At 60.8% G+C, this 57,671-nt stretch carries 49 protein-coding genes (2 of these 49 running past the window's edge); 25 read left to right on the top strand and 24 right to left on the bottom strand.

Translation table 11 applies throughout. The features are described from left to right. On the top strand, nucleotides 1-780 hold the 3' portion of the coding sequence (locus NKJ17_RS18635) for a hypothetical protein (protein WP_352507235.1). Its footprint begins 495 nt before the window's first position; 780 of the gene's 1,275 nt are visible here — the last part of the coding sequence; the start codon falls outside the window, past its left edge; it ends in the stop codon at nucleotides 778-780. Next, nucleotides 767-2,029: a polysaccharide biosynthesis/export family protein gene (locus tag NKJ17_RS18630; RefSeq protein WP_352507234.1), complete on the top strand. Its 1,263-nt coding sequence runs from the start codon at nucleotides 767-769 to the stop codon at nucleotides 2,027-2,029. Before NKJ17_RS18635 ends, NKJ17_RS18630 begins: the two co-directional genes overlap by 14 nt. 37 nt (nucleotides 2,030-2,066) lie before the next feature. On the opposite strand, the gene NKJ17_RS18625 is transcribed toward NKJ17_RS18630, so the two are convergent. Then, nucleotides 2,067-3,365, bottom strand: coding sequence for an HlyD family type I secretion periplasmic adaptor subunit (locus NKJ17_RS18625; protein WP_352507233.1), 1,299 nt, complete (start codon nucleotides 3,363-3,365; stop codon nucleotides 2,067-2,069). 242 nt (nucleotides 3,366-3,607) lie between these two features. Next, on the bottom strand, nucleotides 3,608-5,359 hold the full coding sequence (locus NKJ17_RS18620) for a type I secretion system permease/ATPase (protein WP_352480481.1): 1,752 nt from the start codon (nucleotides 5,357-5,359) through the stop codon (nucleotides 3,608-3,610). A 385-nt stretch (nucleotides 5,360-5,744) separates the two neighbouring features. Here NKJ17_RS18620 and NKJ17_RS18615 point away from each other — a divergent pair, with 385 nt between their 5' ends. After that, a complete protein-coding gene (locus NKJ17_RS18615; protein ID WP_352507251.1) occupies nucleotides 5,745-6,458 on the top strand; it encodes a N5-glutamine methyltransferase family protein in 714 nt (237 codons plus the stop codon). 85 nt (nucleotides 6,459-6,543) lie between these two features. Here the strand turns inward: NKJ17_RS18615 and NKJ17_RS18610 are convergent, their stop codons facing one another. From NKJ17_RS18610 to NKJ17_RS18585, 6 genes are all read right to left on the bottom strand, one after another. After that, nucleotides 6,544-6,810 carry an acyl carrier protein gene (locus NKJ17_RS18610; protein WP_254819389.1) on the bottom strand — a complete coding sequence of 89 codons (267 nt, stop codon included), beginning with the start codon at nucleotides 6,808-6,810 and terminating at the stop codon, nucleotides 6,544-6,546. 56 nt (nucleotides 6,811-6,866) lie between these two features. Next, a complete protein-coding gene (locus NKJ17_RS18605; RefSeq protein ID WP_352507231.1) occupies nucleotides 6,867-8,423 on the bottom strand; it encodes a class I adenylate-forming enzyme family protein in 1,557 nt (518 codons plus the stop codon). Next, entirely contained in the window at nucleotides 8,420-10,441 is a 2,022-nt protein-coding gene (gene asnB / locus NKJ17_RS18600) for an asparagine synthase (glutamine-hydrolyzing) (protein WP_352507230.1), read from the bottom strand. Before asnB (NKJ17_RS18600) ends, NKJ17_RS18605 begins: the two co-directional genes overlap by 4 nt. Nucleotides 10,442-10,444: 3 nt before the next feature. Then, nucleotides 10,445-11,428, bottom strand: coding sequence for an NAD(+) synthase (gene nadE, locus NKJ17_RS18595; RefSeq protein ID WP_352507250.1), 984 nt, complete (start codon nucleotides 11,426-11,428; stop codon nucleotides 10,445-10,447). Further along, entirely contained in the window at nucleotides 11,425-14,163 is a 2,739-nt protein-coding gene (locus NKJ17_RS18590; RefSeq protein WP_352689627.1) for an AMP-binding protein, read from the bottom strand. Before NKJ17_RS18590 ends, nadE begins: the two co-directional genes overlap by 4 nt. A gap of 260 nt (nucleotides 14,164-14,423) precedes the next feature. Further along, nucleotides 14,424-14,672, bottom strand: coding sequence for a hypothetical protein (locus tag NKJ17_RS18585; RefSeq protein ID WP_352507228.1), 249 nt, complete (start codon nucleotides 14,670-14,672; stop codon nucleotides 14,424-14,426). Between the two features lie 305 nt (nucleotides 14,673-14,977). Here NKJ17_RS18585 and NKJ17_RS18580 point away from each other — a divergent pair, with 305 nt between their 5' ends. From NKJ17_RS18580 to NKJ17_RS18550, 7 genes are all read left to right on the top strand, one after another. Continuing rightward, nucleotides 14,978-15,199, top strand: a complete 222-nt coding sequence (locus NKJ17_RS18580) for a hypothetical protein (RefSeq protein WP_352507227.1) — start codon at nucleotides 14,978-14,980, stop codon at nucleotides 15,197-15,199. 195 nt (nucleotides 15,200-15,394) lie between these two features. After that, complete coding sequence (locus NKJ17_RS34070; protein WP_502895561.1) at nucleotides 15,395-15,475, top strand: hypothetical protein; 81 nt, start codon at nucleotides 15,395-15,397, stop codon at nucleotides 15,473-15,475. Between the two features lie 312 nt (nucleotides 15,476-15,787). Then, complete coding sequence (locus NKJ17_RS18570) at nucleotides 15,788-16,996, top strand: ABC transporter substrate-binding protein (protein WP_352507226.1); 1,209 nt, start codon at nucleotides 15,788-15,790, stop codon at nucleotides 16,994-16,996. A gap of 11 nt (nucleotides 16,997-17,007) precedes the next feature. Next, nucleotides 17,008-17,781 (top strand): ABC transporter ATP-binding protein, encoded by a 774-nt coding sequence (locus NKJ17_RS18565; RefSeq protein WP_352507225.1) that lies wholly within the window; start codon nucleotides 17,008-17,010, stop codon nucleotides 17,779-17,781. Next, the gene (locus NKJ17_RS18560) at nucleotides 17,774-18,484 is read left to right on the top strand and encodes an ABC transporter ATP-binding protein (RefSeq protein ID WP_352507224.1); all 711 of its coding nucleotides are present in this window, start codon (nucleotides 17,774-17,776) and stop codon (nucleotides 18,482-18,484) included. Before NKJ17_RS18565 ends, NKJ17_RS18560 begins: the two co-directional genes overlap by 8 nt. Nucleotides 18,485-18,491: 7 nt before the next feature. Next, the gene (locus NKJ17_RS18555; RefSeq protein ID WP_352507223.1) at nucleotides 18,492-19,379 is read left to right on the top strand and encodes a branched-chain amino acid ABC transporter permease; all 888 of its coding nucleotides are present in this window, start codon (nucleotides 18,492-18,494) and stop codon (nucleotides 19,377-19,379) included. Between the two features lies 1 nt (nucleotide 19,380). Next, entirely contained in the window at nucleotides 19,381-20,358 is a 978-nt protein-coding gene (locus tag NKJ17_RS18550) for a branched-chain amino acid ABC transporter permease (protein WP_352507222.1), read from the top strand. A gap of 19 nt (nucleotides 20,359-20,377) precedes the next feature. Here the strand turns inward: NKJ17_RS18550 and NKJ17_RS18545 are convergent, their stop codons facing one another. Genes NKJ17_RS18545 through NKJ17_RS18530 form a run of 4 tightly spaced genes read right to left on the bottom strand, consistent with a single transcriptional unit; the run spans nucleotide 20,378 to nucleotide 24,407 of the window. Beyond that, the gene (locus tag NKJ17_RS18545) at nucleotides 20,378-21,553 is read right to left on the bottom strand and encodes an ABC transporter ATP-binding protein (RefSeq protein ID WP_352689626.1); all 1,176 of its coding nucleotides are present in this window, start codon (nucleotides 21,551-21,553) and stop codon (nucleotides 20,378-20,380) included. After that, on the bottom strand, nucleotides 21,546-22,688 hold the full coding sequence (locus NKJ17_RS18540; protein WP_254819524.1) for an extracellular solute-binding protein: 1,143 nt from the start codon (nucleotides 22,686-22,688) through the stop codon (nucleotides 21,546-21,548). The genes NKJ17_RS18545 and NKJ17_RS18540 overlap by 8 nt, the downstream gene beginning before the upstream one ends. 22 nt (nucleotides 22,689-22,710) lie before the next feature. Beyond that, nucleotides 22,711-23,532: an ABC transporter permease gene (locus NKJ17_RS18535; protein ID WP_352507220.1), complete on the bottom strand. Its 822-nt coding sequence runs from the start codon at nucleotides 23,530-23,532 to the stop codon at nucleotides 22,711-22,713. Then, nucleotides 23,529-24,407 (bottom strand): ABC transporter permease, encoded by an 879-nt coding sequence (locus NKJ17_RS18530; protein ID WP_254819522.1) that lies wholly within the window; start codon nucleotides 24,405-24,407, stop codon nucleotides 23,529-23,531. Before NKJ17_RS18530 ends, NKJ17_RS18535 begins: the two co-directional genes overlap by 4 nt. Nucleotides 24,408-24,659: 252 nt before the next feature. On the opposite strand from NKJ17_RS18530, the gene NKJ17_RS18525 reads away from it, so the two are divergent. From NKJ17_RS18525 to NKJ17_RS18500, 6 genes are all read left to right on the top strand, one after another. Continuing rightward, complete coding sequence (locus NKJ17_RS18525; protein ID WP_352507219.1) at nucleotides 24,660-25,586, top strand: ArsR/SmtB family transcription factor; 927 nt, start codon at nucleotides 24,660-24,662, stop codon at nucleotides 25,584-25,586. 185 nt (nucleotides 25,587-25,771) lie between these two features. After that, a complete protein-coding gene (arfA, locus tag NKJ17_RS18520; RefSeq protein WP_352507217.1) occupies nucleotides 25,772-27,283 on the top strand; it encodes an arabinosylfuranosidase ArfA in 1,512 nt (503 codons plus the stop codon). A gap of 49 nt (nucleotides 27,284-27,332) precedes the next feature. Further along, nucleotides 27,333-28,424, top strand: a complete 1,092-nt coding sequence (locus NKJ17_RS18515) for an ABC transporter ATP-binding protein (protein WP_352507216.1) — start codon at nucleotides 27,333-27,335, stop codon at nucleotides 28,422-28,424. 1 nt (nucleotide 28,425) lies between these two features. Continuing rightward, complete coding sequence (locus NKJ17_RS18510; RefSeq protein ID WP_352507215.1) at nucleotides 28,426-29,361, top strand: carbohydrate ABC transporter permease; 936 nt, start codon at nucleotides 28,426-28,428, stop codon at nucleotides 29,359-29,361. Beyond that, complete coding sequence (locus tag NKJ17_RS18505) at nucleotides 29,358-30,206, top strand: carbohydrate ABC transporter permease (RefSeq protein WP_352507214.1); 849 nt, start codon at nucleotides 29,358-29,360, stop codon at nucleotides 30,204-30,206. The genes NKJ17_RS18510 and NKJ17_RS18505 overlap by 4 nt, the downstream gene beginning before the upstream one ends. A 94-nt stretch (nucleotides 30,207-30,300) precedes the next feature. Then, entirely contained in the window at nucleotides 30,301-31,620 is a 1,320-nt protein-coding gene (locus tag NKJ17_RS18500; protein ID WP_352475706.1) for an ABC transporter substrate-binding protein, read from the top strand. Nucleotides 31,621-31,803: 183 nt separating this feature from the next. Here NKJ17_RS18500 and minE read toward each other — a convergent pair whose 3' ends face one another. From minE to minC, 3 genes are read right to left on the bottom strand one after another with little or no spacing between them, the layout of a single operon-like run. Continuing rightward, nucleotides 31,804-32,076, bottom strand: coding sequence for a cell division topological specificity factor MinE (minE, locus tag NKJ17_RS18495; protein ID WP_023677151.1), 273 nt, complete (start codon nucleotides 32,074-32,076; stop codon nucleotides 31,804-31,806). Beyond that, nucleotides 32,073-32,888 carry a septum site-determining protein MinD gene (gene minD / locus NKJ17_RS18490; RefSeq protein ID WP_254819515.1) on the bottom strand — a complete coding sequence of 272 codons (816 nt, stop codon included), beginning with the start codon at nucleotides 32,886-32,888 and terminating at the stop codon, nucleotides 32,073-32,075. Before minD ends, minE begins: the two co-directional genes overlap by 4 nt. A 19-nt stretch (nucleotides 32,889-32,907) precedes the next feature. Continuing rightward, complete coding sequence (gene minC / locus NKJ17_RS18485; RefSeq protein WP_352507212.1) at nucleotides 32,908-33,627, bottom strand: septum site-determining protein MinC; 720 nt, start codon at nucleotides 33,625-33,627, stop codon at nucleotides 32,908-32,910. Between the two features lie 239 nt (nucleotides 33,628-33,866). Here minC and NKJ17_RS18480 point away from each other — a divergent pair, with 239 nt between their 5' ends. Continuing rightward, nucleotides 33,867-34,727: an alpha/beta hydrolase gene (locus tag NKJ17_RS18480; protein WP_352507211.1), complete on the top strand. Its 861-nt coding sequence runs from the start codon at nucleotides 33,867-33,869 to the stop codon at nucleotides 34,725-34,727. A gap of 93 nt (nucleotides 34,728-34,820) precedes the next feature. On the opposite strand, the gene NKJ17_RS18475 is transcribed toward NKJ17_RS18480, so the two are convergent. Both NKJ17_RS18475 and NKJ17_RS18470 read right to left on the bottom strand, forming a co-directional pair. Next, nucleotides 34,821-35,927: a glycosyltransferase gene (locus tag NKJ17_RS18475; protein ID WP_352507210.1), complete on the bottom strand. Its 1,107-nt coding sequence runs from the start codon at nucleotides 35,925-35,927 to the stop codon at nucleotides 34,821-34,823. 8 nt (nucleotides 35,928-35,935) lie between these two features. Continuing rightward, nucleotides 35,936-37,486 carry a GumC family protein gene (locus NKJ17_RS18470; protein ID WP_352507209.1) on the bottom strand — a complete coding sequence of 517 codons (1,551 nt, stop codon included), beginning with the start codon at nucleotides 37,484-37,486 and terminating at the stop codon, nucleotides 35,936-35,938. Between NKJ17_RS18470 and NKJ17_RS18465 the strand changes: the two genes are divergently transcribed. Beyond that, complete coding sequence (locus tag NKJ17_RS18465) at nucleotides 37,485-38,930, top strand: VpsF family polysaccharide biosynthesis protein (RefSeq protein WP_352507208.1); 1,446 nt, start codon at nucleotides 37,485-37,487, stop codon at nucleotides 38,928-38,930. The genes NKJ17_RS18470 and NKJ17_RS18465 overlap by 2 nt on opposite strands. Nucleotides 38,931-38,949: 19 nt before the next feature. Here the strand turns inward: NKJ17_RS18465 and NKJ17_RS18460 are convergent, their stop codons facing one another. Then, on the bottom strand, nucleotides 38,950-40,392 hold the full coding sequence (locus tag NKJ17_RS18460) for a glucosamine inositolphosphorylceramide transferase family protein (RefSeq protein ID WP_352689625.1): 1,443 nt from the start codon (nucleotides 40,390-40,392) through the stop codon (nucleotides 38,950-38,952). 201 nt (nucleotides 40,393-40,593) lie between these two features. Here NKJ17_RS18460 and wecB point away from each other — a divergent pair, with 201 nt between their 5' ends. Genes wecB through NKJ17_RS18445 form a run of 3 tightly spaced genes read left to right on the top strand, consistent with a single transcriptional unit; the run spans nucleotide 40,594 to nucleotide 43,872 of the window. Then, entirely contained in the window at nucleotides 40,594-41,748 is a 1,155-nt protein-coding gene (gene wecB / locus NKJ17_RS18455) for a non-hydrolyzing UDP-N-acetylglucosamine 2-epimerase (protein ID WP_352507206.1), read from the top strand. Next, entirely contained in the window at nucleotides 41,741-43,072 is a 1,332-nt protein-coding gene (gene wecC, locus NKJ17_RS18450; protein ID WP_352689624.1) for a UDP-N-acetyl-D-mannosamine dehydrogenase, read from the top strand. Before wecB ends, wecC begins: the two co-directional genes overlap by 8 nt. Next, a complete protein-coding gene (locus NKJ17_RS18445; protein ID WP_352507204.1) occupies nucleotides 43,069-43,872 on the top strand; it encodes a WecB/TagA/CpsF family glycosyltransferase in 804 nt (267 codons plus the stop codon). The genes wecC and NKJ17_RS18445 overlap by 4 nt, the downstream gene beginning before the upstream one ends. Before the next feature lie 43 nt (nucleotides 43,873-43,915). Here the strand turns inward: NKJ17_RS18445 and NKJ17_RS18440 are convergent, their stop codons facing one another. Further along, on the bottom strand, nucleotides 43,916-45,355 hold the full coding sequence (locus tag NKJ17_RS18440) for a lipopolysaccharide biosynthesis protein (RefSeq protein WP_352507203.1): 1,440 nt from the start codon (nucleotides 45,353-45,355) through the stop codon (nucleotides 43,916-43,918). A 169-nt stretch (nucleotides 45,356-45,524) separates the two neighbouring features. Here NKJ17_RS18440 and NKJ17_RS18435 point away from each other — a divergent pair, with 169 nt between their 5' ends. Then, nucleotides 45,525-46,643, top strand: coding sequence for a glycosyltransferase family 4 protein (locus tag NKJ17_RS18435; RefSeq protein ID WP_352507202.1), 1,119 nt, complete (start codon nucleotides 45,525-45,527; stop codon nucleotides 46,641-46,643). On the opposite strand, the gene asnB (NKJ17_RS18430) is transcribed toward NKJ17_RS18435, so the two are convergent. Next, entirely contained in the window at nucleotides 46,617-48,542 is a 1,926-nt protein-coding gene (asnB, locus tag NKJ17_RS18430) for an asparagine synthase (glutamine-hydrolyzing) (protein WP_352507201.1), read from the bottom strand. The genes NKJ17_RS18435 and asnB (NKJ17_RS18430) overlap by 27 nt on opposite strands. Before the next feature lie 166 nt (nucleotides 48,543-48,708). Continuing rightward, complete coding sequence (locus NKJ17_RS18425; protein WP_352507200.1) at nucleotides 48,709-49,950, bottom strand: glycoside hydrolase family 5 protein; 1,242 nt, start codon at nucleotides 49,948-49,950, stop codon at nucleotides 48,709-48,711. A 116-nt stretch (nucleotides 49,951-50,066) separates the two neighbouring features. On the opposite strand from NKJ17_RS18425, the gene NKJ17_RS18420 reads away from it, so the two are divergent. The 3 genes from NKJ17_RS18420 to NKJ17_RS18410 all read left to right on the top strand — a co-directional run bounded on the left by NKJ17_RS18420 (nucleotide 50,067) and on the right by NKJ17_RS18410 (nucleotide 54,394). Next, on the top strand, nucleotides 50,067-51,995 hold the full coding sequence (locus tag NKJ17_RS18420) for a heparinase II/III family protein (RefSeq protein ID WP_352507199.1): 1,929 nt from the start codon (nucleotides 50,067-50,069) through the stop codon (nucleotides 51,993-51,995). Between the two features lie 237 nt (nucleotides 51,996-52,232). Continuing rightward, complete coding sequence (locus NKJ17_RS18415; RefSeq protein WP_352689623.1) at nucleotides 52,233-53,228, top strand: sterol desaturase family protein; 996 nt, start codon at nucleotides 52,233-52,235, stop codon at nucleotides 53,226-53,228. Then, nucleotides 53,225-54,394: a GNAT family N-acetyltransferase gene (locus NKJ17_RS18410; protein ID WP_352507196.1), complete on the top strand. Its 1,170-nt coding sequence runs from the start codon at nucleotides 53,225-53,227 to the stop codon at nucleotides 54,392-54,394. Before NKJ17_RS18415 ends, NKJ17_RS18410 begins: the two co-directional genes overlap by 4 nt. Before the next feature lie 221 nt (nucleotides 54,395-54,615). On the opposite strand, the gene NKJ17_RS18405 is transcribed toward NKJ17_RS18410, so the two are convergent. The 3 genes from NKJ17_RS18405 to NKJ17_RS18395 form a co-directional block, all read right to left on the bottom strand. Further along, the gene (locus NKJ17_RS18405) at nucleotides 54,616-54,927 is read right to left on the bottom strand and encodes a UBP-type zinc finger domain-containing protein (RefSeq protein WP_352507195.1); all 312 of its coding nucleotides are present in this window, start codon (nucleotides 54,925-54,927) and stop codon (nucleotides 54,616-54,618) included. Continuing rightward, nucleotides 54,924-56,615 carry an FAD-dependent oxidoreductase gene (locus NKJ17_RS18400; protein WP_352689622.1) on the bottom strand — a complete coding sequence of 564 codons (1,692 nt, stop codon included), beginning with the start codon at nucleotides 56,613-56,615 and terminating at the stop codon, nucleotides 54,924-54,926. Before NKJ17_RS18400 ends, NKJ17_RS18405 begins: the two co-directional genes overlap by 4 nt. A gap of 360 nt (nucleotides 56,616-56,975) precedes the next feature. Then, nucleotides 56,976-57,671, bottom strand: partial view of an NADP-dependent oxidoreductase gene (locus tag NKJ17_RS18395; RefSeq protein WP_352507193.1) — the 3' portion only. Its footprint extends 231 nt past the window's final position; 696 of the gene's 927 nt are visible here — the last part of the coding sequence; its start codon lies beyond the right edge, outside the window; the stop codon is at nucleotides 56,976-56,978.

The following is a 57,671-nucleotide window of genomic DNA, read 5'->3' as shown; positions in this document are numbered from 1 at the left end:
CAGTTCGGTCCGTCCAAAGGCAATCCTAGCCGCGACGGCGACCGCATAGCAGTGCGCGCGATCCGTGGGGATGGTGCGATGGTTGCCTTTGCCTATGATCTCAAGCAGCGCCGGAAATTTCCTGACATCGATCTTGCCCAGCTTGCCGGAACGGTCAGCGCCTGCTCGATCTCCCCGCTGGGAGCGAACATCCTGTGCTTTCAGAACGTGAACGAAGACACAGAACAGCGAGCTATTTTCTCCGTCGACGGGACGTTGCGGCAGAGGTGGACGGACCATCATCGGCCCGGCCATGGCGATATGACGGTCGATGATGACGGTAGCGAAGTTTTCGTGGGCATCAGCAAATCCGACCCTGACAAATATCACGTCATCAAAAGGAGACTGATTGACGGGAAGGTCACCTCGCTTATGAAATTTGGCGAAGCGGAGCATGCGTCCGCGCGGGCACTGGACAGGAGCGGCTGGGTGTTCGTGAGCTATGGCGGCAATCCCGATGAGATATCTGCCAATCGCGACTGGGCGCCATATGCGCGAGAGGTGATCGCGCTGCGCCTCGACGGCAGCGGTGAGGTTCGACGAGTCACGCAAACCCACAACGTCCCGTCCGACTATTGGAGCGAAACCCATGCCTCGCCGTCCCCCGACGGCTCACAGGTGATCTGGTCGAGCAACTGGGGCGTGCCTGGCGGGCCAGTCTACGAATTCATCACCCGTCTCGATTGGCCGGAAGAGTCGCGGTCGAACCAGAAGGAGATTGCCGCCAATGGTCCTCGTTAATCGAATCCTTCTTGTCGTGCTCGGCATGCTAGCCGCGATGGAAACGGCCGCTGCGGCGGAAGCACGGGTTGCTTATCGACTTTCCGCCGGCGATACCGTCGAGATAGGAATTGCCTCCATCTCTGAGCGAACGCAACGTGCGGTGGTCCAGATGGACGGCACGATCGCGCTTCCCGAAGTCGGGATGGTTTCGGTTGGCGGCCTGACTCCGGCCGAACTGCAGACACGCATGCAGACGATCTTGCCAACCAAGATATTCCACCAGCGGCTGCCTGACGGGCGGGAGCAAATGATCGTCATCAAGCCGACAGACGTGACCGCCGTGGTTGCAGAGTACAGGCCGATCTATGTGACTGGCGACGTGCTCACTCCCGGACAGCAGGCCTATCGCCCGCTGATGACCGTGCGGCAGGCGATTGCGGTGTCAGGTGGCTTCAGCCTTTTGCGGTCCCGGGCAAACCAGGTTGGCCCCGATCCGGTGGATCTGCGGCGCGATTATGAGTCGCTTTGGGGGGAATACACGAGAGACTATTTTCACAGCGCCCGTCTGCGCGCCGAACTTCAGGGTAAGTCGACTTTCGACATGCAGCCACCACAAGGGTCGCCGTTGTCGGCAGGTTTTGCGTCGGCGATCGCGCAGGCCGAAGCAGAAGGGCTGAAGCTCTCGTTGGACAATTTCCAGAAAGAGCAGAGCTTTCTCGACAAAAGTGGCAAGGATGCTGCAGCGCAAACCGAGACCTTGCTCGAGCGCGAGCGGGCCGAAGCGGATGGGGTGAAGGCGGACGAAGACGAACTGGCGCGCGTAAGGAAAGCGTTTGAGTCGGGAAATCTAACCAATACCCGGCTCGCCGACGTCCGGCGCGCTTTGGTGCTCTCTTCCAGCCGGGCACTCGAAACCTCGGTTGAACTTATGAGAGCACGACGTCAGCAGGACGATTTTGCCAGACAGCGCGAACGCAATGACAACCAAAGAAGGATCGGTCTGCTGACCGAGCTGAAGGATACCAACGTGCGCCTTGCCGACGTCAGCGCAAGACTTCGCGCCGCCAGCCAGAAGTTGCAGCCCACGGGAGCGGCCGCCCTGCCGTTGCCGGTTGCCGGCGAAAGGATCCAGGCCGAGGTAACGATCATTCGCAAGCTCGGCGAAGAATGGCGGAAACAGCTTGTCCAAGAAGACACCGAGGTCATGCCGGGAGACACGATCGAGGTCAGGTTCAGCAGCGCTCTCGAAAACGCGGCGACCCGATGAATCGGCCGGGCTGCCGGTTGAGAGTGTGGCAGCCTCCTTACTGCCTGAAGGCCCTGGAGAACTGGTCGGTAAGAGGCTTCATCAAGTAGGACCAGACACTGCGCTCGTCGGTTCTTATGTGGACTTCGGCGGGCATGCCGGGTTTGAGTATTTTCTCTCCAGTCAGGCAGGTCGCTTCATTCTCGACGTCGATGCGAGCCGAAAAATAGGAAAGCTGGCGTTGCTGATCCTTGATCAGATCCGCTGAGACGCGCTTGACCGAGCCTTCGCAAGCAGGTGTGGTGCCGGCGTCGAACGCCGGAAAGCGGATCGATACCTGCTGTCCGGGATGAATCTCATCGATACGCGACGGAGGAATGGAAGCGTCGACGACAAGGTTGTCGGAATCGGGCACAATCATCATGAGCACCTCTCCGGCGCCAATTACGCCTCCGACGGTGTGGACCGAGGATTCTTGTACCGTGCCCGACTGCGGGGCACGAATGTCTGTCCTGCCGAGTTCGTCTTCGGCCACCACCTTGCGCTCACTGAGTTCGGTCTGCTTGGCTTCCGTTTCGCGAAGTTCGTTGGTCACGTCGCTCCGCATTTGTTCGTCGAGCTGAAGCACCTGCAGGTCCGTTTCACTGATGTGAGCCTGTACCTCCGCTATCGCCGCGACAAGGCGTCCCGATTCGCCGCGAGTCCGGGTCTTCTCCAGGCTGACATTGCTCAACCTCTCCTTGGACACCAACTTCTTTGCATAGAGAGATTCGACATCTGCAAGGTTCTTGGTCAGCAGATCCAGAGACTCGTCCGTCGCAGACTGCTGCGATTTGAGGCCATCGATCTGACGTTCCAGCTGCTTCGAGCGGCTTTGCAATTGGGCTTTCTGGCCAGCCAGCGCCGCAGCACGGCTTTCAAACAAGGCACGCTCGCCACTGACAAGTGCCGCCACTTGCGGATCACCCATTTGAGCGCGAAGGTCGGGCGGGATCTGCATTTCCGGCAGACCCTGGCGCTCGGCCTCCAGTCGGGCCAGACGAATGGTGGCGCGATTGAGGTCCTCGGTGATTATCTGCAGGTTTGCTCGGGTCAAGGTGTTGTCCAGCCTGACCAACACGTCGCCGGCCTTCACATGATCGCCGTCCTGCGCGAAGATTCCGCCGATGGTGCCGCCGGTTTGATGCTGCACTTTTTTTATGTTGCTTTCGACCACCACAGTCGCAGGCGCAATCACCGCGCCGGCAATCTTGGTCAATCCCAACCAGAGCCCTCCGCCAAAGACCAACAGCAAGCTGGTTGCCAGGCCCAGGAGCAGATTGGCCCGGATGCCATCCGGATCTGGCTTCGTCTCCAACGAACGGCTCTCACCGCCGGCGGCGACGTATGACGACACGGTAACAGTGGAGCGATACCTCGCATATGCTCGGCCGCACCTTTGCGCGGCGGAACGACAATTTGTTGCCAGGCTCCGGACCAGATTACCCCAGGGTAGATTGGCTCGAATGCCATCCGACTCCGGCTTCGCCCCGGTCGGCTGGCCTTCGCCGCCAACCGCAGCATATGACGACATGGTCACGTTAGACACTAAGCAATACCTCACGCATGCCCGCTTGCACCGTGCTGCAGCGGAACGACAATGTTTGGCTTGTCCGGACGCGGGAAGGGCCGGACCACATTTGCCAGAACGTCTTCGCGCGAGCCGAACGAATGGAGCATCCCGTTCGACAGGACGAGTACCTGATCGATGTTGACGAGAGCGGAGGGGCGATGCGCAACGACGATCACGATACCGCCGCGCTGACGCACAGCCAGGATTGCGCCGGCCAAAGCAGCATCGCCGTCTGCGTCCAGATTGGAATTTGGTTCGTCAAGAACGACGAGGAAGGGATCGCCGTAAAGTGCCCTGGCAAGCCCGACGAGCTGCCTCTGCCCAGCCGAAAGGGCCGCGCCGCCTTCTCCGATGCGTGTTTGAAAACCCTGCGGAAGACGCATGATCATCTTGTCCACGCCCGCAGCCTTGGCAGCTGCCAGCACGCCTTTTGCGTCGCTTTTGCCACCGAACCTCGAAATGTTATCGGCGATCGTCCCGTCGAACAGCTCAACGTCCTGTGGCAGGTAGCCAATATGAATGCCGAGCAGTTCTGAGTTCCACTGATCGAGCGAGGCGCCGTCCAATCTTACCGTGCCACGAAGCGGCTTCCACGCCCCGACCAAAGCGCGTACGAGCGTGGTCTTGCCGGAGCCGCTCGGGCCGACGACCGCCAACCCTGCGCCTCTTGCCAAGCGGAAGCTTACATTGAAGATGGTTGGCTTCTGCAGGCTTGGTGGCGCGACAGTCAAATCTTCGACCGCAAGCTCCGCCTTTGGGCGCGGCAGTTCCATTGTCTCTTGCTGGCTAGCAAAGGCATCCAGCGCTGCCGCCAGCTCGGAATAGCTCTTGCGGGTTGCCAGAAACCCTCTCCAGTTTGCGATGGCCACATCGACCGGCGCTAGTGAGCGGCCCAGCAAAATGGACGATGCAATGATCACGCCGGGCGAGGCCTCGCCCCCGATCACAAGGTAGGCACCAAGCCCCAGCACACATGATTGCAAGGCCATTCGCAGCGTCTTCGACAGTGAGCTCGCTGCGCCGACGACGTCCGAAAGCCGTTCCTGGTTCTTCAGATAAAGATGACTGACCTCGTTCCAGCGCCGGCTAAGCGGAGCAGACAGGCCCATCGCCTGAACGACCTCTGCATTGCGGCGGCCGGAATCGGCCAGCAGCCGCTGCGCGACGAGTGTTTCAGATGCACGAGCCGCAGGTTTGCGGCCGATGATCTCGGCAACCACCGTCAAAAAAACAACGGCGCATGCACCGAGCGTTGCCAGCACGCCAAGGGCGGGGTGCAGCAGATAGATGACCACCATATAAAATGGTATCCAGGGAGCATCGAATAAGACCGTCGGCCCCAGCCCGGAAAGAAAGCCACGTAGCTGGTCCAGATCACGAAGCGGGTGTATCCGGTTCGCATCCGGCCCGGCGACCAGGGGCAGGGAAAGCGAGGCTGCAAACGCCTTTTGCTGCAGATTTTTATGCAGGCGGCTGCCGATGCGGACCAACAGGCGAAGCCTCACGAAATCGAGGAGCCCATAGGCCGCGTAAAGTCCCAGCATCCCGACGGTAAATCCGATAAGAGTCGGCACGCTCTGCGAAGGCAGCACGCGGTCGTAGACCTGGAGCATGTAGACGGAGCCGGTCAAGGCGAGGATATTTATCAATGCGGAGAAAACGCCTACGCCGACGAGGCCGTGCACACAGCCAAACATTGCGGAGCGTAGATCGAGCGAGCGCTCTTTGGTCGACTTCATGATGCGCGCTCGTTGACGCGAAATTGCCGCGCAATCTCGTCGATTCTTTCGATGAGGGACAAACTTTAACCTTCCGGGAAGCAGCAGCTCCGCCCCGCTGCTGGAACATTACGAATTGCTTACATATGTGCCTTCTTTGATTAAAATGTAGCAAAATCGTGACGCCAGGCTGAGAATTCGGCAACTGGCTCGCCAGCCTGGGGATAACCGGCTCGAGTAAGGAGATATTCCTAATCATGACACGGCGCAGAAGCTTATGGTCATCTTTGTAGCATCAGGGCTTCAAAGCGTCTGAGGCGGGATTGGGTTTTGATTTTGTCGATCGAGAGTTAAGCGGTTTTAAGATACACTTTATCGGTGCGCCATTGTCGGCCACCAACGCCGGATAAAACGGGAGGTGAGTGTCGTGAGCGAAGAGATCAATGTCGCCGATGCCTATGGCAGGGGCCGCAGCACCTTCATGGGACTGCAGCTGCTCGTCTCGCCCGGTGCGCTTGTTCCTCGACCGGAAACGGAACTGCTCGGCAACGCCGCTCTCGATGTTCTGAGCCAACTGAACTTGCCGGTACCTCGCGTTGTCGACATGTGCTGTGGGGCGGGCAATCTGGCATGCGCCATCGCGCACCACGCCCCCACCGCGCGCGTGTGGGCAAGCGATCTTACCGACGGATGCGTGCAGGTCGCGCGCCGCAACGTCATCCATCTTGATATGGAGGAGCGGGTAACAGTGCTTCAGGGCGACTTGTTCAGCGCCTTCTCCGGCCTGGAGCTTGACGGGACGATCGATGTGGTCGTTTGCAACCCGCCCTACATTTCGGAAAAACGGCTCGAGGGCGACCGTTCGCATCTGGTCGAACTCGAGCCGCGTGAAGCATTCGCAGCCGGCCCCTACGGCCTGAGCATCCACATGCGGGTGCTGAAGGAGGCGCCGCGTTATTTGCGGCGCGGAGGCATCCTGCTTTTCGAGGTCGGCCTTGGCCAGGACCGGCAGGTCATGAGTTTGCTCGAGCGTTCCAAGGTCTATGAGAGTATCCGGGCAGTCACCAATCCAGCCGGCGAGGGCCGGGTGGTTGTGGCACATACAAAGGCGCAGGCATAAGCGCCACAGTCGCGGCAGGCTTCAGACGCGCTGTCGCGGCTTAAAACAGCCGGGGATTTGAAACAGAGCTGCGGGCTTTCGGCAATCAGTTTCTCTTGCGCATGACGTATCGCGCAATTCCCTGGATGGAATCGAGGTTCTCGGGCAGCAGCTCGCTGTCTTCGACCGTGATGCCGAAGGTCTCCTCGATGAAGCCGATAACCTCGAGCACCCCCGTCGAGTCCACGATGCCCTGGTCGAGAAGCGAGGTGTCGCTCTCCAGACTGTCCGGATCGGCTATATAGAAATTCGAGGCCAGGAAAGCGCGAATTTGTTCACTGAAGGTATCGGTTCTATCCTTGGTAGATAACATTGATTTCGCCTCCGGTACAAAAGATGAATGCTGATCAACTTCGCTTTGGTGCCGACTCATGACAGGGCCGTTTTTTTGAGTTTGCCCGTGTCGGTCATCGGCAGACTGGGTACGATGACGATGGACTTCGGAACCATGAAGTTTTCCAGCCGTCTCTGGCACTCTTTCTGCAACTGCTTTTCGCCGAGCATGCTTCCCTGCTCCATCACGACAAACGCCTTCACTGCTTGCCCGAGCATCTCGTCCGGAACGCCGATGACCGCGGCTTCCCGTACGCCGGCAATGTTCATCAACGCGTTTTCCACCTCCTTCGGCGCTATCTTCTCTCCGCGCGATTTTATGATCTCGTCGCCGCGACCGACAAAGTAGAGATAGCCCTCGGCGTCCATCCGGCAGTAGTCGCCGGTGTACAGGACCTGCTCACCCGGCAGCGGTCCGGGTTTGAGCTTTCTGGCTGTCGCCTCCGGCTTGCCCCAATAGCCCTTCATCACCGTCGCTCCGCGGATGACGAGCTGACCAACGACGCCGGGTCCGACCCGCCTGTCATGCTCGTCGACAATCCACATTTCCGTGTTGGGGATGGCGATGCCGACGCTCAACGGCTTTCGCTCCAGATCGTCCGGCGGCAGGTAGGTGCAGCGCTTGCATTCGGTAAGGCCGTACATCGAATAGATACGGGCGCCAGAAAACAGCTCCTGCAGCAGGAGAATGTGCTTGAGCGGCAGGGCGGCCGCAGTGTTGGTGACATAGCGAATGCTCGAAAAATCCTGATCCCTCAGAGACTTGAGCTCCCCGAGTGCGGCAAAGATGGTCGGTACGCCGGGAAAGCCCGTCACCCTTTCTTGCTTGATCAGCCCAAGGATCTGCGCCGGGAAGGCGAACGAGCGCTCAAGCACCAGCCGGGCGCCCGCGCCGAACGCCATGATCATCTGGTAAAGACCGTAGTCGAAGGCGAGCGGCAGGACATTGAGGATCACCTCGTCTTCGGCAAGCGCCAGGTACGAGGAAATCGAGGCGCATGCGGCGATCATGTTTCGATGCGTCAGCATCACGCCCTTGGGCTCGCCCGTCGAGCCGGACGTATAAATGATCGCAGCGAGATCGATGTCGATGCAGCGGCGCGCGGGCGGCGTGCTGCGGGCTGCCGCGACCGCAGTATCCCAGCGCACAGCATGCGGAAGTTCTTGCAGGTCGTTGCGTTCGATCGGCCCGGAGACGATCATGCGGCGCAACGATGGGCAATTCCGCGCCGGATCCCTGAAAATCGAGTGCAGGTGTTTGTCGGTGATCAGTGCCGTCGGGCGGCAATCGTTGAGCAAATAATCGAGCTTGTCGCTTTTGGTGAGCGGATTGACGATGCACACCACGGCGTTGGCCTTGAGCACCGCCCAGAAAGCGACGACGGCCTCGACAGTGTTGTCGGCGAAGATCACCACTCGATCGCCACGCGCAATTCCAGCCTCGGTCAAATGGTGCGCTATGGCGTTCGAGCGCATGTCGAGATCGCCATAGGTGACACGTTGATTGCCGCACACCAGGGCCACCTTGGCGCCGAGCCGGCTGGCAGAGTTGGTGAGATAGTCGTGCAGGAGGGGTACGGCGCCATGCATCATGCGAGCACCTCTTCACGATGCTCGCGGTCGATATCGATGCTGAGCTTGAGCGTGCGAGCCCCACTTGGACGGCTCGCGATAAATTGCCGATGGAGAAGCTGCGTCGACAGCACTCCGACCAGCGCCATATTGTCGGAGTTGGACAGGTCGCCGCCGCCGGCGCTGGCTTGGCACTTGCTCAGGAGCCGGGTAACCGATTTGGGATCGAAGACGTTCGCTTCGCGCAGCGCCGCCTCCGAAAGTGCTTCGCGAATGTAGACCGGAGCGCCATCTGCGACGAAGCAAAGCGCGTTGGGGGCCCGGTAAGGCTGTTTCTTGCGGGTGACGATTTCCGACGGCACGATCGGTTGCGCTACACGTTTCAGCACATGCTTTTCGTCGAGCACGCGCAGCTTGTAGGCGGCCGGAAGCGAATTCGCGAGCCTCACGAGTTCATGGTCGAGGAACGGGAAGCGCCCCTCGACGGAATGAGCCATGAGCATCCTGTCCCCTTGTGAGGACAGCAGGTAGCCCGACATCAGCGTCTGGATCTCGATATACTGGTCCTGCGCAAGAGAGCCCCATCGCGAAAACTCCGACGGCAGGCGGGCAAGCAGCTCGGACACGGCGTTATGGCGCTCCGTTTGGGCGCGCATGTCTGGCGAAAACAGCCGCTTGATGGCGCTTGTGGTACGCCAGCGCGTGCCATGCGCAAAACCAGGCGCACCACAGGCGTGGATGTCGCGCCCGAAGAACTGGCGTGCCATAGCTTGCTGCTGTACCGGCGAGCGGCTGAGATAGGGATAGAGGCGCTCCAGCAAACGGGAGCGTCGCTTCGAGGCGGGCTGGCGTCCCCAGAAGCGGCGGACCTTGCCTTCGCGGAACAAATCGTAGCCGGCGAACATTTCGTCGGCCCCTTCGCCGGTCAGCACGACCTTGATGCCATGCTGGCGCACCAGTCTCGAGAGCAGGAACAGCGGCGCCGGCGCGGTTCTTAGGATTGGCCGCTCGGCATGGTAGATAACCTCAGGGAAGATGCCAGCGATATCGCTGCGCGAAACAACCACCTCATGATGGTCGCTGCCGGCCACGCCGGCAACCAGGCGCTGGAAATGCGTCTCATCATATTCGGCGTCGGCAAAACGCAGCGAGAAAGTCTGGAAGCGCTCGCCCGCGAAGCGTCTCCCCAGCGTGGCGACCAGTGAGCTGTCGAGCCCGCCGGACAAATAGCAGCCAACCGGCACGTCGGCGCGTACTATCCTGAGCGCCGTCGCGGTCTCCAAGGCGCTGCGCACTTCCTCCACCGCGTCATCAAGCGAGCCGCTGAATTCATCATCGCCAGGCCCGTCAACCTCTGGATAGGCAGGCTTCCAAAAAGCCCGCTCGCGAACGACGCCGCGGTCATAAATGCGGACATGCCCAGGCGTGAGTTCGCTTACTCCTCCAAACACGCCTTGTGGCGGCGCGACAGTCCAAAGAGTAAAAGTCTGATCGATGCCGGCTGGATCGAACGCGCGGGGTATGTCCGCATCGGCCGCGAAAATGGCCTTCACCTCGCTGGCGAAGTAAAGCCGTCCGCCATGCTCGCAAAAGTGCAGCGGGCAGATGCCGAACCGATCCCGCGACAAGACGAGACGACCAGCCACGGAGTCCCAGATGGCGACTGCCCACTGCCCATTCATTCGCTCGAAGGCGGCCTCGCCCCAGGCATGATAGGCATGGACGATGACCTCGGTGTCGCTGCGTGTGCGGAAGCGATAACCGAGCGCGGCCAGGTCTTGTCGCAGCTCGACGTAATTGAAGATTTCGCCGTTGAAGACGATCCACATTGTGTCGTCCGCGCCGGCGAGTGGCTGCTGGCCGCTTGCGAGATCGATGACGGACAGGCGGGCATGCGCCAATCCTGCACGTCTGTCCCGGTAAAGGCCGCGCTCGTCCGGGCCGCGATGCGCCAGCGCGCCCGCCATACGTATCAGCGCATCCCGGGAAGGGGACGCCGCTGCGGCGCTCAGCGACACAATTCCGGCGATGCCGCACATCGCCTAGCCCTCGCCCATTGAAGAGGACACCAACGGCCGCGCGTGAAGATAACGTGCGGCGCGCCGCTTGCTGTCGATATCCTTGAAAACCTTCTGGACCTGCGCCTCGGTGAGGCCGGTTGCCTCAGCGATCTCTTCGCTGGCTATCCCGTGGTTCAAGCCGTAGAGGCACAGATCCATCAAATAATAAGGCAGCGCGAAGTAGAACTCCTCCTGACTCTGCGGCATCGAGAAGGTGTCCGTGGTGGGCGGTCTTCGCCGGACCTCTTCCTCCACCCCAAGATATTCCGCCAATTGATAGACCTGGGTCTTGTAGAGGTGGACGATTGGCATCAGGTCGGCAATTCCGTCGCCTTGCTTGACGAAGAAGCCCTGGTCGTACTCCAGGCGGTTCGGCGTGCCCGCTACCGCGTAGTTGAGGCGGTCGGCATGGTAGTATTCGGTCATCTTCCGCAGGCGCTGCTTGTAATTGGTTGCCGCGACGATCTGCAGATAGGCTGCCGACGGCAGACGCACCGTGTCGGTCCTGCCCTCGGGGTCCTGAACCGTGAGGCGCGTGATGTTGAGACCGTTGCTCTCGAGAACCGAGGCGAGCACCAGCTTGCATTTCCAGCCGTCCCCATATTCGGGAACGACAGTCTTGATTGCTTCGATCTGCCGTCTATAGGCGCCGATCGCTTCCAGGGCCGGCGTTATATCCTCCAGGACCGTATCGATAGCAAGCTGCGCGGCGACGGTGCGGCCGAGCCTTAGCGAGTCGCCGGAGGAATGGCGCTCCGGCATGAATATCCCGAGGACCTTGTCTTTTCCAAAGGCGCGAGCACACAACGCCGCGACGACTGAGCTGTCGATGCCGCCTGAGAGGCCGACAACCACCCCTCGACGTCGCAGCGTGCCAAAGACCTGCTGGCGCAAGATCTGGACGATACGATCGACTTCCGCGCCAGCCTCGAGCACCAGCGCGTCCTTGCCGAATGTTGAGATCAGGTCGATGGCTTGTACTCCAGTTTGCGAGACTCGGTTGGCGAATAGGTTTGCGCCACCGCTTTCTCGATAAGGGGACGGTTGGTGGCGAGGTGAGGCTCTATGACCAGGTCGATATGGGTGCCGACGATCGGAATCACGTCCAGATGGGCGAAAACGCGATCCCAGCCGATGGCCAGAGTCATTCCGGGTCGAGCACAGCGAAACAGGGTGCCGGTGATCGGCAGCGCCGGCTTCGGCTCTGTCAGCCATTGGAAGAAGGCCCGTGCCCGCAAAACCTCCTGCAGTTCCAGTTTGGTTCTAAAGCTCGTCGCATTGAATTGTCCCTGAGCGTAGCGATCGAGAAACCGGACCAGTTGCGCCTCTCGCCCCATTTTCACGGCGACTTTCGCGAGGGCGCGGCAAGCCATCCGGTAAGCGGATACGCGGTTGGTCCGGATTCGATTAAATGTGCGCGTAAACGTCTCCAAGTAGGCGCTTCGCTCGCCGACGAGGCTGGTGTCGAGTATGCCGACAAACTTTATGGTTCGCCCCGCGGCCAGCAGCCGCGCCGCCACTTCGAAAGCAACAGCGCCGCCGAGCGAATGGCCAAGAAGTCGTATGTTACCCGAAGGTTGAGTGCGGCGGATCTGCTCGACGGCGGCATCGGCCATGTCGGCGAGGCTGTTTTGCCCGCGCAGTATCAGAGCCAGGGCCGGATACCTGATCGGGGCAACGCGGGTGACCTTGCCCATCGCTGCTGCAAAGGCAGCAAGGCTCGGGCCATAGCCGACCGACCCCGGGAACAGAAAAAGAATGGGAGGATCGTGCTTCTCGGCGCGCGCGCTTTGGTCGCCTGCCTGTGCAGATACGACCGCCTTGACCATTTCGTCCAGGCTCATTCCGACGGTGAAGGCCTCAAGACCGAGTTCCTGCCCGATAGCGCTTTCGATTTCCATGACGCAGTGCAGCAGCTTCAGTGAATCTCCTCCGGCGTCGTCCCAGCGCCCTGCCGCCACCCGCGTATTAAGAATGCTGGTCCATGCCCGCTGGACGACCTGCTGCGCCGTCAGCTTGCCTCGCGGCTCGAGCGGACGCTCGATCGCTGCCGTCTCTCTGGCTGAAAGATCCATGTCTGCAAGTGTCGTGATGTCGACTTTGCCGCTCGGCAGACGCGGCATCTCGGCGATCGTGTGCAACCGCAGGGGACGCAGCGGCGGCGGCAGATTGGACCTGACAAGCTGGCGAAGCTCGTCTGAAAAGGCCGCTTCGGCCGAGCGCCGAGGAACAACAAAGGCGACAAGCTCATTCGCCGCAGCCACGATTGCCACAGCATCCGCAACAGAGGGTGCGCAACGCAGCACCCGTTCGAGCTCGGCTGGCTCGACGCGTCGACCATTGATCTTTACCTGGCGCCCCTTGCGACCGACGATGTGCAGTAGGCCTTGGTCATCAAGTCTAACGAGGTCACCCGTCGCGAAAATCCGAAGGCTTGGATCGTCCGGGTCTGATGTTGTCGGCACAACAGCCCCGTCCTCCCAATGGCCAAGCAAGACATAGGGGCTCCTGATCAGAAGCTCTCCGCTGCGGCCTGGTTGAACGCGGCGGCCCGTTTTGTCGACAATTGCAAAGGTGATGCCAGGCAGTAGCCAGCCAACTGGAACCGAATCTCCATGCTCCGGCCAGTCTCGCGGCAGGAACCATTGCGAGCCCGTGGTCTCGGTTGACGAGTAACCGATCTGGATGAGGCACGTATCGGAGACGGCCTTGCGCAGCAGGGCGATGTCGCTCCACGGCACCTTCTCGCCACCGATCCGGGCGACTCTGAGTGAATGAAATGCTTCCGCAGGTCCGTCTGCCATAAGCGCGCGAAGCAGTGCCGGCACCAGATAGGTGATTGTCACGCCCGCGGATCGCACCAGACGTTGCACGGCGCGCAAGCCGACCGCTTCGACTTCGACCAGATGCAAGGTGGCGCCGGTGAGAAGAGCCGCAAGAATCTCCCGGCACCCGGCGATTGTGGCGGGTCCGGTCAATGGCAGGAAAACATCATCCGAGTTGATGTGGCATGCATCGACATATTGCTGGACCCGGCACAGCAAGCTGCGCTGGCTGTTAACGATGCCTTTGGGCCGGCCCGTGCTTCCTGATGTATAAAGCACGATGGCGGGCGCATCGACCGAGGCGGAATAAGACTGAGGCACTTGCCCACCCTGCGAGGCCGCACTGGTCGACACATCGATCCAACTGACCCGGTGAGGCAAACGTTCGGGTCGGACATTGCCCTCGCCCAGAATAGCTGAGAGTCGCGCCCCGGCCACGATTTCAAGAATCCGCGAGCCAGGATCTCGTGCGTTGAGCGGCACCGAAGGGCGCCCAGCCGCCATGCTGGCCAGCATGGCGATGGGATACCAGGCTGAGTTGGCCTGAAGAATCCCTATCGCCTGTCCATCTGGGACGGCCGCCGCGATCTGGTAGGACAGCGTCTCGACTGACCGGAGAAGCTGGGAATAGGTCAGACGATTGGCGCCGTCGCTGATTGCAAGCTTGTCGGGGTACTGGCGGACGATATTTCTCAGGTGCTCGAAGGCCGCAATGTTGGCAAAATCGGCGCCCAATCTTTGAAATGGGCGCAGTACGGGACCACCCTGATCCAGTGGGTATTGTGGGACACTTGACCAATTATCGGAGGTCGTTGTCTGACAATCCACCGCTAGATCCTGATCCGCGACTTCTGATCCCAAATATGCCGAAGACATGAGTTGCCTACGCTAAGATTAGGGTCACTTATCGCCCCCCGCCCCGATCTTTTCATCGATCATTCTGATGATGCCCTTCGCCTGTTTCGCAAGCCGCGGGCCGAGCCAATCATGCCGAGCTCGCTGGCTGCCGTGGTGCGCATGACACGGCGAGCACTGGCGTTTGTGCCAAGTTGGCAACACCTGTTGGACACATGCCAAGGCGGGATCGAAGACCAAGGCGGGTTGAAGACGGAATTGCCGCTACGCAGGCATATTGCCTATTCTGTGGTTCTCCCGGGCGATACAGGCGATGCTTCGGTGTCGGAATAGCTGCCGGAGACGAAACAATATGCATAGATCTGTCCCCGATTTTCGTCGGTCACACGAATCCAATCCTTTTCCCACGTTCGGAAGGTAATACGCCCGCCCGTCATCATAGCTGCGGCTCTGAACGGACTCGGCGCGTTGACAACGCGCACCGATATAACATCGTCGCCGTCCATACGCTCGACGAGATACGTCTGCATGAAAGCTCCCCATGCCCCGCTAGATCACCCGCACTTTAACGACGGCTAATCAATTCGGTTGCAACGTGTTTTGCGAAACTTGGAGGCGATGGTTTCCATACCCACCGGCGCCGGGGGTCCCTCCCACTCCGTATCCGTCAGATTTTTCAGCGACGGGAAGCCAGTACAGGTGAAGGCAGGCTGATTCCGGCCATGCCGGCCTTCATGACCACTGCGCCGTGTCGACGATCCGTTGGAGCAGAAGGCCTGGTGCTGCAACGTCAATCGTATTTGGCCAGGAAGCGCCCGACGGCGGCGAGGCCGTCGTGCTTTTCCTCGACATGCGGCATGTGGCTGGAATTCGGGAAGACCAGGCCTTCGACGTAGGGGATAAGATCCAGAAAGGGCTGGACGCAGGCCTCGGTCGCTTCGTTGTAGAAGCCGCGGAAAACCAGGTCGGCGCCTCGATCCGATGCAGGCGGTCGACGATGGTCCAGTCCCGCATCGTGCCGATGACGTGGAACTCATTGGGACCATTTATGGTGTGATAGACGGTCGGATCTTCCTCGATTGCCGCGAATGTCCGGGAGACCATTACACCGCGGTGCTGCGTTCCGCCGTGCCGATACCCGGCATCGACCGGGCGCGGCGTGGCCGGCTGGTGCTCAAGGGTGACCTGCCCAGCCCGATGAACCCACCCCTCGGGGTGCCGGTTCCACACCCGTTGCCCAGCTGCCACCCCGATCTGCCGCAGCGAGCGCCCGCTTCTCCAAAGCATCGGCGAGGGCCGCCTGGTCGCCTGCCATCATCCAGCCGACGGTTGACGAGGGGAATTCTCGTTCAACGATATCCGGACCGTCAGCCGTAATTGTTGCTTCGGCGAGAATAAAGGCCGATCTGGACGCCGCACGATCCGGCGCTATGTTGCGCTTCGGCGGCCGGGTATCGCGGATGCCTAATACTAAAGTAACTGTTCTCGCGTTGCCGAGCGATGTTACGATTTGAAGGACGGTGGCCGTACAGCGCTGCGTGATTTTGCGCTGGAGAGGATGGAATATGGGAGGCCGCTCTTCGTGCCGCAGCAGGCAGCCGCCGACATGTTGCTCGGTTGTCGACCATAAGGGAGGAAGTCACCAATGAAGCTATCGTACCTGGTCTCGGCCGCGCTTCTTGCAGCGACTGCGATGCCTGCTGCAGCCGCCGAGATTTCCGATGGCAAGGTCAAGATCGGCATTCTCAACGACCAGTCGGGCGTCTATGCCGATTTCGGCGGCAAGTGGTCGGTCGAGGCCGCCAAGATGGCGGTCGAGGATTTCGGCGGCAAGGTGCAAGGTGCGCCGGTCGAGATCGTCAGCGCCGACCACCAGAACAAGCCGGACATCGCCTCCAACATTGCGCGGCAGTGGTATGACACCGAACAGGTCGATTCCATCATGGAACTCACCACCTCCTCGGTGGCACTCGCCGTCCAGGGGATTTCCAAGGAAAAGAAGAAAATTGATATCGTCACCGGCGCCGCGACCACCGAGCTAACTGGTAAACAGTGCTCGCCCTATGGCTTCCACTGGGCCTACGACACGCATTCGCAGGCAGTGGGGACCGGTGGCGCTCTCGTCCAGCAAGGCGGCGACAGCTGGTTCTTCGTCACCGTCGATTATGCATTCGGATATTCGCTCAAGGAGCAGACCGCAAAGTTCGTCGAGAGCCATGGCGGGAAGGTGGTTGGCGAGGTGCGTTACCCGCTCGGCTCGACCGACTATTCATCCTTCCTGCTGCAGGCGCAATCGTCGGGCGCCAAGGTCATCGGCCTGGCGAATGCCGGCCTCGACACCTCCAACTCGATCAAGCAAGCGGCCGAATTCGGTATCGTGCAGGGCGGTCAGCGCCTTGCAGCGCTTCTCTTCACGCTGGCCGAGGTGCATGGGCTCGGTCTCGAGGCGGCGCAAGGCGTGGTGCTGACCGAAGGCTTCTACTGGGATCGCGACGACAAGAGCCGCGAGTTCGCCCAGCGGTTCTTCAAGCGCACCAACCGCATGCCGAATATGATCCAGGCCGCCACCTATTCAGCCGTGACACAGTATTTGAAGGCGATCGACAAAGCCGGCACCGATGGAACCGAGGCGGTCGCCAAGGAATTGCATTCGATGCCGGTGAACGACGTCTTTACGGCGAACGGCAAAGTGCAGCCCGACGGCAACATGGTTCACGACATGTATCTTTATCAGGTCAAGTCGCCGAGTGAGAGCACCAAGGAGTGGGACTATTACAAACCCCTCGCCACGATCCCCGGTAACGAGGCGTTCCTGAGCGCCAAAGAGAGCGGCTGTCCCACGGCCGGCGAGTGATTGGCGGACCGATGGCGCCGCCTGAACCGGATCGGCCGCAGGTAGTGCTTTCCGCCCGCGGTTTGCGGCGCGACTTCGCCGGCTTCGTTGCTGTCAGGAATGTCGATCTCGACGTCTACCACGGCAATATCCACGCGCTGATCGGACCCAACGGCGCCGGCAAGACCACCGTGTTCAACCTGCTCACCAAGTTCCTGCCGCCGACCAGCGGCAGGATCGAACTGCTCGGCCACGACATCACCCGCACCTCGCCGGCCAAAGTCGCGCGGATGGGCCTGGTGCGCTCGTTCCAGATATCGGCAGTGTTTCCGCATCTCAGCGTGCTCGACAATGTGCGCGTTGCATTGCAGCGACCGGGCGGGCTCAGCGTTCAGTTCTGGCGCTCGCTATCGGCGCTCGATAGATTGACGCCGCGCGCCGAGGAGCTTTTGCGGTCTGTCGGTCTCGACGATGCCAAGAACAGGCCCGCCGCCGATCTCTCCTATGGCAGGAAACGTGTGCTCGAGATCGCCACGACGCTGGCGCTCGAGCCGAAAGTGCTGCTGCTCGACGAGCCGATGGCCGGCATGGGGCATGAGGACGTGCGTACGGTTTCCGACATCATCCGCTCGGTTGCCAGGGATCGCGCCGTGCTGATGGTCGAGCACAATCTGACAGTGGTGGCCGATCTTTGCGACTGGATAACCGTCATGCAGCGCGGCGAAATCCTTGCCGCCGGCGACTACCCCACGGTCAGCCGCGACGAGCGGGTGAGGGTCGCCTATATGGGCACCGCCGATGACTGACGCCGCGCCGCTTCTTGCAGTCCGCGACCTCAACGCCTGGTATGGCGAGAGCCATGCGCTGCACGGCGTCGATCTGGAGGTCTTTCCAGGTGAAACTGTGACGTTGCTGGGCCGCAACGGCGTCGGCAAGACCACGACATTGCGCGCCATCATCGGGCTAATCCGCCAGCGGACCGGCCAGATTTTTTTCGACGGCAAGGATCTGATGCGCCTGCCATTGCACCGGACTGCGCAGCAAGGCATCGGCCTGGTGCCGGAGGAACGCGGCATCTTCGCGACGCTGACCGTGGACGAGAATCTGGTGCTGCCCCCGATCGTCGCCGAAGGCGGCATGAGCGTGGAGGAAATATTCGATCTTTTCCCCAATCTGAAGGAGCGCCGTAACAGCCCCGGCACCAGGCTCTCGGGCGGCGAGCAGCAGATGCTGGCGATTGCGCGCATGCTCAGAACCGGCGTGAAAATGCTGCTTCTCGATGAGCCGACCGAGGGCCTGGCTCCGGTCATCGTGCAGCGCATCGGCGATCTGCTGGCGACGATGAAAAAGCGCGGTATGACGATCCTGCTGGTCGAGCAGAATTTCCGCTTTGCCAGCCGCGTCACCGACCGTTTCTACCTGATGGAGCACGGCAAGGTCGTGGCGGCCTTTCCGGTCGGCGAACTGCCGGATCGCATGACGCTGCTGCATGAAGTGCTGGGTGTATGATGGCGCCATGACGATGATCTTCGGAATACCCGTTCAGGCATTCCTCGGCCAATTGCTGGTCGGCCTCATCAACGGCTCGTTCTACGCAATGCTGAGCCTGGGCCTTGCTGTCATATTCGGCCTGTTGCGCGTCATCAATTTCGCTCACGGCGCGCTCTATATGCTCGGCGCCTTCATCGGCTACCTGCTTCTCACCCGGTTCGGTATCGGCTACTGGCCGGCTTTGATCCTGTCGCCGCTGATCGTCGGCGGCTTCGGCATCGTGGTCGAGCGCCTGGCGCTGTCGAGGCTTTACGACATCGACCCGCTCTACGGGCTGCTTTTCACCTTTGGCCTCGCGCTCGTGCTCGAAGGGGTATTCCGTTACTACTATGGCGTATCGGGAAGTCCTTATTCCGTGCCGCCGCTGCTGTCCGGCGGCACCAATCTCGGCTTCATGTTCCTGCCCAATTATCGCGGCTGGGTGGTGGTAGCCTCGATGATCGTCTGTTTCGGCACTTGGGCGCTGATCGAGAAGACCAGGCTGGGCTCCTATCTGCGCGCGGCAACGGAGAACCCCGGCCTGGTGCAGGCTTTCGGCGTCAACGTGCCGTTGCTGCTGACCCTTACCTACGGCCTCGGCGCCGCTCTTGCCGGGCTTGCGGGGGTTCTCGCCGCGCCGATCTATCAGGTGAGCCCGCTGATGGGATCTGACCTCATCATCGTCGTTTTCGCCGTTGTCGTGGTCGGCGGCATGGGATCGATCCTCGGGGCGATCGTCACCGGTTACATGCTTGGCCTCGCCGAAGGCTTGACCAAGGTTTTCTATCCCGAAGCCTCCAATCTGGTGGTCTTCGTCATCATGGCGATCGTGCTTCTGGTCCGGCCAGCCGGCCTGTTCGGAAGGGATGCCTGAGATGGCCGAACTGACCCTTCGCGAGACGCGTGCCAAGAATTCCGCACGGCTTGAATGGGCGCTGGTCGGGCTCGGCATCCTGGCGCTGCTGGTGGCGCCTTTCTTCGTCTATCCGATCTTCCTGATGAAGATGCTGTGCTTTGCGCTGTTTGCCTGCGCGTTCAACCTTCTGCTCGGCTACACCGGCCTGTTGTCCTTCGGCCATGCGACGTTCTTCGGCGGGGCGGCCTATTTCACCGCATACGCGGTCAAGGTCTTGGGCTGGCCGCCGGAAGCCGGCATCCTGCTCGGCGTCCTGGGTGCCGCGCTGCTCGGCCTTGTGATGGGCTTCTTTGCCATCCGCCGGCAAGGCATCTATTTCGCCATGATCACGCTGGCGCTGTCGCAGATGTTCTTCTTCTTCTGCGTGCAGGCACCGTTCACCGGAGGTGAGGACGGCATCCAGGGCGTGCCGCGTGGTAGGCTGCTTGGAATGCTCGACCTGAACGTCTCGATCAACATCTATTATTTCGTGCTGGCAGTCTTCCTCATCGGCGTGTTCGCCATCTGGCGCATCATCAACTCGCCTTTCGGCATGATCCTGCGTTCCATCCGGGAAAACGAGAGCCGGGCCATTTCGCTGGGCTATTCCGTCGCCAACTACAAGCTGGCGGCTTTCGTCATGTCGGCGACATTGGCCGGGCTGGCCGGCGCGCTCAAGGCGATCGTTTTTCAGTTTGCCACGCTCACCGACGTCACCTGGCAGATGTCGGGCGAGGTGATCCTGATGACGCTCCTCGGCGGCATCGGCACCATGGTCGGGCCGATCATCGGGGCCAGTCTGGTCGTCGGCCTGGAAAACACGCTCGCCACCTCGAGTTTTCCGGTGACCATCGCCACCGGCCTGACCTTCATGGTCTGCGTGCTGGTTTTCCGGCGCGGTATTGTCGGTGAGGTCTATGCGCGGTTTCTCGGGCCAAAGGGTAACGGGAAAGACTGAACGGCTCAGTTCCGCCTCGCTACGCGATGCGTAAGCCTTGCGCGTCGAGAAGCACGCAGCCCAGAGGATCGAAGCAGACATCGACCATTTCGCCTTCACGCAGCGGCTGGCCGTCGATCAGCGTGTTGGCGCGCACCAGCGTGCCGGCGCCGATGTCGATCTCGTAGACCGCATTGCCGCCCAGATAGGAGGTCGAGACTATCCGTCCCGCCAGCCTGTTGGCAGCACCGACGGTACCGACGGTAAGCTTCTGCGGGCGAACGACGACGGTGACCGCGCTGCCGGTCGCGAGCGCCTTCGGCACGGCCGCCTTTACGACATGGCCGCTGGCCAGCGCGATCGTCGCCATCTTGCCGTCCATCACAGTCACGCTGCCGGGCAGCATGTTGGCCTTGCCAAGGAAATTGGCGACGAATGCGGTGGCCGGCTGGTCATAGACCTGCGCGGGGGAGCCGATCTGCTCGATCAGGCCGGCATTCATGACGACGATGTGGTCGGACATCGACAAAGCTTCTTCCTGGTCGTGCGTCACGAAGATAGCGGTGATGCCCGTCTCCCTCTGGATTTTCTTGATCTCGACGCGCATGTCCTCGCGCATGTTGGCGTCGAGTGCCGACAGAGGCTCGTCCAGCAGCAGCACTTCCGGCTCGAAGACGATGGCGCGGGCCAGTGCGATGCGTTGCTGCTGGCCGCCAGAGAGCTGTGATGGCAGCTTTGTCTCACTGCCGGGCAGCCGCACCATGTCCAGCGCCTTCTTGACCCGGCGCACGATTTCCGGTTTCGGCACGTTTCGATATTTCAGGCCGAATGCGACGTTGTCGAAGACGTTCTTGTGCGGAAAGAGCGCGTAGTTTTGGAACACCAGACCAATGTTGCGCTTGTAGATCGGGATGTCGTCGACCCGTTTTCCGCCGATCGAGATCTGGCCGCTGGAGATGTCGACCAGGCCCGCGATCGATCGCAGGATCGTCGTCTTGCCGCAGCCGGACGGCCCGAGCAAGGTGACGAAACTACCCTTGCGGATCGCCAGTGAAAAATCGCGCACAGCGGCGAACTTGCCGTAAAAAATATCGATGTCGCGAAACTCGACCGCAGGCTTTCCTGTCGGCTGTCTCTCACCTTGGGCGAGCGGGTCGCCAGCGGCCCCGGCCGAAGCCGGCCGGGGCTGCTGGTCGTGGCTGTTGTCGTCATGCACCTTTCGACACCCTGTCCCATTGCTTGGTCCAGGCGTCTTCGTTCTTCGCCCAGTAGAGCGGATCGGCGAAGGTCAGCGACTTCATCGATCCGGTCGGATCGAAGGCCGGAAGTGCCGCGATCTTGTCGGTCAGCTTCACCTTGGTCGGGTCAAGCGATGGCGGATAGTTCTGGCCCTCGGCGACGGCGATCGACGTTGCCGGATCCAGCATGAAGTTGATCAGTTCCTCGCATTCGGCCATGGGCGAACCCTTGAGCACCAGCATGTCCTCCATCCACGCGTATGAGCCGGCAGGGTCGAGATAGCCGATTGGCTGGCCCTGCTGCTGCAGGGCGGCGACACGTCCTGACCAGGCGTCGGTGACGACGATCTCGTTTCGCGACAGGAGGTCCATCAGTTCCGCGCCGGAACTCCAGAACTTCTTGGCCAGGTCGCGGGTCTCGCGAACCTTGGCCCAGATGGCATCCATGTCCTGGATGTTGTTGGGGTCCTGTTTCGTCTGCAGCGCCGCATACCAGACGCGCGTCGTCATATCGGCGTAGCCGCCGATCTTGCCGGCATATTTCTTGTCGGTAAGCAGGTTGGCGCCCTTTTCCTTGGCTTCCTCCGGCGAGATGACCTTGTTGTTGTAGGCGATGCCGGTGGTGCCGTAATCATAGGGCACAGCCGACAGCTTTGGCGTGATCTTGCGGAACGGCTCGATCATGGCGGTCAGCACATTTGCCATGTTCGGGATGTTCGCCTCGTTGATCTCCGAATTGAAACCGCCATTGACGTATTTGATGTAGTAGTTGACGCCGGAAGAATGGACGATCTGGAAGTCGCCCGGCTTCGACGTCTTGATCTTGGTGATGATCTCGTTCTCGTCGCCAAAGGTGCCCTGGACGACCTTGACCTTGGACTTGGCGGTGTAAGGCTGGAACGCGTACTTATCGATCGCTTCCTGCACCACGCCGCCCCATCCGTCGAAGCGCACTTCCGAAACCGCGGCCAGCGCCCGTCCCATCCAGGGCATGGAAAGCCCGGTGGCGGCGGCAGCGGCGGCCGTCAGCGTCAGGAATGATCGCCGGCTGATGTCGCCATCGGCATAGCGCTCATTCAGCCGTTCCAGTCGTTTGGTGGTTGTCACTTTCATTTCCGTTCTCCCATTTTCATTTTCACTTGCCTGCCTTGAACCAGGTGAGGCTTTGCAGGATGAGCCCGCCAGCCAAGGGAATGCCGACCGTCAAAAGGATCATGACGGTTCCGAGCGCGTTCACCTCGGGGCTGATCGAGATCTTCAGCATCGAAAGGATTTGCGTCGGCATGGTCTCGACGCCCGCCGGCCGCCAGAACAGGCTGGCCGAAGTGTTGTCGAACGAAATGGTGAAAGCGAGCAGGACGCTGGCAAGCACTGCGGGAATGAGCAGCGGCAGCGTAATCTCGCGGAATGTCGACACACGCGGCGCCCCGAGCGACAGCGCCGCCTCCTCATAGGAACGCTTTATGCCGACCATGCGCGCCTGGACGATCAGCACCACGTAGGGGAGCGTGAGCAGAATGTGGCCGAGCACCAGCAGCGTCATGCTGCGCGGCTGGTCGACGGCTTTGATCATGACCAGCAGGCCGACGCCGAGTATCGTTTCGGGGACCAGCGCGGGAAGAATGACAAGCGTGTTGATCACCTGCTTGCCACGAAACTCGAAGCGCACCAGCGCTAATGCCGCCATGATGCCGAGCAGTGTCGTCACCGTTGCCGTTACCAGGGCAATCCACATCGATGTCCGGAAGGCGTCGAGAACCGGCTCGTTGGTGAGCAGCTTCTCATACCACCGCAGGCTGAAGCCGGTGAGGGGAAAGCCGCCGAACATCGAGGCGTTGAAGGAAAGCACGACCGTGGCGAGGATCGGCGCAAACATGAAGATGTAGACGCACACCGTGATCGCGCCGGTCAGCCGCCAGGCCCATCTGCCTTCGCGATCGGGATGATCCGCTCTCATGCGCTGAGGCCCTTCATGATCTGCGACAGGCCCATATAGCGGCTGTAGGCGGCCGCGGCGGCGCCGAGCAGGACGAACAGGACGATGGAAAGCGTTGCCCCCATCGGCCAATTGAGCTGCCCCATAATGGTATCGTAAATCAGGTTGCCGAACAGCGCATCGCGGCTACCGCCGAGCAACTGCGGCGTCACATAGGAACCGGCCGCCAGCACGAAGCAGAGCAGCAGCCCAGCGCCCAGCCCCGGCATCGATAGTGGCAAGGTCACTTCGCGGAACGCCTGCGCGCTGGTACAGCCCATCGAGCGCGCGGCGGCGATCAGCGTGCGGTCGATGCTTTCCAGGCTGACATAGACGTTCAGGATCATGTAGGGCAGCAGAAAATGCAACAGCCCCATGATGACGGCGCCCTCGGTGTAGAGCATCGGCAACGGCTCGTTGATGACGCCCAGCCTGATGAGCGCCACGTTGATCAGCCCCTGTTCGCCGAGGATGTGGATCCACGAGAACGTCCGGATGGTGAAGCTGATCCAGAACGGCACGATGAGCAGCAGCAACAGCAGCCATTTGTGCCTGAAGGTCGTGGCCCAGATGAAATAGGCGGGGAAATAGCCAAGGATCGCGCAGATCACCGCGGTGATGGCGCCGACGCGAACGGTCTTCCAAAGAAAGCCGTGATAGTAGCTGTCGGTGAGGAATTCCTTCCAGTTATCGAAGGTCAGCACCGCCGACTCAACTCCGGCGGTGACGAAGGTGAAAAACGTGTAGACCGTCATCATCGCGATCGGCAGCAGCAGAAGCAGGGTAAGCAGTATAAGCACAGGCGCGACGAGGACCCAGGCCAGTCGCTGATCGTATAATTTCCACCCTTTGGTCACGACCCGTCCACACCAATTTATGTGCAAGCCGCCATCACCGGGGCTCGGCTCGGGACTAGATTGGGCGATCGGCGTTCAGGTGTCCACTCTGCATGTGACTCCAGCACAAACTCTGTGCAGGGCCACCGGTTGACCCTCGCCCTGCCGGATTCAACAAATTGCCCGGCGTTCCGCCTGCGCATTGATTAAATCAGCTATCTCGATATACAGGGTAAATTTCGAATATGGATTTCGCGTGGGCCGGGCAATTTCATGAGTCGCAATTTTCTGGTGATTGAACCTGAGGAAGGCATTGCCGTGCTCAAAGGGCTTGCCTCCTCGGCGCGGATCTCGATGCTGAAACTGCTGCATGAAAAGGGGCCGATGAATATCAACGAAATCGCCGCCGTGCTGTCGCTGCCGCAGTCGACCGTCTCAACCAACATCCAGGTGCTGGAGGATGCGGGGCTGATCCGAACCGAGAACCTGAAAGCGAAGAAAGGCAGTCAGAAAATCTGTTATCCGACGGCCGAAGAAGTGCTTGTCGTGTTCAAGAGCGAATACCGTGCGGTCAAGAACGATGCGATCGAAGTGTCGATGCCGATCGGGCTTTACACCGGCTTTGAGGTTACCGCGCCCTGCGGCCTTTGTTCGCCGGACGGCATCATCGGCTTGCTCGATGTGCCGAACACTTTCCTTGATCCGGATCGCATGAAAGCCGGTTTGCTGTGGTTCACGCGCGGTTTTGTCGAATACCAGTTCCCCAACAATGCCAAGCTCGCCAATGCCGAGATCACCGGACTCGAAGTGGCGATAGAGCTGTCTTCGGAAGTGCCGGGCACCAGCGCCGATTGGCCCTCGGACATCACGCTGACGATCAATGGTGTCGATGTCGGCACCTGGACGTCGCCGGGGGATTTCGGCGACAAGCGCGGCGTCTTCACGCCCTCCTGGTGGAAGCTCAAGGGCTCGCAATACGGCAAGCTGAAGAACTGGCGAATTGCCAATGACGGCACCTATGTCGACGGTCTCAGGATTTCCGAAACCGGCCTCGCCGCTCTCGATCTGAAGAGCCATCATTCAATCCGCGTCCGTATCGGCGTCAAGGACGACGCCGAGCGCCCCGGCGGGATCAACATTTTCGGCAAGGGCTTTGGAAACTACGATCAGGACATTCTGCTCAGGATCAAAACTGGTTGATATCATGAAATCGGGTTCTGAAGATAACGCAGCAACTTCAACTGTTTGGCTTTCTGCTGTGCCAAAGCGTTGGTCTAATTGTCCTACATTTGGGCATTTTTGACTTGACGAAGGGTTGCCAGTTCCTCTTTGATATCGGGCAAGGTGATTTAAATCATCATTTGTGATATCGATGGGAGGAATGCATGAAGGCAGCCGTTACGGCACATCCGCATTTTGTTGTCTCGGAGATCGATCCGAGACTCTACGGATCCTTCATCGAGCATCTCGGGCGGGCAGTTTACACCGGCATCTATGAGCCCGGCCATCCGACAGCGGATGCCAACGGCATGCGTCAGGACGTCATCGATCTCGTCAGGGAACTCAATGTTCCGATCGTCCGCTATCCCGGCGGCAATTTCGTCTCAGCCTACAATTGGGAAGACGGCATTGGCCCCAAGGAAGAGCGCCCGGTGCGGCTCGACCTCGCCTGGCATACGTCGGAAAGCAACGAAGTCGGCCTGCATGAATTTGCCGATTGGTGCACCTGCGCCAACACCGAGATGATGCTTGCCGTCAATCTCGGCTCGCGCGGCCTCGACGAAGCCCGCAACCTGCTGGAGTACGCTAACCATCCCGGCGGCAGCAAATGGAGCGACAAGCGCATCGCCAACGGCCGCAAGGAGCCCTTCGACGTCAAGCTCTGGTGCCTCGGCAATGAAATGGATGGCCCCTGGCAGATCGGCCACAAGACCGCGGACGAGTATGGCCGCTTGGCGCATGAGACGGCCAAGGCCATGCGCGCCTTCTCCAAGTCACTCGAACTGGTGGTCTGCGGCTCTTCGAACGCCAAGATGCCCACCTACCCTGAATGGGAAGCGACGGTTCTCGACCATACCTACAACGAGGTCGACTACATCTCGCTGCACATGTATTTCGACAACGAAGCCAACGACGCTCCGAACTATCTCGCCATGAGCGAAAAGCTCGACGCCTACATTGTCTCGGTCGCCGGCGTCATCGACTATATCAAGGCCAAGAAGCGCTCCAACAAGCAGGTTTACATCTCGTTTGACGAATGGAACGTCTGGTACCATTCCAAGGAGCAGGACAAGAAGATACTCGGCGGCAGCGACGGTTGGCCGTTCGCCCCGCCGTTGCTCGAAGACATCTATAATTTCGAGGATGTGCTGCAGGTCGGCCTGATCCTCAACACCTTCATCCGCCGTTCCGACGTCGTCAAGATCGCGTGCCTGGCACAACTGGTCAATGTCATCGCGCCGATCATGACCGTTCCGAATGGTCCGGCATGGCGGCAGACGATTTTTTATCCCTATCTGTTTGCTTCCAACTATGGCCGCGGCAATGCGCTGGATCTCAAGGTGGAAAGCCCGACCTACAGATCCAGCGTTGCGGGCGACGTCGCCTATGTCGATGTTGCCGGCGTGCACGACAGGCAAACCGGCCACGTCACCTTCTTCGCCGTCAACCGCCATTCGAGCGAGGTAATCGAAACAGTGGTCGACCTCTCCGGCTTCGGGGCGGCGGAGATCGTCGATCACCAGGTGATGGCACACGCCGATCTGAAAGCCGTCAATTCGGCCGAAAACCCTGGCAATGTCAGCCCCAGGAAGGGTGAGGGCGCCGAAGTCGCCGGCGGCAAACTAAACCTGTCGCTGCCGGCGTATTCCTACCAGTTCATACGCCTGAGGCTCTGAGTTCGGGCGGATCATCGAGAAAGCGCAAACGCTGAGGAGGAGCGTCGACGTGACGGCCGATATCGAGATCAGGAACGTGAGCAAGCAGTTCGGTGCCATGACGGTGCTGGATCATCTGTCGCTCTCCATAAGGGCACGCGAATTCATCGTGTTCCTGGGGCCGTCCGGCTGCGGAAAATCGACGCTTCTTCGGATGATCGCCGGTCTTGAAGCTGTCGATAGCGGCGAGATTGCCATCAACAACGAGCGCATCGATCATCTGCCGCCGGGCAAGCGCGGCATTGCGATGGTGTTCCAGTCCTATGCGCTTTATCCGCATATGACGGTGCGCGACAACATGGCCTTCGGCCTTGCGAATATCGGCGTACCAGGCAAGGTCATCGAGGCGCGCATCAACGAAGCCGCCCGCATCCTCGAAATGGCGCATCTGCTCGATCGCAAGCCGGGCCAGCTCTCCGGCGGTCAGCGGCAGCGCGTCGCGATCGGCCGTGCGATCGTCAAGGAGCCGAAGGCCTTCCTGTTCGACGAGCCGCTCTCCAATCTCGATGCGGCGCTGCGCACCCGAACCCGCATCGAGCTTGCCCAGCTTCACCAGCGGCTGCAATCGACGATGATCTTCGTCACCCACGACCAGGTCGAAGCAATGACGCTGGCCGACCGCATTGTCGTCATGAACAATCGCAAGATCGACCAGATCGGTACCCCTATGGAGATCTACGAACGCCCGGCGACCAAATTCGTCGCGGGTTTCGTCGGCGCGCCGGCGATGAACTTCGTCGATGCGACACTCGACAGATCGGGCAAGAACGCCACGGCCAGATTTGCGGACGGCATCTCGGTGCAGACCGAGATCGCCTCCAGCCAATTGACCGATGGCAACTACACTTTCGGCATCCGTTCGGAAGACGTGCGCATCGTTGCCGCCGGACAGGGCAATGCCGACGGCGTCGTCGATGTGCTCGAGCGGCTCGGCGAACGCACCCTGATCTACGCGCGGCTGGGCGATGGCCAGCAGATCGTCGGCTCCGATGCCGGCAACAGCCGCGTCGCCGTCGGCGACAGAATCGGGCTCGCCTTCGACGGCCAGAAATCGCATCTGTTCAACGAGACCGGCCGCGCCTGGCATGCGAGGGAGGCCTGAGATGGTTGACCGGCTGGCGACGTCCCCGACCGCGACGCTTGCTGTCGGCGTCAGAGCCCCTACCGCCGACATCTATGCGCCGCAATGGCGAAACTTCATTTTCGTTGCGCCATTCTTGTTCTTCTTCACCACGCTGCTGCTCTTCCCGCTGCTCTGGGGGATGTGGCTGAGTTTCCACAAGGCCGACACGTTTTCGTCCGGAAATTTTGTCGGTCTCGGCAATTACGCCAGGCTGTATCACGACAAGGTCTTCCTGCAATCGATCTGGAACACCTTCTACTTCGTGCTTCTGACCGTGCCGACGCTGGCGCTGATCGGCCTTTTCCTGGCGCTTTGCCTCAACCGCCGCACGCGCACTGCCGCGGTTTTGCGGACGCTGTTCTTTTCCTCGTCGGTGCTGTCGGTCACCATCGTCACGCTGATCTGGCGCATCGTCTTCATTCCGAATGTCGGCCTGTTGTCGACGATCTACGGATGGTTCGGCGCAACCGCACCGGCCTTCATTTCCGATCCCAGCCTTGCGATGATCGGCATCGCCATTGCCACCGTCTGGTGGTGCATCGGCCTGCCGATGATGCTCTTTCTCTCGGCGCTCCAGCAGATTCCACAGGATATTTACGAGGCGGCAGCGCTGGACAATGCCAATCGCTGGCAGACGCTACGCTCGATCACGCTGCCGTCGATCAAGCGGACCTTCATCCTGGTGATCATCATCCAGATCGTGCTGCAATTCCAGCTGTTCGGCCAGGCCTGGCTGATGACGCGGGGCGGTCCGAACAACCTGACCAAGCCGATCGTGCTCTACATCTACGATACCGCATTCCGTCGCTGGGATCTCGGCCTGGGCGCCGCGGCATCGGAAATCCTGTTCATCCTCATCCTGGTCGCGGCCATGGCCCAGTACCTGGTGACGCGCAGCAGGGGAGACCAGGCATGAGCGCTCCGGCCGCTTCCATCAAGGGACGGGCATTTGGCGACCATGTGTTGCTGGCCCTCGTCATCCTGCTTTCGATCGTCATGATCGCGCCGGTTCTGTGGGTCATCGGCCTGTCGCTCAAGGACAATACGGAGCTGATGGCCGATCCGAACTCGGTGTTTCACGCGCCCTATACGCTGAAGAACTACATCAACACCGTCGGCACCTCGTCGGTGTTCATCTGGGTGCGCAACAGCATCATCGTCTCAGGCGGGTTGACGTTCGGCACGTTGATCCTGTCGTCGCTCGCCGGCTACGGCTTTGCGCGGCTGAATTTCCCCGGCCGAGACGTGCTGTTCGTGATCGTGCTGTTCGGCCTGGCGGTCCCGGAACAGGCCGTGCTGGTCGCCCGTCACCAGATTTTCAGCATGCTGAAGTTCCACAACACCTATCAAGGGCTCATCCTGCCGGGCCTTTCGGCTCCGTTCGGCGTCTTCCTGATGACCCAGTATTTCAAGGCCATCCCCAAGGAGCTGGACGAAGCCGCCATGCTTGATAACGCCAGCCGGCTCAGGATTTTCTGGAAGGTGCTTCTGCCGCTCACGCTGCCTGCGCAGGCGACGCTCGGCATCTTCACCTTTCTCGGCGCGTGGAACGACTACTTCTGGCCGCTGATTTCGGCGACGAGGAAGGACATGTTCACGCTGACGGTCGGCATGGCCTCGACCCAGACCAATTTCGCCCAGTCCGAAGGCATCGGCTTCCTGATGGCGCAGGCGGTGTTCGCCGGTGCCCCGATCCTGATCGTCTACCTGTTCTTCCAGAAATACATCGTCACGGCGGTCTCCGGCGCTGCGGTGAGATAACGAAGATAGCCTGACGGCCGGGGGAATGGGCAGCGATTGAAGCACGAAAGCCAATCCAGGGTGGAGCGGCGGAAACTCAGTAGGAGGAACTGATATGAAACTGAAGAAAATACTGTTTGCCGCAGTCTCTGCGGGCGCAATGCTGCTCGCAGCTCCAAGCTTCGCGGCCACGGAACTGAGCGTGCAGCGCTTTTTCGGCGCCTGCGATGCTGATTTCGGCACCAACACCGATGCCACCAAGGCCGTTGGCGAATGCGGCATCATTACCTCGCTGATCAACAAGTTCAACGCCGACAATCCCGATGTCCACGTCAACGTCACCACCGTGGAATGGCCCGGCTATGATCAGCTGACCGCCCAGTTCGCTTCAGGCGACGCTCCGGACATCGTCACGATCCATGAATCCGTACTGTCGGATTATCAGTCGAAGGGCCTGTTGATGCCGCTCGACGATCTCTTGAAGTCGGTCGGCGTGACACCCGACGCCTTCACCGACGCGGCACGCAATGGCGCCACCAAAGACGGCAAGATCTATGGCCTGCCGATCGACAGCTGGACGATGCTCTATCACGTCAACATGGATCTTTTCAAACAAGCCGGCCTCGTCAATGCCGACGGCACGCCGATTTTTCCAAAGTCGCCCGAGGAACTGCTCGCCCAGGCCGAACAGTTCAAGCAGAAGACGGGCAAGCCTTATTTCGTCCAGAACCTGGCCAATGAGACTGCACTCTACACACGCAACCTCTACACCTATCTTTTCCAGCAGGATTCCGATTTCTTTGCCGATCCGAAGCATGTGAAATTGAATACGCCGGAAGCCAAGAAGGTCGTCGAGATGTACAAGGCGATCTTCGAGAAGGGCTACACCACCAAGGATCTCGACTATGGCGGCTCGATCAACGCCTTCCTTGCCGGCGAGGGTGGCGTCCATCTCAACGGTACGTGGGTGGTCGGCGATTACAACGCCCAGTCCGAGACCAAGGGGACGGCCCTCAACAAGGGCGGATATGCGGTCTATCCGTATCCGCAGCTGTTTGGCGGCGCCCATGCGCAATATGCCGACGGCCACACCTGGGCCGTTTCGCAGAAAGACCGCACGCCTGAACAGATCGCGGCTATCGGTAAATTCCTGAAGTTCTTCGCCGACAACGACTTCGAATGGTCGCGCACCGGCCACTTGCCGGCCTATAAGGCCGTCATCACTTCGGACGCCTTCAAGGCACTGCCGCATCGCAACACGATCTCTGCGGTCGCTGATCTCGGCAAGCCGCTGCCGTCCGCCGTACAGCGTCAGTTTGCGATCCAGGACATTATCGGCGAAGAGATGAGTGCAGCAATCAGTGGCCAGAAGGACGTCGACACCGCCCTTGCCGACATGGAAAGCCGCGTCAACGAATTGCTCGCCAACATTTGACCACGGGTTTCGAAAGGCCCTCCCAAGGCGCCCCGCGGCTGGAAACGGCCGCGGGGTTTTGGTGAGGGAGTGGTTATTGTCCTCGAATTGCGAGAACTTGCCGGTGGCGATCGGCTCAAGCACACCAACCACGGCGCCGCAATTTCGGCAGCAGCCGACGCAAGCCCTGACCGGAGGGTTTCGTTAGAACGCCGCGGCCATGGGCATTGCGACTTTGTTGGGGATCTGGATGTCGATCTCCAATCTCGACGTCGTTTCGCCGTGATCCATGCTTACCTGCAGGAAATCCTGGTCGACCTGAACATGCCGGGCGATCACCGCCATGATCTCCTCGCGCAACACGGAGACGAGATCGGGCTGGTTGCGGCTTCGACGCTCGTAAGCCAACAGCAGTTGCAAGCGCTCGCGCGCCACGGGCGCGCTGCCGCGGCGCTTGAAGATATCGAGCAGGTTCATGCTGCCCTCCTTCCCAACAGCCGGTCGAGGAGGCCCCTCCGTTCGAAAGGCAGAATGACCGGCAGGTCCTCGCCCTCGAGTCTTCTTGCCGCGTCGATATAGGCGCGTGCGGCGGGGTTGGTGTTTTCGCTGAGCGTAACCGGCGCGCCCACATTGGATGCGCGCAGCACGTCCTGGCTCTCGGGAATTATTCCCAGCAGAGGCGTGGACAGGATCTCGAGAACGTCATCAATGCTGAGCATCTCGCCGCGGGCAGCGCGGGCAGCGTCGTAGCGCGTGACGAGGACGTGTTTGGCAATCGATTCACCTTGCTCTGCTTTCATCGTCCTGGAGTCGAGCAGGCCGATGATGCGATCGGAATCGCGGACCGAGCTCACTTCGGGGTTGGTGACGATTACCGCCTCGTCGGCAAAGCGCATGGCAAGTTGCGCGCCCCGCTCTATGCCGGCCGGGCTGTCGCAGAAGACGTAGTCGAAAACCGAGCGCAGCTTGTCGATGACGTCGGCGACGCCTTCCTCGGTGAGAGCATCCTTGTCGCGCGTTTGCGAGGCCGGCAGCAGGAACAGCGTTTCGAGCCGCTTGTCACGGATCAGCGCCTGCGAGAGCTTGGCGGTTCCCTGAATGACGTTGACGATATCGAAAACAACGCGCCGCTCGGCGCCCATGATCAGATCGAGGTTGCGCAGGCCGACATCGAAGTCGACGAGGGCCACCCGCTTGCCGGTTTTCGCGACCGCGGCGCCGAGAGCGGCCGTCGAGGTCGTCTTGCCGACACCCCCTTTGCCGGATGTGACAACCACTACCTTGCCCATATTTGTGCCTCCAATGTTGTTAGTTGAGCGGTGCGACGCAAAGTGCGCCGTCCTCGAGAAAGGCCTGTACCGGCCTTCCTCGCGAGGAGGCGTCCATCTCCTCGGCGGTGCGGTACCAGCCGTCTACCGCCAGAAGTTCGGCTTCATTTTTCCGGCAAAAGATGCGAGCTGCGGAATTTCCCGTGGCGCCGGCGAAGGCACGTCCACGCAACGTGCCGTAGACGTGGATCGATCCTCCGGCGATGATCTCGGATCCGGAACTGACGGAGCCGACAATGACCACGTCGCCATCGGGGTGAAAGATCGACTGGCCGGAGCGGATCGGTGCCTTGATCATCAATGAGTTCGGCGCCTGCGGCTCTTCCGTCTTGGCCTCAGCGGCGGCCTTCGGGTTCGGCTGCGCGTAAAGCGTATCAGCGGTGGCCTCCTTGGTGCCAACGAGGAGCGGCGGCAGATCGGCATCAAGAGCAACATTGCCATCGGCCTCGATCGCGTAAATGCGAATCCCGCGCTCCGCGAGTTGTGAGACCAGATCCCGCATCTCGCCCACCTCGGGCTTGAACATAGTCAGATCGAGCACAACCGGGCGGCCGGCAAAGAAGCCGGGAGAGTTTTCGGTCCAGTGATCGAGGCTTTGCAGCCATTCCCCTAGCGGGGCCTCAGGGGTGAGGGTGAAGGCTACAAACGAGCGCGCTCGAAAGCGTATGGACTTGTTTTGGATGGGAGCGACGCAGGTCACAGAGGCGAGTCCTTACTGATTGGTTAAGGCTAGCCCGGCATGGTTAACGAAAAGTTAATGGCGGCTTCTCGAGGCCTTGGCGGAGGCATTCTTTTTGCCTCCGATCGTCCCGCCGGCGCCCTGCTTCCGGTGCACGACGAGGTCCTCCTCGCGGCTGCCTGGAGGCGCATCCAGTTCACGAGGTCGGCCGACCGGTATAAGATTGCCGTGAACGCCGGGCTTATTAAGGAGTTATCGGTTTGACAAGCGTTGCCAGGGGGTCTGTCGCAGATCGCGGTCGCGTTACCTATGACCTTGGCGCGACCGCCATCTTTGCTTCCAAATCAGACCCGCGCTTTCACTATTGCCTGTATGTGCCTCCCGCGGTTGGAGAAGGGGCCAAAGTCGACCTGATGGTTGCTGTCCATGGCACCGGCCGCACCTCTTTTCTTGGATTCCGCGACGCGTTTTCCGAGTTCGGACGCTGGAACGGCTGCGCCGTGTTGTGTCCGCTGTTTCCGATCGGCGTTCTCGGGGACGATGCCCGCAGCGGGTACAAATATATGCTCGAGGGCAACATACGCTACGATCAGGTGCTGCTCGCCATGATTGAGGAGGTCAGCGCCAAATACAGTCAGGATTGGAGCCGCTTTGCCATGTTCGGATTTTCCGGCGGCGGGCATTTCACGCATCGTTTTGCTATCCTGCATCCCGACAGGCTCTGGGCGGCCTCAATCGGCGCGCCAGGCTCGGTGACCTTACTCGATCCGACGCATGACTGGTGGGTGGGCATTCGCGATCTGCCGGAGAAGTTCGGCATCACCGTCGATGCCGCAGCGCTGGCAAAAGTGCCTTTCCAGATGATCATCGGCGACGCTGACCTGGAGACTTGGGAAATCACTCATGTCCAAGGCAGCACCCATTGGATGCCAGGCGCCAACGATGCCGGGCGAACACGGCCGGAACGCCTCAGGGCATTGTGTCGATCGTTCGAGGAGGCGGGTGCGCGCGTGCGTTTCGATTTGCTGCCAGGCGTATCTCATGAACGGGACGCGGTTCTCGATTCCGTCAAGGACTTCCTCGCCCAGCAACTCAAGGAACGACGGGACGCCTCACCATGAATCGTTGCGCTTCAGCTTGTGAAGAGATTACGGCAATCAAAACCCGACCGCGTCGATCGCATCCAACAGCGATCTGCTGGCCGTGCGCGACAACTAGAGCAACGCTTCGTAGCGATCGCCGATCTTGTCGACTGTGAAATCCAGCGCCCTGTTTCTCAGCACGGCAGCAGGGATGGGGTGATCCAGCATTTCGGCCATCGCCTTTGCCAGGGCTGCGGCATCACCGACCGGTACCAAGGTGCCGAAGCGGCCGTCACCGAGTATTTCGCGCGGGCCATGCGGAGCATCGGTAGAAATTACGGGGACACCTGCAGCCATGGCCTCGACCAACACGTTGCCAAAGCCTTCGCTCGTGGATGTAAGGACGAACAGATCGGCTGCGGCATAGCAAGCTGCGGGGTCGTTGACGTAGCCGGCAAAGAGCACGTGCGCGCCGATGCCGGTCTCTTCGGCATAGGCGTGCAATTCGGCAGCCAGCGGACCTTCGCCGAAGATGACAAGCCGGGCAGGGCGGCCGGCGCGCAGGGCAGCGAAGGCCCGCAGCAAAGTCCGGTGGTCCTTGACCGGCACCAGGCGTCCGGCGGTGGCGATGACCGGGCCATCGCCCATCGCCGCCAATGCTGCCTGCCAGGCATAAGAATTCCCCTGCGGTGCTTCAGCCGGCGGCAGCGGGTTGTTAATGACGACGACCTTGGATTCGGGAAAGCCGCGGGCGATGATGTCACGGCCGACACCCGCTGAAACGGCGATGGCTTTGGTTGCACGCGCTGCAACCAGCGCGGAAAGCCAGATCGCCAGCCTCGCGCCGAGGCCGCTGGCAGGCAGCGAGGCGGCGGCATGGAAACTTGGAAAGAATTTTGCCCGGCTTCTGGCCAACATGAGTGACAGCGCCATCACCAGATTGGCGAATTCCGGGGCGCTATAGACCGCATCAGGATCAAGGCGGCGGAACAAATTTGCGCTTCGCACGATGCCTTTCAGCGTCGCCGACTTGGCGTAACCCTCGCCGCGCAAGAGAAGGCCGAAGTCGACCAGATGCACGGCAGCGGAACGCAGCGCGGCGTTAGGGCCTTCCGCGTTCCAGGTAAAAAGCGTGACCTCGTGGCCACGCGACGCCAGTTCATTTGCCATCAGGACGAAAACACGTTCGGCGCCGCCGCCCCTCAGGCTGGCGATGTGGAAAACGATGCGCTTCGCCATGCCTTGCTTCAGGCTCGGCTGGCGGCAAGGCCTGATCGGTTCGGCGGCCGGCGCATGTCGCGGATGATGCCCATGCCGATGGCCAGCAGCATGCCCAGGGCAAAGCCTGCGAACGCTCCTGCGCCTGCCACCAGGGCAGTGCGCGGGGGCCATGAGCGCGCTGGCGGGGGCACCGCGGTCGAAATCACCTGTACGTTTGTGGTGTCGATCTGCTCGCGCTCGCTGATTTGGCGCGCACGTGACAGGAAGCTCTCATAGACCGCTCTCTTCGAGGCGGCATCGCGTTCAAGTTCACGCAGGGCGACTTCGGATTCGCTGTCGGTGAATACATTGCTCTTCAGATCGTTCATCCTCGCGTTGAGAGAAGCCAACGAGGCCTTGGCCTTGTCCAGGCTGGCCTTTGCCGTGCCGATGGTGCGGGAGAACTCGGCCCGGAGTTGCGAGTTGACGGTCTCGAGTTCCGTCCTGAGCCTGACAATCGTCGGGTGGCGCGGACCGAAGGTCATCGACTGTGAATCGATCTGCTGCCGCAGGCTGTTTGACCTGTCGCGCAGCGCCGCGAGCGCTTCCGAAACCGTGGGGTCGGGATTGGCCCCGTTGATACCGGAGGCAACCAGGGCGTCGTAGCTTGCCTGCGCGGCGATGACACGCGATTGCGCATCGACGATTTCGCCATTGAGCTGCGTCAGCGTCTGCGAACTGACGAGCTGCCCATTGCTGGACGACAGGTTGTGGCTGCGCCTGTAGCTCTCGACCTTCTCTTCGGCTGCCTGCACGTCGCTCTTGAGTTGGCCAAGCCGGCTGTCAAGGGCAGCCGCGGCACGGCTGGCGCCGGCAGCTTCCGCCTTAGCCAGTTCTTCCTGGAAGTTTTTGACTATGGCCTGCGAGATCAGGATCGCCTTGGCGGTGGTTTCCGCAGATACCGAGAGGGTTGTGACAAACGAGGTCGGATCCGCGATGGCGTCTACCCGGTCCGCCAGGTTCTTCAAGGCGATGAGCCTCGGGTCGGGCTTCGCCACAGCGCCGGACGAGGATGTGCTCCGGTCCGGATCGAAGAATTCCGGATCGTGAGTCAGATTCAGTTCGTCCACCACACGGGAAAGCACGTTGCCCGAGGTCAGGATACGCTGCTTGCTGCGTGTGCTGAGCAGCTGGCTATCGACCTGGCCCGGTTGCGAGTAGAGGTCGTTTTCCACAACCTGCAAATTGGAAGGGTTGATGAGGACCTCCGTCGTGACGGTGTAACGCTGCTTGCTCAGCAATGCATAGGCGCCGCCGACAATGCCGCCGATTACCGCCAGCATGAACGCCAGGGCGAGGCCGGCCCGCAGCCAGACGAACAGGCGTCGAAAATCGAGCTCGAGAAAATCGCCGATCTTGTCCAGGGTCACCGTGGCGACAGGCTCCGGAGGTTGCGGCGTCACCGGTGCGGAGCTTAGCGCCGCGACTGGGCCATGCTGTTGCAGCAATGCCCTGCGCCGTGCATTGGCAATACGCTCGAATGCACTGTTATTGGAAGCCGTCGCGGAGATAGGGGGTGTGCCGGAACCGGCAGGCATGGTGACAACCCTTGTTAAATCATTACGCTTGGCCTGCTCTACAGAAACATCGTTAACATCTTATTTTCCAAGTTGGCCCATTTTGCCGTTCACACGGTCCGCTTGGCGGACGCTGAAGGGATTCGTTGCCCAGAATGCCGTTCGAATATCGCCATTTGGATGGGCCATGAGCTATCCCGCTGCCACTTCGGAACGAGTGTTGTCCAGTCGAGCGCGCCGTCAGAACGCGCTGTCGCTGCTGTTTTTCCTATGTGCAGCGTTCGCGCTCCTGCTTCGCTTTACGGTGTCGCCGCAAGTGATGAACATGGTCGTCGACTATACGGCCCAGGGAGGCTCGTTCTACGAAAAGCTGCATTTCGGCACCTATGCGATCATCCTACTGCTTCCTATCGTTCTTTTCAGCCGGCCGTTTTTGCTGCACGGCGATGAAATTGGAATATTCAAGGCGTTGATCCGCTATTCGGTGCTGATGTTCGCGCTGGTGCCTTATTTGTTCGTTACCGGCCGTGCGGGCTCCTCCGGCTTCATCATCGATACCTATCTGGTGGCCGGCGCCACAGGCCTGCTGATGCTGGCATTGAATGCAGAGGTGCGGCGGGCGTTGGGAGACGTCGTGCTTGGAATGGCGGTCCTGAGCGCTGTCATCGGCACCATCGAGGCGGTGACTCAACATCGGTTGTTGCCCTATGGCTTGAACGAACTGCAATTCAGGCCAACTGGCCTGTCGGCTCATCCGCTGGCACTGGGCGCGCTCTGCGCCACGACCATCGGATTTGTGCCGCTGACGCACTGGCGCATTTGGGCGCGGGTGATGGCGATCTTGCTGTTATTCATCGGTTGCGCTGCGTCAGGCGCTCGCGCTGCGCTGATGCTCGCGACGGCGGAAATCCTCATTCTGCTGCTGTTCGTGCCCTGGCCGGGCCTATCGCTCAAATACGAGCGGCAGGCCAAATTTGTCGTACTGATGTTCACCGTCGCCGGTGGTGCGGTGCTCGTAGCTGTACTGTTTGCGGGCGGTCTGCTGAATCGGTTCAGCAACACCATCTTCGACGAAAACTTCATGGCCCGGGTGACCATTTACCAGGTGTTCGGACTAGTCAGCTGGAACGACATCCTGTTCGGCATGAACGTTGACGACCTGCTGGCGATCGTCAGGCAGAAGCTGCATCTGCCCTACATCGAAAGCGCGCCTGTGGTAATCATCTTGCTCTTCGGCCTGCCCATAGCCCTGCTGTTTACAGCGCTGATATTCTGGTTTGTCTTCCGGCTGCTGCGAGGGGCGCCGCTGCCGGCATGGATCGGCACCATAACGTTCTTGCTTGCTGCGCTGTCGAACAACGCGCTTTCGTCAAAAACGCCGGACATGACGATCATCGTGGTGTTGCTGCTTGCCTACAGGGACCAGTCTTCGGTCGCGGCATTGAAGCCGGCTGGATCTCGTTAAGCACGGGCCTCAAATCCGGTCAGCCGGCGCTGTCCACGACCTCGACACGTCCCGCGCGGTTGAGCGTGTGAATGCCCGCGCGGGCCCATGCCGGCCCCGGATCGATTGGGCGGGGCAGTTCGAAACGGATATCGAAATCATCAAGCCGATCCAGTCGCATTAACCCCAGGCCGCCACCATAGGCTCTTGAGCCGTTTTGCACCGGCAGCAGCAGCGAGCCCTCCTGGCGGATAAAGGCGCCGCCCGGCCGAGTGGCGGAGTGGTCGACCGCGACGGGATTGAGCGCGTGCGCAGCCCACGGCCCACGCAGCGCCGGGGCGGAATAGACCGCCATCGTGTCAGACGCGCTACCGTGACCGAACCGCTCAGTCCCCAACAGCCAGAAGCGGCCGTCGGATTCGAGCAGCGTGGCGTCGTTGAAATCCCTGTTCGTCATCAGCACCGTATCGCGTACCCAGCGATCCGGAAACTGCACGGCACGGTAGAGCACCAGTTCGCGCGCCGTAGCGCTTTCCGGGATCATGAAAATCTCGCCGGAGCGAGCGAACACCTGCGGATATGACAGGTGGTGTGCTTCCTCCAGCACCACCTTCGGCACGCCGAAAGTGCCGTCGGTGTCGAGTTCGGCTACCGAAATCACGCCGCGGCCCGTGGCATAGGGAAATTCCTCGACAAACAGAAAATGGCGGCCGTCGCGCTCGAGAACGAACGGATCGGCGTAGAAGCGCTGCCCGTCATCGGCAAGCACGGTGAACGGCTTACCGTCGAGTCGTCCGGTCTCGGCGACGCCTGGACCGTCGATCAGCCGGTAAGCAACCTGCCAATAGAAGGGGCGCCGACCACGTCGCAGTTTTTGCACCGCGCGGTCGACCATTCCCCTGCCGAAAAAGGGCAGATAGTGCCTGATAAATCCGCCTTTCTGCAGGGGCGGCGCCGGGCTCTCAATAATCGGCGCAAGTTTGCCCGCGGAAAAGCGGGCGACACATTGGGCGATCAGGGAGATGGCGCCGGCGAGCAGGTCGTTGCTGGTCCGGGAGAGCCATAGCCGATCGCTGATCATCGGCCGCGCCCTGGCGACGGCAACGCCGTCGAGGCGCGCGGTGAGTTCGGGCAACCGCCCGCTCGCCAGCATCTCGGTCATGCCCGCGGCAAAGCTGCTGTGGCCGCAAAATTCGAGCGTCAGGACAGGCGTGCCCCGTCGGGCGGCGATAGCGGTAAGATCGACTACAAGATCGACTGGGCCGGTATCGCCGGATCGCAACGGCTCGGAACGGCTTGCCAATGAGGGGCCGAAGCGCCGGCCCTCGAGCGCCAGCACATTATCCATTCCGCGCGCATTGGGTTCAGGCGTCGGCGCGCGGCTACTCGAAACCGCATGTCCAGCCGCACTCAACCGCGCCAGAAGCTCATTTTCCCAGCGCCGGGATGCGTCGGCGTGGCCGATGATTAAAATATTAGTCAATCCAATATATTCTTTTTCAAGACTACTACCGTAGACTACTTGTCAGCCCAACCTTTCACAAGAGTTAAGCCGGGAGAACGCGGCCTTGGTTGTTAATCATATATTAAGAATTGAGATCACGAAGGCGCTTCTCGACGCTATTATAGCTCGTGCGGGCAATAGTCGGCATGTCCCGAAGGCTGCAGGCGACCAGGATCAGCGATGAACGTCCTTTCACGTCCAAAACTGCCATCGAGGCAGAAACTGCTGATCGTGTTCGGCACGAGGCCGGAGGCACTCAAATGCTTTCCAGTGGCGCGCGCCGCCCTTGCTCATCCAGGCTTCATCACCGAAATATGCATAACCGCCCAGCATCGCGAAATGGTCGACCAGGTTGTCGAGCTGACCGGCCTGCCTGTGCATCACGATCTCAACATCATGCAACCCGGCCAGTCGCTGTTCGACGTGACCTCGCGCGTGCTCCTTGGCATGGCCGAGGTGCTGGACAAGGCCAAGCCCGATATCGTCATGGTGCAGGGCGACACCACCACGGCGATGGCCGCGGCTCTGGCTGCCTTCTACAAGCGTATCCCGGTCGCTCATGTCGAAGCAGGATTGCGCAGCCACAACGTCAACTCGCCGTTTCCTGAAGAACTGAACCGCAAGATTGCCGGCGACATCGCCACCTGGCATTTTGCGCCGACCGTTCAGGCGCGCGACAACCTCATCGCCGAAGGAAAAGCCGAAAGCACCATCTTTGTGACCGGTAACACGGTGATCGATACACTGTTGCATTTTTCAAGCGCGATCGATGCCGACAGGCTGATGAACGCGAAGCTCGCTGCCCGCTTCCCTTTCCTCGACCCTTCCAAGAAGATGATCCTCGTCACCGGCCATCGCCGCGAGAATTTCGACGGCGGCATCCAGCGCATCTGTACGGCGTTGAAGGGATTGGCGGCGCGCGGAGACGTGCAGATCGTCTACCCTGTCCATCCAAACCCCAATGTGCGCTCAGTGGTCAACGCAGAGCTGGAAGGCGTGCCGAACATCCACCTGGTCGAGCCGCAGGACTATCTGCCGTTCCTGTACCTGCAGAAGCAGAGCTATCTGGTGCTTACCGATAGCGGTGGCGTGCAGGAAGAAGCGCCTTCACTCGGCAAGCCGGTGCTGGTAATGCGCGAAAATACCGAGCGACCCGAGGGGATCGTGGCCGGCACCGCCCGTCTTGTCGGCACCGATGTCGAGAAAATCCTGTTCAACGCCAATCGCCTGCTCGACGATCAGGCTGCCTATCGCGGCATGGCGGAACGACACAACCCATATGGCGATGGCCGGGCCAGTAACCGGATTGTTGAGGAACTGCTGCATCATGGCTGAAATCAAAACCGTTTCCGTAATCGGCATGGGCTATATCGGCCTGCCGACCTGCGCCATTTTCGCCAGCCGCGGGCTCAACGTCATTGGCGTCGATGTCAACGGAGCGGTGGTCGAGAAGGTCAACCGCGGCGAAATCCACATCGTCGAGCCAGACCTTGACGGTCTGATCCAGAAGGTCGTGGCGAACGGCAAGCTCATGGCCTACAGCACGCCGCAGCCGGCGGACGCCTATCTCATCGCTGTGCCGACCCCGATGACCCACGACCATAAGCCGGACGTGACCTACGTGCTCGCGGCGGCACGAAGCATCGCCCCAGTGCTGAAGCGGGGAGACCTTGTGGTATTGGAGTCGACATCGCCGGTCGGAACCACGCGGATCATGACCGGGCTGCTTGCCGAATTGCGGCCCGATCTCAAATTTCCTGTCCAGCATGGCGAAGACGCCGATGTGCTGGTCGCCTATTCGCCCGAGCGCGTGCTGCCGGGAAAGGTGCTGACCGAGCTTATCAACAATGATCGCTCGATCGGTGGATTGTCCCGCAAATCGTCGGAACGGACCGCGGCACTCTATTCGACCTTCGTCACCGGCGACCTGTTCATGACAACGGCCGAAAGTGCTGAGCTGGTGAAACTGACGGAGAACGCATTCCGCGACGTCAACATCGCCTTTGCCAACGAGCTTGCCGCAGTGTGTCAGGATCTGTCGCTCAATGTATGGGAAGTGATCGATCTCGCCAATCGGCACCCTCGCGTGAACATCCTCCAGCCGAGCCCGGGCGTTGGCGGTCACTGCATTGCGGTCGATCCATATTTTATCATCGATGCCGCACCCAACAGCACGCGGCTGATGGCTTCGGCACGCCGGATCAATTCCGAGCGGCCCATGTCGGTGGTCAGGGATATCGAGGCCTTGCTCGATCCCTCCCGCAAACAGACGATCGCCTGTCTTGGCCTCAGCTTCAAAGCCAACATCGACGATTTGCGCGAGAGCCCGGCCGTCGAAGTGGTGAAGCTTCTGTCCGATATCCCCAATGTGAAGATCATTGCGGCTGAACCTAACACAAATGCGCTGCCGCACGAGCTCGAGGGCAGGGGCATCGTGTTCACCGATGCACTTTCGGCCATCGACAAATCCGATATCGTCGTCCTCCTGGTCGACCATCGGCAATTCAATCTGGTCGACCCCGAAGCGCTCAAGGACAAGAAGCTCGTCGATACGAGGGGCCTGTGGACGTGGCGCAAGGCGCGCAAGCCGGACGCCCGCATCGAAGGCAAGAAACCAGAGATCGCACAAGTGCCGCTTGCAAGGGAGCAGGCCGCATGAACGCGCACGCCCCGGCATGGGCGCAGCATTCCCTTTTGGCATCACGGCGCCGGGAGTTCCTTGGCGCACCTATCCATGCGCTGACCATGGCAGAGACGCTGGCCATCGCCGAAGAGGCGATGACCCTGCGGCGGCCGCTGCATCATGTGGTGGTGAACGTCGCCAAGCTGGTGACCATGCGCCAGAATGCCGAACTGCGCGACGACGTGGCCGGGGCGGACGTGGTCAATGTCGATGGCATCGGCGTGCTTTGGGGAGCGCGTTTGTGCGGCGTCGCGTTGCCCGAGCGGGTGGCGGGCGTCGACATCATGATCAATCTGCTGAGCCTCTGCGCGATGCGTGGATTCAGGCCGTATCTGCTGGGGGCCGAACAGCACGTTCTCGATGCGGTCGTAGCGAGACTTGCCAATGACCATCCGAGCCTCAGCATAGCGGGAACGCGCAACGGCTATTTCAAGCCGGAGGACGAGGCCGGGATCGTCGCGGCGATCAACGCCTCGGATGCCGACTGCCTGTTGGTGGCCATGCCGACACCGCGGAAGGAACGCTTTCTCAAACGCTACCGCGATGAACTCGCCCCAAGCTTCGTGATGGGCGTGGGCGGCAGTTTCGACGTCTATGGCGGCAAGGTTGCCCGTGCGCCGAGGCTGATACAAGCGGCCGGCCTGGAGTGGCTGTTCCGCGTCGTCCAGGAGCCGCGACGCTTGTGGCGCCGCTACTACGATACCAACACTGCCTATGCCGGGCTGCTCTGCCGGGAGTTCTGGGAGCGTCGCTGGCGCCGAAACGCCGGTTTATAGATTCGCGTTCCCTCACAAACAGGCCTCGGCCCTGGACTTCCCCTTACGCGATCCGCAGCCGCGCCCGCAGCTGGGCGACGAATTGCGTCGCTGCTACAGGATGGAACAACGAGGTCAGCCCGAAGAAGACCGCAGCGCCGGCGGTGCCGCCGGCGACAAGCGAGAAGATCGCCGGCACGTCGCCGGCCACCATGCTGGCAAGCTTGGCGGCCACCCCCGTGCTGAGCGAGATGATTACCGAGACACCGATGTCGCGCCACGGCACCGGCACCGGCGTGAGCCGCTCGCTGATGACAATGCAGGTTATGGAGCCCACTACCGAGCCGCCCGCAAGCGCCAAAGCCGCGCCGATCTCGGCCATCGGGGGGATCAACAGCAGGGACAATGCGATTGTTGCCACCGAGCCGAAGAGGTTGGCGATGATCAGCAGCCACGGCCGCTTGTGCGCGTGCACCACGACGCCATAGACGAAGCTGGTGAGGTTGGCGCACAGCACGCTGAAGGCAATGATTGGAAACAGCAGGCCGAAGCGGCCGTGATATTGCGAGGGCAGCATGAGCTCGGTGATATTGCCGCTGAGCGCGACCAGCATCGCTGCAATAGGCAGGCAAAGCCGCATCATCAAGGCCATCAACTGCGACAGCAACCGACCCGATGCCGCGGGCCCGTCCTCGTCGAAGCGGCTAACCACCTCGGGAAAGGCGCCCATGTTGATGGCGTTGGCGACCATATCGATCGGTTGGCGGGCCAGCGCATAGGCCGCGGCGAAAATCGCCACGGCGCTGGCATCGTAATAGAACTTGAGGAACAGACGCTCCGCGCTGTTGAGCCCGAACCCAACCAGCGCCATGATGATCAGCGGCACACCGAGCGCAAAGAAGTCTCTGTGGGTGAAACGCGGCGGACCGGTAACGACGCGTCGGGATGCCATGATCCCCGCCACGATGCCGGCAATCAAGGCGCCGAGGCTCGAACCGAGCGACACCGTCAGAAAGCTGTCCTGAAAGACAAGGATAGCGCCGATCGGTAACGCGAGTTGCAGCAAGGCACGCAGGGCTTCTAGCATCGAATAGACCGAATGGCGCTGCTGCATCTGCAGCACCGTCAAGGCGAAGCGGCTGATGGACCCAGCGACCAGATAGCCGCAGACCGCGATCGCGAACTCGACCCAGCGTTCAGGCACGATCACCGCCGACGCGCCTACCGATATGACCAGCGCCAGGGCCGTGGTCGCAAGCAACACCTGCCCCGCCAGCATCAGGCTGCCGCGGCTGACCTCGCCCTTGCCGCCAAGCCTGAGCAAGGCGATGCGCAGCCAGTTGGTGACGGCAATGTCGGTCATTTCACCGACGGTCACCACCAGAGTGAGCAGGCCATACTCGGTCTGGTCGATCAAACGCGTCACGACGACCAGCAGGAGCAGCGCCGAAATTCGCGTCAGCAGGATCGCCGGAGCATAAATGAGCGTGGAACGGAGCAGCAAGGGCGTGTCCCTGGAAAACTCACCTTCGACTAGCCGCCGACTGGCGGAAAATCCAGCGCGATGACGGCGAAGGGTGAACAGATTCAGTTTGAACTAAAAGATTTGCCGTAAACCTTATTGGGAACGTTTGCTTTGCAGTTACCCAGTCTGTGTTATTTAGGGTACCATCATGTTGCAGCGCCTCATATCCGATCGAAAAATACATGTCCTGGTCGCGACGCCGTCGGGCGTTTCGGGGCAGGGCGGCATCGACCGCATCATGGGGGCGCTGAAGCAGGAGTTCGAACGGCAAGAAATCGCCGACATCGATGTGTGCTTCCTTGCCAGCCGTGGCCCGGGGCATGTCGGACTTTCGATCTTCTATATGCTCGGCTTTTGCTTACGGATGCTTAAAGCGCGTGTGGCTGGACGTGCCGATGTCATTCACATCAATATCTCAGTTTCCGGCAGCACCTACCGAAAGATGGTGATCGCCGCCTGGGCACGGCTGCTGTCGATACCCTATGTCCTGCATTTGCACGGGGCGCAGTATCAGACATTCTGGAAAGCCGACCGCGGTTTCATAAGCCGCCGTATCAAAGCTTTGTTCGAGCATGCCGATCGGGTGATCGTTTTGGGTCGGCTTTGGCGCGATTTCGTCGCCAGCCGGGCGCCGGGCGCAGCCGGTAATATCGTGATCGTGCCCAATGCGACCGAAGTCCCGCCGCTGGCGCATGTCGGCGGCGGCGACCATGTGCATATCCTGTTCCTGGGCCGCATCGGCGACCGCAAGGGCGTACCGCAATTGCTGGAGGCACTGCACCGCATGAGCCCTGTCAAGAATTGGCGCGCCACGATTGCCGGCGATGGCGAAGTCGAGGCGGCACGGACAAAGTCAGCCGCGCTGCGGATTGCAGACCGGATCGCCTTTCCAGGTTGGGTGGGACCTGACGATGTCGCATCGCTGATTTCTTCGGCCGATATTCTGGTTCTTCCCTCCTTCGCCGAAAATCTGCCGATGTCGGTGATCGAAGGCATGGCAGCCGGTTTGGCGGTGGTGGCGACCCCGGTTGGCGCGGTCGAAGACATAATCACCGACGGGCAATCCGGGCTGCTGGTGCCGCCAGGCGATGTTACAGCGTTGACCGACGCGTTGAGCTGCCTCGTGGAGGACCCGGCACTGAGGGCAAGGCTTGGTGCCGGTGCCATGGCCGTGCATCGGGAACGGCTTGAGCTCGCCCCGTTTGTCGGCGCAATCTGCGACGTCTGGCGGTCGGCCGCGTCAAGCCGTCAACCGGTCAAGGGCTGAGGCCGACGATCGCGGCGGTGCTTCGAGCCTGAATTCGCGGTGGAATATCTCCAAATTCAACAGCGCCCATATCAGCTTTTCGTGGTCGGCGGCACGCGTGGTGTGTTCGGAGACGATTTGATCAAGCTGTTTCGGACTCAGATAGCTGCGAATGACGGAGTGAGGCGAGCAAAGATGGTCATGCACGTAGTTCCTCATCGATCCGCGAAACCATTCGGCGACCGGTACCTTGAACCCGACCTTGCGGCGGCTGAGAATTTCCTCCGGGAGGATATTGGCCATGCTGTCGCGCAGGATCTGCTTGCTATGCAACCAACCCAGCCTGTAGCGATCGGGCAATTTGCTGACGAATGAAACCAGGTCGCGATCGAGGAACGGCATTCTTCCTTCGATTGAACCGGCCATCATCATGTGGTCGCCTCGTTCCAGGAGATTGTCAGGCAGCCACGACGTCTGATCAAAAAACAGCACGCGGCGAAGATGGGAGGCCGCAGCGCTTGACGAGAACGGAAACTCATTGTGCTCATAACGGCGACTTGCGGATGCACCGATCAGGCAAGCGCGCTGCTGCGCGGAAACGGCTCCAAACCAGGAGACCATCCGGGCGGCAAAGTCCCTTTCGCCCGCGGTGCGGGCAAACGTATCGACCTTGGCCGACGCGCCCGGCATCGCGCGTACCACAGGGGAAAGGACGTTATCGTGCAGCGAGGCTGGGACAAGCGACTGGTAGATCCCGGCCAGTGATTCCGCGCGATGCTTGGGATAGCCGCCGAGAATCTCGTCGGCTCCTTCGCCGGTGAGCACCATCTTGACGTCTTGCGAGGCTCGCTCCGACATCAGGTAAATTGGAATATCGCTGCTTTGCGAAACAGGTGCCCCGCGTTGGCGAACCATCGCCGGCAGGTGATCCATCAGATCGCCTGGCTGGATTACAAGTTCGCAATGATCGGTCTTGAAATGATCGGCAACGCGCCGGGCGAATGCAAATTCGCTATAGGCTGCGTCGTCGAACCCGACAGAAAATGTGCGAATGGGCGTGGCGCTGTGCCTGGCCATCAGCGCGACGATAGCCGAGGAGTCGAGCCCTCCGGAGAGAAAGGCCCCAAAAGGTGCATCGCTGCGCATCCTGATCTCGACGGAATGGTCGAGCAGTTCCAGAAATCGCCGCTTGGCGGTTTTTCCGTCGATCCGCTCGGTCAGGGCCGCCTGGTCCGGAGGCGTATAGTAGCGCGTTTCCTTGACTACCCCTTGCGACCAGACAGCATAGCTTCCGGGATTGAGCTTGCGGATCTGTTTGAAAAGCGTGCGCGGTCCGGGCACATAACGCCAGTTCAGATACTCGTGCACGGCATCCAGATCCAGTTCCTGAGCATCTTGCTGCGATGACAGCAATGCGTTGATCTCCGAGGCAAACAGCAGCAATTTTTCGCTTTGCATGAGGTAAAGCGGCTTTTCCCCGAAGGGATCCCGGGCGAGGATCAATTCCTGCCTCTGAGCATCCCAGAGTGCAAAGGCGAACATGCCGCTCAGCCGGTCGAACATTGACAAGCGCCACTGATCGTAGGCTCGGAGCAGCACCTCGGTATCGGAGCGCGTTCGAAATTGATGGCCAAGGCCGATCAGTTCCTGGCGCAACTCGATGTAGTTATATATCTCTCCGTTGAAAATTATTTTGAGACGGCCGTCCTCAATCTGCATCGGCTGATTTGACTCAGGCGCCAAGTCAATGATCGCCAGGCGGCGATGGACCAATGCCAATTGTTGCTCGCCGGTATTCAGGTCCAATATCTCGGTGCCTTCGGCATCGGGACCGCGATGCCGCAATGCGTTTGACATTCTGGCGGCCCGCTCTTGTGGATTTTTAGCCCTTCGACCGATCCATCCGGCAATTCCACACATTGTTCCCCCTAGGCGCGCGCATTCCTCACTTCAGTACAACAAATGTGTTAAACACTTCGTGCCGACACAACCCGACCGGGAGAAAGCTGCCACGGGCCATCCTCGATGGAGCCTGGCGGTCAGGGGTTGCCACCGGTTGTTCGCTGGTGAGGGCGAGTGACGGCACCTATGGCAGGCCCAATGCCTGCAGCATCTCCGGGTCGGGTACCGGGGGGCCATCGGGCAGGATGAGGCTCATCCCATAGGGATTGGAGAACTCCCAGACAGACCATGGGATCGCAAAGCGTTCGGCCTCTCCGCGCACTGCCTTAAGATAGCGCGAACAGTCGGCCTCAAAGGCGCCCATGCGGCCGTCCGCGGACATGAGGATAGCGCCGAATTCGCCCATGAAGAGCCGCCGACTGGGGATGCCATGGCCTTCAGCCCAGTCGACAGCCTGGCGAAAGCTCGCCTCCAGTTGGCTCTGGCCCCAGTTCTGCTCGAAATACCTCGCGATTGCTTGGCGCGCGGTGGCCATGTTCATGACCTGCTCGACCCTGCTCAAGCCGGCAGCCTCCATCCGCGCTCTAAGGGTTTCGGTCACCACTTCGGGTGTACTGCTGTCGGCCGGCCAGGGAAGTCCCGAAGCAAAGCTGATTGTGTCATCGGGCCGCTGGTGGGTGAAGCTGTGCGGCTCATACATATGGAAGCTGTAATAGAGGTTTGGGTCATCAAAGCCGGGGCTGAGGTTGACCAATCCGGCAATGCTGCCGCCGCAGGCGCCGGTTGCAACGATGGTAAGTTCACTGCTGACCGCTCGAATGTCGTGGACGGTCCCTGCCATGATCCGCTGCCAGTCATCGCTGCCGCTCGCATCGCAAGGGTAGTATGCGGGCTCGTTGTAAGGTTCGAGGGCGACTTTGTCGGTGCCTATCTTGACCAGCATGGCGGCGACCGCCACAACCATTTGACGATAGCGGGCAACGCCCTCGCTGTCGGCGCCGCCATAGATCATCTCCATGCTGTAGTCGGGAACCTGAGTGACGCCATGCAGGTCGAAAACCACCTTGAGGCCGGTCGACGTGATCCGCTCGACGGCGGCGGCAAGTATGTCCAGCGCCTGTTGCCGCTTGGCGCCCTCGCTGGCAAGCAGCGGGCCGGGATCGACGCTCAGCCGGACGAAGTCGAAGCCCATCGATCGGATGTGGGCGAACACCTCCCCGGACGGCCAGTCGGTGAGCGGCCTGCTTTCCGCAAGCCACTCCTTTTCGCGGCGATAGGGCGGCCAAACGTAGGTTCCGTCTTTTTCCACCGGCGACCAGTTGAGCCACTGATGCACGCCAACGCCGCGCTTGAGAGCGATGGGCGCTGCGTCGGCAGCCACAAGCAAGGCGAGCACCCAGGCAACAACACACGCCGCTTTTCGCATCGCTCTCTCCGTATGGTCGCCGGAGATATTAACCGCAACGAACGGGAAAGAAGATTGCCGGCGCGCAGCTTTTCGACGGCATGGTATACAACGACCGAAACGTTGACGGGGCGTGCATGAGAATCGGCTGGTACATCAACCGATTGCGCAGCATGGGACCGGCCGAGGTGCTGCACCGGCTGGGCGAGCAACGTCGAAGGATCGCGTCGCGCCGCCGCGATGATGGGTGGGAGCGCTATCCATCGCCGCGGTTGCACCCAGTGCTGCCCGGATTTCGCCATGCTGCGCTGGCAGCGACCGACGCCCAACGGCAAGCCATAGCGGCGGCCGCGCAAGAGATGCTTCAGGGCCGGTTTTCTGCACTCGGGCGGACATGGCCAAAGCGTGAGCCCGAACTGTTGTTTCCTGCCGAGCTTTGGCGTCTTGATCCAGTGACCGGCAGGCTTTGGCCTGGCCCCGAGGCTCATACTTTCGACATCGATTTTCGCCACGGCGGCGACCTTGGCGATATAAAATATGTCTGGGAGATCAACCGGCTGCAGCAATTGCCGCCACTGGCTGCACACCTGCTCCTCGGCGAGGACGATCGATCCCGGAGTGCCATCGAGGCGGCAATCGGTAGTTGGCACTCCGCCAATCCACCGTTCCGAGGCATCGGCTGGGCGTCCGGCATCGAAGTAGCGCTGCGGGCCATCAGTCTGATCGTCACCCTGGACCTCGTCGGCGACCAGCTTGACCCAGCGACGCTGCGGAAAGCTGGTGAGATACTAGCGGCAAGCGCCTATTGGCTGCCGCGGTTTCCGTCGCGATATTCCTCCGCCAACAACCATCTGGTCGCAGAGTTGGCCGGCGAATATCTGGTCGGCCTGGCGCTCGGGGCCGGATCCGAAATCGCCCGCGGCGCCCTCCTGAATGAGACGCACAAGCAGATACTTGCCGATGGCGCAGGTGCCGAGCAAACACCGACCTATGCAGCCTTCAGCGCCGAACTCATCTTGCTCTGCGCCGCCGCGGCACGCCAGGCGGGAACGCCGTTTCCCTCGGCTGTCGAAGCGCGTCTGGGCGCCTTCGCTAATTTCGTCGGCTGGCTGCCACAGAAAGCCGCCCGCTTCGGCGACGACGATGAGGGCCACGTGCTGAAGCTGGGGGATGAGCCGAACTATATCCGATCCGTCGCGTCCGCCATCCAAGGCTTACTGGGGACGCCGGGCAACGCGCCGGAGCCCGACGACTTTCGTTCGCTTTTCTTTGGTGCGCCGTCGGGTCCGGCGCCCGCGGTGCAGGGCTTGCAGACATTCCCGCAAGGCGGGCTCTCAGTCTGGCGCGGAGCAATGAATGGCCGCAATGTCGAACTGACGTTCGACCATGGACCGCTCGGATATCTCTCGATAGCGGCGCACGGCCATGCCGACGCGCTGTCGCTCACCCTGTGCATCGACGGTGAGCCGGTGCTGGTCGATCCAGGCACCTGGCTCTACGGCTCGGGAGGCGCATGGCGCGACTGGCTCCGCTCCACACCGGCGCACAACACGCTGAACATCGAGGGCAAGAGCCAAAGTACCATCGCTGGAAATTTCAACTGGTCGCACAAGGCAGTCGCAGCGCTGGTGGAGAGCGAGCCGGGACCGCACTGGAGGCTGAGCGCCCGGCATGATGGCTATAGAAGCCGCTTCGGCGTCGTGCATCAGCGCACTTTGGCGCGCCAGGCCGATGGCATCCTCATCACCGACCAACTGCTCGGCGGCGGGCGTCAGTCCGAGATCGTCTTCCAACTGGCCGCCGGCCTCCATGCCGACCGGCACGAAGATACGGTCACGGTATTGCGCGGCGACGAGGCGCTGTTGGCCATCCGCTTTCCTGACGCTGCGCTCGACGTCGGCGCTGGCGGTGACATGCCTGGGCAGGGCGGTTGGGTTTCACTGCGCTTTGGCACCAGGCAGCAAGCCGAACGCCTCGCCTGGCACGGTGAAGTGGGTGAAGCCGGAATCCATATCCATCTTGCCCCAATTCACCCGCCACAACGGCAAAAAAAAGCGCCAACGTAGAGTTGCCGGGCGAGTTCCAGCCGTATTCGACATTAATTACGTTTGGACATTTAGCGGTTTCGTTACCGTTGATCTGCTAGTCTCGCACCATCCAGCCTGCTTTGCCCGCTGCGTCCGCAACAGCCACTGGTTGCAGGCGGCGTAGCGGGTTTGCCGGGAATTTTGTGCTTTGCTATTCGCCAGATCGCCTTCGTACGACCCCAGACTGCCTTCTTACGACCAGGAGCCGCTGCAACGATGTTTTCCGAATTTGCCAGAGCGATTGTGGAAAAGCTTTCGAACGTCAATCTGACCACGCTCGGCCTGCTTCTCCTCACCGCACTGGGCAGCGCGGTGATCGCCTACTGGCGAACTGCCGAACATAAGTCCCTCAGGGATTTTTTCGACTTCGCCTTCCCCCAGGAAGTCATCCTGCACCCGTCGGCGCGAGCTGACGCCCTGTTCTGGATCACGAAACGGGCGATGATGCCTTTCCTGCTTATTCCCGCCGGCGTCACCTTCGTCGTCGCGGTGGGCTATGGCACACGCGAGGCAATTGGCTGGCTCCTTAACATCCACGCGCCGCTTCTCGGCGGCCCGGCGGGACCAGTGACGATCGTCATCTTCACCGCAACCATGCTGGTCGCCTATGATATCTCATACTACCTCTACCACGTCGCCCAGCACCGTTTCCCGTTCCTGTGGGAATTGCACAAGGTACATCATTCGGCCGAAGTGATGGTGGGGATCACCAAGGACCGGGTTCATCCGCTGGACGATCTGATGAACCGCATGTGGGATGGCGTCATTCCGGGCATCTGCTTCGGTATCTGGAGCCTGATCGCACTCGATCCGGCAGAGGTCGCTATCTTCGGCATCAACGTCTACGTCATCCGTAACATCCTGATGATGGACTTTGTTCGTCATACGCATCTCAAGATCTCGTTCGGCCCGTTGAACAACATCATCCTGTGTCCGCACTGGCACCAGGTGCATCACAGCATCGACCCTCGTCATTATGACAAGAATTTCGGCCTGCTTTTTTCGTTCTGGGATCGTCTGTTCGGAACGCAATTTGTCCCGGAACCGGATGAAGACCTGAAATTTGGCCTGATCGATCGCGATGTGCGCGATTATCAGTCGCTCTTTGGGCTCTACATCCTGCCGCTCAAGAAGATGGCAAGGCATGTCATGCGACTGTTTCACAGGCGGCCCAATGTAGTCGCGCAGCCACAGGACAGTTCTCCTTCATGAACACTGTTGTTTCCATCGACGTCCTAGGCGCGGAGCGCCTGGAAATCGTCCGTTCGGCGGATCGTCTGGCTGCGGTCGAAGCCGCTTGGATGGACCTTTGGCATCGTACCGACGGGCTGATCTTTCAAAGCCATGCCTGGATTTCGGCATGGTGGAGTACCGTACAACGCCGTGACCAGCGCGCGTTGCGGATCGGCCTGGTCTGGAAGGGCGAGAAACTCGTTGCTGTCGTTCCGCTGGCGATCGGCAGGCGCAGGGGGCTGCGGTTTCTCGAATGGGCGGCCGGCAGCTATACCGACTATGGGGATATTCTCGTTGCTCCGGAATGCTCGTTATCGGCGCTGCAGGAGCTATGGACGCAACTCTGCGATGCAGGTGGCTTCGATCTTGCCTTGATCAGTCGTCTCTCGCCGGATGCGGCGGCCCGCAAAATTTTCACGCCGGGAGCTTTCGGCGGCATCAGGCTTCGTCACTTTCACCGAACGGAAGTCAGCTATCGCGTTGCCGGACAATGGGAAAGCGGAGCGGCATGGTTCGCGGACCAGTCGAAAAAGACGCGCCAGAACTATCGGCGCGGCATCAAAGCGCTGGAAGAAACCGGAGAGGTGAGATTTCGCCTGCTTGCCCCCGACGAGCCGCTGCAACCGGTACTGGAGCGCCTCGCGGCCTTGAAGCGGAAATGGCTGACCGAGCGCATGCGTGAATCAGATCTGTTCGAAGAGGGCGTGCCGGTACTCGCCGCGCTCGTCGATGCGTTGGCGCGCGCCGGCGTGCTGCATATCTTCGTCCTCGAATGCAATGGCGTGATGGTCGCGGTGTCGATCAATTTCGTCCAGCACGACGTGATGATGGCCTTCGTGACGACGTTCGATCCGGATTTCGGCCGGGCGTCGCCGGGTGTGATCCTGTTGATGGATTACGTGCAGTGGTCGATCGATCACGGTTTGAGCATGGTCGATTTCCTCTGTGGCGCAGAGTCGTTCAAACACAAATTCTCAACGCAGGCGGTTACGCTGGAATCCGTCATCGGGACGCGCACGGCACAGGGCGCGCTTGCATTTCTTGCCGATCGTGTCCTCCAGACGGTCAGGCATATGCGCGAGCGGTCATCGGCACCACCAGAGGGACGCGATGCGCCCGCTCAAGCCGAAGCAGCCTTGGACTAAAGCGCGTCGCGTTCGATCGGCCTCATGCAACGCGCTTTAGATTCTCGTTGTATGCATGTCGTTATCGCAAAACCGCTGCACACTTTTGCGCGACATGCTTTAGAAGGGTTCATCGTTTCACGGAATCGCCGAACAGCTCCATCTTTTGTTTTGACGCAATTCCGGACGAAAACCGTTCACACTTTTTCTGGAATTGCTGTAGCGGCCCGCTCGCAAAAAGCTCAAATGAAGCGCGGTATCGGACCGTTTTGCGGCGTGGTGCGGTCGCCGAGGTCGAGGAAGATTTCGTCGATGTAGCACCATCCCCAACCTTCCGGCGGATCGTAGCCTTCGATGACAGGATGGCCGGTTGCCCGAAAATGCTTGGTGGCATGACGGTTGGGTGAGTCGTCGCAGCAGCCGACATGGCCGCATGTGCGGCAGAGCCGCAGATGCACCCACTGCGAACCGCTCTTCAGGCATTCCTCGCAGCCGAGCGCGCTCGGTGTCACGTCGCGAATGTTCCCGGCGTGCCTGCATTCGTCTGCCATCATACGCTCCTGACCAGTTGTTGCGCCACGGCGAGACTGCCGTTTCGCGCGAGATATGCATGCAGCGCTGCAACCACCTGGGCGCCTTCGCCGACGGCAGCGGCGACGCGCTTGATCGAGCCGGAGCGCACGTCGCCGATGGCGAACACCCCGCCGCGGTTCGTCTCCAGCGCACCACGTTCCTGGCCAATGTCAGGCCCGGTGCGAACGAAGCCCTTCGCGTCCAACGCCACGCCGCATTGCGCCAGCCAGTCGGTGTTCGGATCGGCGCCGATGAACAGGAAGAGGTGGCGGATCGGACGTGCTGTCTCGGTGTCGCGGTTGCGCCAGCGCACTTTGCCAAGATTGCCGTCGTCGCCTTCCAGTGCCGCAATCTGCGTCTCAGCCAGCACTTCGATGTTCGGCTGTGCCCTGACGCGCTCCACCAGATAGCGCGACATGCTCGCATCGAGGCTGCTGCCGCGCGCCAGCAGCCATACCTTCTTCACATGCGCCGCCAAATAGACAGCAGCCTGTCCAGCCGAATTGCCGGCGCCGACCAGGGCTACCTCTTGCCCGGCGCAAAGCCGCGCTTCGATCGGCGAAGCCCAGTAATGCACGGAGGTTCCCTCGAATTGCGCCAGGTTTGCCATGTCGAGGCGGCGATAGCGCGCTCCGCTGGCGATCACCACTGACCGTGCCCGCACGGTCTCCCCGCCGCCGACGGCGAGCGTGTAGTGGGCACCGGACGTGTCGCTTGCGCTGCCCAGCAGCTTCGCCTCGTCCGGTATCACCATCTCGACGCCGAATTTCTGCGCCTGGTTGTAAGCGCGCGCCATCAGCGCCATTCCCGAAATGCCGGTCGGAAAACCGAGGTAGTTCTCGATGCGCGAGGAGGCACCCGCCTGTCCGCCGAAGGCACGGCAATCGAGCACGATCGTCGACAACCCTTCGGAAGCCGCGTAGACGGCCGCAGCGAGGCCGGCCGGTCCGGCGCCGACAATGGCCACGTCGTACAGCTTGCCGGCGTCGATCGGCCTCACCAGGCCGATGCAGCGGGCAAGCTCGTTCTCTCCGGGGTTGAGCAGCAGCTTGCCGTTTGGACAAAGCACGATCGGCAAATGGTGGATATCGACATGGAAGCGTTCGATCAGGGTCCTGGCGCAGGGATCGGCAGCCGAATCGAGAACGCGATGCGGCTGACCGCTGCGAGCCAGAAAACCTTGCAGCCGCAATACGTCGCCGCTGTCGACCGGTCCGACAATGATCGGGCCGGCTGTGCCGCTCTCGAGCAGGCCGATACGGCGCAGGATCAGCGCCCGCATGATGCGCTCGCCGAGGTTTGCTTCCTGCACCATCAGGTCCCTCAGCCTTTGCGAGGGGATGACGAGCGCCTCGACCGGCTCGATCGCCTCCACATCCACCAGTGAGGGCCGGGCTGAAAGCTGCGCCAACTCGCCAACGAAATTGCCTGCACCGTGCGTGACGACTGTTTCGCGCCGGCCGAAGCTGCCCCCCTGGATGATATCCACCTTGCCGGACAGGACCACGATCAGACCGGGCGCCAGCTCGCCGGCTTTAACGATCTGTTCGCCTGCGGCATAGGACACGGCTTCGCCGAAACGGCCGATGCGGTCCAGGTCCGCCTCAGCCAGCGCTGGAAACATCTGATCGCGACGGGCAATGGAGATCGGATTGGCGGGTTGAGACATGGTTCGAACCTATCGCCGGTTTCCGACAGTTTGAAGCGGTTTTTTGCGGCTTGCGGCCGGTAGGAACCTAGCCCGCCTGTCGGTAAACGCTGTGCCCTTCGCTTCGCAGTTCACTGACGGCGGCCGTGCGACGGTGTCGTCGCGACGTGCCTCACAATCCGTTGCATCTCCTTGATTTGTTTGATTTGCGCATCCCGGCAAACCCGGCGCATGCTGCTTCAGCCGGCATCTACCTAAGCCGGCCAGGCCCGGCGGGCCGTCCTGTGTCAAACTCTCGGCCGCCGGGCTTCTGGACAGCAGAAAACGGCCTGTGTCCGAGCGCTCCGCAAACTGGCCTGCGGCCTGTTGTTCGGCGAGTGCTCAGGCAGCTACCTGAAGCACAATCTTGCCGCGCGTGTGCTGCTTCTCGAGCTGTTCCTCTGCCCTGGCGACTTCCTCAAGAGGATAGATTGCCTGCACGAATGGCCTGACCTTCCCGGCGTCGATGAGGCGGCTGATCTCGGCAAGCTGCGCCGCGTTAGGCTTGGTAAAATAGGAAACGCCGCGAGCCCGATGCAGGCGGGCCTTCTCCGCCGACGGTTCGGAAAGCGTTGAGACGAGCGTCCCGTCGGGCTTGAGCACGTCCCACGAGCGGTCCTGTGTTTCACCCGCTACCAAGTCGAAGACGAGGTCGACGTCCTCGACAACCTCCTCGAAGCGCTGGTTCTTGTAGTCGACCGCCTGGTCGGCGCCAAGCGCGCGGACGAAATCAAAATCCTGCGCGGACACGGTCGTCGCGACAAACGCGCCCGCGGCCTTTGCGAACTGCACCGCCAGGTGACCGACGCCGCCGGCGCCGCCATGGATAAGGACCCGCTGCCCGGATTTGAGGCCGCCGTGATCGAAAAGGCCTTGCCACGCGGTAAGGCCCGCAAGTGGCACCGCGGCGGCTTCGGCGTGGCTTAAGCGTTGCGGCTTCGCCGCCGCCTCCGTTGCCTTGACGACGACATATTCGGCGTTGCCGCCGCGGTCGTTGCCCAGCATGGCATATAGCGGATCGCCCTTCTTCAGCGTATG

Origin of the sequence: Mesorhizobium sp. M0208 (genome assembly GCF_040322015.1) — a bacterium.
Taxonomy (GTDB): Bacteria; Pseudomonadota; Alphaproteobacteria; order Rhizobiales; family Rhizobiaceae; genus Mesorhizobium.
Note: the sequence above shows the minus strand (reverse complement) of the source record. Positions and strands in the feature narration are given on the sequence as shown.

Excerpts from the sequence above, each read along its gene's own strand:
- NKJ17_RS18630 (WP_352507234.1), top strand. The coding sequence starts at position 767 with ATGGTCCTCGTTAATCGAATCCTTCTTGTCGTGCTCGGCATGCTAGCC.
- NKJ17_RS18620 (WP_352480481.1), bottom strand. The coding sequence starts at position 5,359 with ATGAAGTCGACCAAAGAGCGCTCGCTCGATCTACGCTCCGCAATGTTT.
- NKJ17_RS18610 (WP_254819389.1), bottom strand. The coding sequence starts at position 6,810 with ATGTTATCTACCAAGGATAGAACCGATACCTTCAGTGAACAAATTCGC.
- NKJ17_RS18605 (WP_352507231.1), bottom strand. The coding sequence starts at position 8,423 with ATGATGCATGGCGCCGTACCCCTCCTGCACGACTATCTCACCAACTCT.
- asnB (WP_352507230.1), bottom strand. The coding sequence starts at position 10,441 with ATGTGCGGCATCGCCGGAATTGTGTCGCTGAGCGCCGCAGCGGCGTCC.
- NKJ17_RS18590 (WP_352689627.1), bottom strand. The coding sequence starts at position 14,163 with ATGTCTTCGGCATATTTGGGATCAGAAGTCGCGGATCAGGATCTAGCG.
- NKJ17_RS18585 (WP_352507228.1), bottom strand. The coding sequence starts at position 14,672 with ATGCAGACGTATCTCGTCGAGCGTATGGACGGCGACGATGTTATATCG.
- NKJ17_RS18570 (WP_352507226.1), top strand. The coding sequence starts at position 15,788 with ATGAAGCTATCGTACCTGGTCTCGGCCGCGCTTCTTGCAGCGACTGCG.
- NKJ17_RS18565 (WP_352507225.1), top strand. The coding sequence starts at position 17,008 with ATGGCGCCGCCTGAACCGGATCGGCCGCAGGTAGTGCTTTCCGCCCGC.
- NKJ17_RS18560 (WP_352507224.1), top strand. The coding sequence starts at position 17,774 with ATGACTGACGCCGCGCCGCTTCTTGCAGTCCGCGACCTCAACGCCTGG.
- NKJ17_RS18555 (WP_352507223.1), top strand. The coding sequence starts at position 18,492 with ATGACGATGATCTTCGGAATACCCGTTCAGGCATTCCTCGGCCAATTG.
- NKJ17_RS18550 (WP_352507222.1), top strand. The coding sequence starts at position 19,381 with ATGGCCGAACTGACCCTTCGCGAGACGCGTGCCAAGAATTCCGCACGG.
- NKJ17_RS18540 (WP_254819524.1), bottom strand. The coding sequence starts at position 22,688 with ATGAAAGTGACAACCACCAAACGACTGGAACGGCTGAATGAGCGCTAT.
- NKJ17_RS18535 (WP_352507220.1), bottom strand. The coding sequence starts at position 23,532 with ATGAGAGCGGATCATCCCGATCGCGAAGGCAGATGGGCCTGGCGGCTG.
- NKJ17_RS18525 (WP_352507219.1), top strand. The coding sequence starts at position 24,660 with ATGAGTCGCAATTTTCTGGTGATTGAACCTGAGGAAGGCATTGCCGTG.
- arfA (WP_352507217.1), top strand. The coding sequence starts at position 25,772 with ATGAAGGCAGCCGTTACGGCACATCCGCATTTTGTTGTCTCGGAGATC.
- NKJ17_RS18510 (WP_352507215.1), top strand. The coding sequence starts at position 28,426 with ATGGTTGACCGGCTGGCGACGTCCCCGACCGCGACGCTTGCTGTCGGC.
- NKJ17_RS18505 (WP_352507214.1), top strand. The coding sequence starts at position 29,358 with ATGAGCGCTCCGGCCGCTTCCATCAAGGGACGGGCATTTGGCGACCAT.
- NKJ17_RS18500 (WP_352475706.1), top strand. The coding sequence starts at position 30,301 with ATGAAACTGAAGAAAATACTGTTTGCCGCAGTCTCTGCGGGCGCAATG.
- minE (WP_023677151.1), bottom strand. The coding sequence starts at position 32,076 with ATGAACCTGCTCGATATCTTCAAGCGCCGCGGCAGCGCGCCCGTGGCG.
- minD (WP_254819515.1), bottom strand. The coding sequence starts at position 32,888 with ATGGGCAAGGTAGTGGTTGTCACATCCGGCAAAGGGGGTGTCGGCAAG.
- NKJ17_RS18475 (WP_352507210.1), bottom strand. The coding sequence starts at position 35,927 with ATGGCGAAGCGCATCGTTTTCCACATCGCCAGCCTGAGGGGCGGCGGC.
- NKJ17_RS18465 (WP_352507208.1), top strand. The coding sequence starts at position 37,485 with ATGGTGACAACCCTTGTTAAATCATTACGCTTGGCCTGCTCTACAGAA.
- NKJ17_RS18470 (WP_352507209.1), bottom strand. The coding sequence starts at position 37,486 with ATGCCTGCCGGTTCCGGCACACCCCCTATCTCCGCGACGGCTTCCAAT.
- wecB (WP_352507206.1), top strand. The coding sequence starts at position 40,594 with ATGAACGTCCTTTCACGTCCAAAACTGCCATCGAGGCAGAAACTGCTG.
- wecC (WP_352689624.1), top strand. The coding sequence starts at position 41,741 with ATGGCTGAAATCAAAACCGTTTCCGTAATCGGCATGGGCTATATCGGC.
- NKJ17_RS18445 (WP_352507204.1), top strand. The coding sequence starts at position 43,069 with ATGAACGCGCACGCCCCGGCATGGGCGCAGCATTCCCTTTTGGCATCA.
- NKJ17_RS18435 (WP_352507202.1), top strand. The coding sequence starts at position 45,525 with ATGTTGCAGCGCCTCATATCCGATCGAAAAATACATGTCCTGGTCGCG.
- asnB (WP_352507201.1), bottom strand. The coding sequence starts at position 48,542 with ATGTGTGGAATTGCCGGATGGATCGGTCGAAGGGCTAAAAATCCACAA.
- NKJ17_RS18425 (WP_352507200.1), bottom strand. The coding sequence starts at position 49,950 with ATGCGAAAAGCGGCGTGTGTTGTTGCCTGGGTGCTCGCCTTGCTTGTG.
- NKJ17_RS18420 (WP_352507199.1), top strand. The coding sequence starts at position 50,067 with ATGAGAATCGGCTGGTACATCAACCGATTGCGCAGCATGGGACCGGCC.
- NKJ17_RS18415 (WP_352689623.1), top strand. The coding sequence starts at position 52,233 with ATGTTTTCCGAATTTGCCAGAGCGATTGTGGAAAAGCTTTCGAACGTC.
- NKJ17_RS18410 (WP_352507196.1), top strand. The coding sequence starts at position 53,225 with ATGAACACTGTTGTTTCCATCGACGTCCTAGGCGCGGAGCGCCTGGAA.
- NKJ17_RS18405 (WP_352507195.1), bottom strand. The coding sequence starts at position 54,927 with ATGATGGCAGACGAATGCAGGCACGCCGGGAACATTCGCGACGTGACA.
- NKJ17_RS18400 (WP_352689622.1), bottom strand. The coding sequence starts at position 56,615 with ATGTCTCAACCCGCCAATCCGATCTCCATTGCCCGTCGCGATCAGATG.